This is a genomic window from Nostoc sp. (genome assembly GCF_036916985.1).
GTDB lineage: Bacteria > Cyanobacteriota > Cyanobacteriia > Cyanobacteriales > Nostocaceae > Nostoc.
This window is the reverse complement of the sequence record NZ_JBALFD010000055.1, coordinates 1-57,671: the sequence shown is the minus strand read 5'-3', so window position 1 is coordinate 57,671 and position 57,671 is coordinate 1. Positions and strand designations below refer to the sequence as shown.

Here is a 57,671-nt window from a genome sequence, read left to right as displayed (position 1 = left end):
TTAATACACTCTGGACGTGCTGTTGAAATGCTAATCCTTCTTTACCCCAACGGGTTTGGAACTTTTGTAGATTTTCCAATTTTATTGCTTTTCCAAATGGAGGAAAATAAATGGAACAATCAAATACTTTGTTGTTTTCTGGAGGATGTTCCCAATTCTCGGTCATCCAAATCACCTGGACAAGACGATAAATATTAAATTCCTCTCCAGCATTTCCATCAGGATAAAGCTGCTTATTCAGCATTTTAACAATGTGCGTTACTTTGCTACGTTGTCTTAAAATCATCAGTTCACCTTCTTGTGGAGTCTTGGCATTTATTTCATCTTTATTTTCTAAATTTCTCCAATGTAAAGCAAAAATCTTTAATTCTGGATGTATAGTAAATATGCTTTGATAAGCCCAATGTTCACCATCTATAGGTTTTACGTTTTTAGTCCAAATTAATCCATTTAAATCCATAACTATTGCTCAATCTTGTTTTAATAGAGAAGCTTCAGTTATAGTTTTCCCGAAAATCTTGCTAAAATAACAAAACTTCGTTTTTGTAAATATTGTCAAGGCTGCGATTCCCAACTCATTTAATAAGTCGGGAATCTTTTTCAATCTATAAAAGGATTTGTAAACCTCACGCCTTCAACCATTGCACCTGATGCAAAGTCTTCAGTATAAATTTCTTCAATTTGGTTGAGTCGCGCTGTTGCCCAAATTTGCGCGTCCCAAAAACTGAAGTGATGGGTTTCCACACCGCGAATTGCTTCTAAGGAAATGAGTCGTGTAATATCAACAATATGGCAAGCAGCTAAATAGTTACGCATTCGTACCAGTGCTTCAGCAGGAGTTAACAGCAAACGCCGAGTCCGGGTTGTGACCATAAAAAACTCTCCTAACACCTGGGTACTAATTACTGCCTTTCCAGAACGAATCAATTGGTCAGTAAGTGCGATCGCTCGTTCCTGTTTTGCAGTATCTAGTGGGTCGTAAATGTAAACGAGAATATTAGTATCTAGTAAAACCCTACCGTTCATAAAGGTCTTCACGCTGCCAATCCCGACCTCCAAGTTGAGCCGGTCGAGTTTTGATTTGGTCAATAAATTCTCTTTCGGCTTCCCACATTGCAAGATTGCTTTGGGGTGGAGTTATTTCACCAAGATGAAGATCAATAGCTTGGCGAATAATCTCTGCTTCACTTACACCCGCTTGTTGAGCGATCGCCTTTAGTAGATGCTCTTGACGTGGTTCAATATAAATCTGCTTACGAATTTTGCTCGACACAATTTAGGTTGTACATAATGTATACATTACATTATACATTATTTATGAGTAGAGATGCGATCTCTCACCTTGGGCGTTGATTCCTTCCACTGGGAATATGACCATCTCCAGGAAGTGCCGGAAAAACTCGTCGAACGTGTCATTCACAGCAACGGTAAGTAATTTTGGATTTTGACTTAATTGTAGAGTAGCGTAGGCAATGCCTGTCGTAGGTATCCCTCCAAGGCTCAGATTCCCAACTTATCGAAGAAGTCGGGAATCTTTTTTAATCTGTAAAATGATTTTAAAAGCCACCAAATTTTTAATTTGGTAAGAGTCTTATACCAATTCTGTATGAAGATGCGCTAAACCATATTTAAGTACAAGGAAGAAAACGAACCGCAAAGGACGCAAAGGACACAAAGAAAGAAAAAAAGAAAAAAAGAAAAAAAGAAAGAAAGAAAGAAAGAAAGAAAGAAAGAAAAAGGTTTGGCGCAATTGAAAACAGTGGCGATCGGGGCGCGGGCTAACAGCGGATGCAAAAGCTTTTCGCGTAGCCACTGTCCAAGGGGTTGATTTTAATGAACTTAGCACACTTCAAAATAAGTACTACTATGTAAAATAGTCAATCTGTTGTGTTGAGGTTTCTTCTTGGGCTACCGTAAAGATATAATCGCTAAACTAGCCTTGCTATGAGTGTTATAATCTCAGACGAAACTCTACAAGCATCTCAGCTTACCCCAAGTGAGTTTTGTAAAGAAATTGCGCTGTTCCTATTCCAGACAAGACGCTTAACGATAGGCTACGCCAGTCAGCTAGCGGATATGCAACCTAATACCTTTCGCCAACTCCTCAAGCAGCGAAACATCCCTCTCTACTCCTACGACGTTGAGGACTTTGAATTAGATTTGAAAAATCTGCGAGAGCTTGGAAGGCTGTGATTGTTATCAGCGATACGTCGGCAATCACAAATTTTGCAGCAATTCAACACTTGCAACTTCTGCCTCAACTCTAAGATTGTTCTTTAGGATGAATCAGCTATCCCATCTGAGTTCCATACTTCAGGCAATGCAAAATATTCTTGGTAACTTTAGTTTGACTTTGATCGGGAGATAGAATTTCAATTGTCCAATCTGGGGCAATTGAAAAAACGTTAGCAATCCCACCATTTTCTTTACGGGGAATTCTATCCCACGTAAACACAGAAATGTCAGGCACAATTGAACGATGCGGCGGGCTACGCCTACGCCAAAAGTACACCGAAGCTTACAAAATGCTCGTGCAATCTGTTTAGGTTTTACTACCAAGTTAATTGCAGGTGCTAACTCGGTCTGAATCGCGCTGTGTTCTCCTTGCGGCATCGGTTTTTGGATGATATGCCCATCAATGTATTCACTGGCCGGTTCTGTCTCTGGCAGATCCAGGAATTCACTTAGAGTCAGGGCTTTAGCAGGGATCTGTACCATTTCAGGTTTCCGTCAAAAACTCATTATTCATTTGCACATTTGCAACGTGCGGCGATCGCTAGCAGTGATAGAATTTAACCGATAAAAGTCTTGCAGAGCCAGTGAGTAAGCATAAGAATTTGACTCATCATCATTAATTTTGGGCAGTCTACTGCTTGTAGCTACCTGATTCGATTGATTAGAGTTGGCTTCATTTGACGAAGTATTAACCGTCATTGCCAATTCTCCTGATGGGTTGATTGTACCCTGAAAACAATTAAACTCTGATTGGGGCATATACAATGCACCCGTTACCTTATCTTGCTGCTTTTGAAAGATGATATAACCTTGACCAAGCTGGTTTGGTTTTGGGGATTGCCCATAGAGGTAAATCCCATCTTTTACAGGAAAATTTGCTTTTGGTAAAACTCTTGCGCTTTTTGAAGTCCCCTGATCGCCCGGAACCAGCGCTGTGATTGTAGGTACTGTTTTTTCGCTCTGATGGAAAAAACCCTCTCTCTCTCCAGAAGCCGCATGAAGTTGACTTCTTTGCTCTCGAACTTTTCTCAACTGCGACAAAAGAGAGTTTTCAGAGGTTTTGTTAATCTGAGCCGATGATAATCGAGAATCTGTTAATGATATTACTTGAGTCTGCTTGGCTATAAAGCCCAAACCGAGAAGTAAGCCTAAGCCCGCAAGGGAAATTGCCCACTTACGGGGAGATAATAACTGATGAAGGTTGTTAAGCACCCTACTTCTCCTGTTAAAAAACTAACTAAGTTCTCTAGAACTTACTTAAATTATCACCAAGTCTTAATTGTCAAAGACTTTATTCACGACTTATATTACTATTGTCCAAAAAATAAAACTGTCAAAAACAAAAGTTTTTATTTAAATTAGCTCAACAATCTTATAGCAATCCTATTTGATTTGCAAATACCACAAGACTTAGATCCCTGACTTCTTAAAGAAATCGGGGATCTTATTTATTTATTGGTATATATTTATGAAACTTGTATATCTTGTAGCTTTGCCACCATTTCTGCACGCGCCGAAACCTTCAACTTCCGAAACATCCTTTTTAAGGCTTGTTTAACGGAATTTTGAGTAATCCAGAGTTTTTCCCCAATTTCGGCATTCGTTAACCCTTGCGCCACCAAATCGGCAATTTCTAACTCACGCGCTGTTAAAGGACTCACTAAAAGGGAATTGAATATTTTGGGTTTTGTGCGTAGGGTTGCCATTTTTGCTGATAAATGAATGCATAAAGCGCTCAAGTCAGCTAAATCGTTGCCATTAAAGGCCGGATTTCCCTTGTCACGAGCCAAGTTAAGAGTGCCCACAAGACGACCATCGCAAACAATTGGCCCAGTCATGACGTGTTCGTGATCGGAACGCGAACAAAAATGCTTCCAGTCTCCTGGTGATAATAATAGCTGCTCATGGGCGGGAGCATGACGCTCAACCACGTAACGCCCCACTGGATTGCTTTCTAAGCATACTGCTGGGATGCCTGAAAGATTAATCTCAGTGCTTGGCTGCTCATCTAGGAGATAAATACCCCAATTTTGCACGCCAAAATGCTCGCTAATTTTATCGGTGAGAGCGAGTCTTAACTCTTGCTCATTCTGGACATTAGCGATCGCATGAAATACAGCGTGTAGAGAATTAGCCATAAGTGTACCCAGTTGGGGACTATCCAAGCCTCAACAATTACTTCTATGCTAATACCAACGAAACTAAAACGCTAATTACAGTAGCGACTAGGAGAAGCACATGACAGTTACACAACTCTCTGCTCAGGAACTTTTCCGGGCTGCTTATGAAAACCGCTATACTTGGGACAAGAATTTTCCCGGTTATACCGCAAATATTACCTTTAAGCATGATGATCAAGTGTTTACAGGCAAAGTTATCATCACTGCCAATCTGAAAGCCGAAGTTTTGGATGTAGATGACGAGTCAGCCCAGAAAGCAATTCATGGCCAAGCTTGGGAGATCGCAATTCACCGCGTCCGCCGCAGCTTTGAAGATACCCACAGCGCCAATACTTTTAGCTATGGTAAAACTGACGAAACTGGTGCGGTTGAGCTTTTAATGGGTGGTAAGGCTGAGGGCGATAAATACAAAGTCCGCAATAATGAAGTCTGCCATGTTCATCGTCTAATTCACGGTACTTTTGTGACAATTGACACCTTTAGCAGCCATGATACTGGTGAAGGCTATCTGTCACACCGCTATGACTCTGTGTACCATGACCCCAAAACTGGGGAACAAAAGGGCGGTAGAAGCGAATTTATTGATGAGTATGAAAAAGTTGGTGACTATTTCATTCTAAATCGTCGGGAGATTCGCACCGAGACCGCAGGAGAAGTTTCTACTCAGGAATTTATCTTTTCTGACATCAAATTGTTGGAACCTGTTGCAGCTTAAGCTGTATTCTATAATCAATCGAAAAATTAGCGATCGCTCTTTAGTTAAAGGGAGCGATCGCTTTTATTTTTTGGACATTCTCTGGCTCGTAGACATCGCTCAAATCACGTTACCATACTTAATTAGGTATAGCTAATCAAGCGGTAATTTACTTATGAGTCAACTTGAAAACATTCAAGCTGAGTATGAAAAGTTTCCTGAAGCATTTGAGAGTGTAATCATTAGCACCGTGAGCGCCCAGGCAATACCCAATGCTAGTTATGCTCCCTTTGTAATGGATGATTCCAAAAATATCTACATTTACGTCAGTGGTCTTTCGATTCATACCAAAAATCTCTATGCTAATCCTCATATTAGTGTCTTGTTTATCGAGGATGAAGCTAAGAGTAATCTAATTTTTGCCCGTCGTCGTTTGAGTTTTGATTGTACGGCAAGTTTGATAGAGCGTGAAACTGACAATTGGAATCAAATTGTTGAGCAATTTCAAGAGCGGTTTGGTCAAATTATCGAGGTTTTGCGAGGCTTGTCTGACTTTCGGATTTTCCGGCTAACTCCCAGTGAAGGTCGTTTTGTAGTTGGTTTTGGGGGAGCTTATCATATTAGTGGTGATAACCTCCATCAACTTGTGCAAATCACAGGAGATGCTGACAAAAAGCAAGGATGAATTATGAATTATCAATTATCAATTAGCAAATATACCTGGCGATTATTTATTGCTCTTGATTTCTCTGATTGGAGTCCGTTGAAACGGACTTGAGCTATTAGCCTGAAATTTATTTCAGGGCGGGAAAGGAACGCCAAATCAATGTTTTAGGGCTGAGGGGTCAAACCCATCGTGAATTGACCAACAGTCTCATTCTATTCGCCAGGTCTAGAGGTATTTTTACTAAACTAAACTTTTTAATTTTATGCTTCAGTTTCAACCTCCTGGCTTTGGACATAAAATCATCCATACATCCTTGGGGGCAATGGTTTACTATACTCAAACAAATGCACCTTGGGCGTTCGCTGACACTGAAGATTTACCCCCACTACTGTTTCTCCATAACCTTGGTGGTGGCGCGTCTGCTTATGAATGGTCTAAAGTTTACCCAGCTTTTGCCTCTAATTACCGCATTTTAGCCCCCGATCTCATCGGCTGGGGAGAATCGGCCCATCCAGTCCGGGATTATAAAATTAGGGATTATCTCAGCACGATCGCAGAGTTTATCATCCAAACTTGTCGCCAGCCTGTGACGGTGGTAGCCTCGTCTCTCACAGCCGCTTTTGCGATCCGCCTCGCTATTGTTCAACCCAATTTATTTAAAGCATTGTTTTTAGTTTCCCCCTCTGGATTTGATGATTTTGGAGAGGGTGCTGGACGCAGACTTCCCCTTTCGGTAATCAATACGCCTCTGTTGGACAATTTTATTTATATGCTTGGGGCTGAAAATGAAATTGCAGTCCGCAATTTTTTAGAAAGTTTTCTCTTTGCTAAGTCACAACGACTATCCCCAGAGATTGTACAGGCTTATTTAACTTCTGCACAACAGCCTAATGCCAAATTTGCCGCCTTGGCTTTTTTGCGGGGCGATCTTTACTTTGACTTGAGTTTATATATTCAACAACTGACAATTCCCACCGTCATTTTTTGGGGAGAGAAAGCACAATTTACTAACATCAAATTAGGGCAACGCTTGGCAAATTTAAATCCCAGGGCAATTCGAGATTTTATTGCGATCGCAGATGCCGGGATATTACCTCATTTGGAAATTCCAGAAGTTTTTATTGGTCTATTGCAGCGATATCTTTAAGAGTTAGGAACGTGGATTAAATAAGATGCAAAATTTCCTTCATCCTGTCTCTAGCTTCCCTCTCCAATATATCGGAGAGGGATTGAGGGTGAGGTAAACTAGGGACATAAATTGTATGTTATTTAATTTTTATTCCTTAGGACACATTTTCATGGTCAAGTTAAAATAAACAACCACTGGAATAATACACCAAAAAACCGATAGGTATATAGTATTTAAATTAATTGAGAAAATAGTTACCATACACTCTATTTAGCACTGTGATGCATTCTAATGTCCTGATAGCACATCCTTCAACCACCACGATCGCCCTGGTTGGCGCTGGCTTTAGTGGTTCTCTAGTAGCGGCTCACCTATTAAAAACTGCCAACCGCCCCTTGTTGATTAAACTAATTGAGCGCAGTCACGACATTGGCAAGGGAGTTGCCTACAGCACCGACACCATTAGCCATTTGCTGAATGTATCCGCAGGCAAGATGAGTGCCTTTCCCGATGATCCCAGTCATCTGCTGCGGTGGTTAAACTATAACCGCAGTGAGTTGGCGGCATTTCTGCCCAGCGATTTGAATGCCAGCAGCTTTATTCCCCGTCAGATATTCGGGCTTTATATCCAGTCGATTTTGGAGGAAGCTGAAGCCACGGCATCAAGTAACGTCCGACTGGAGCGCGTTATTGATGAAGTGGTGGCAGTGGAGCCACAAGCCAAAGGTGCGATCGTCTCCTTGAGTAGCAGCCGTACTTTTGTGGCAGACAAAATTGTATTGGCTCTGGGAAATGCACCTTCCGCCCCTCCTGGATCGCAATCCTCTGAGGATAATGACACTCCCTACCTGCGTCATGCCTGGTCAGCCGAGGCCTTGGCAGAGCTTGAGCCGGATGCAGCTGTATTGCTAATTGGTACTGGACTGACGATGGTGGATATGGTGGTGTCACTCCACAGTCGCAACCATCGGGGTAAAATTTATGCCGTGTCTCGCCGGGGCTTGTTTCCGCTACCGCATCAATCGACTAAACCCTACCCCGCATTTTTGACCCCAGATACCGCTCCGAAAACAGTTCGGGGCTTGCTGCGGCGCATTCGCCGTGAGGTGCAGACGGCGGTAGTGCAGGGTTACAACTGGCGATCGGTGATTGATTCCCTGCGTCCCATCACTCAACAACTCTGGCAACAACTACCCCGCGTGGAGCAAAAACGGCTTTTGCGCCATGCTACTCCCTATTGGGATGTGCATCGGCATCGAATTGCCCCCGAAATTGGCAAAGTTGTCCAGGCAATGCTGGATTCTGGGCAACTAACTATTACCGCCGGGCGGATTCAGGATTATCAAACAACACCTAACGCGGTGGCTGTAACCGTTCGCCAACGCCAAACGCAAAGGAATCAAGTCTTGCAAGTCAGCCGCGTAGTAAATTGCACTGGGGTACAGGCAAATTATCAGCGATCGCCCCAATCCCTAATTGCCAATTTACGCACCCAAGGATTGATCCGCCCCAACGATATCGGCTTGGGTTTGGATACTGCCCCTGATGGTGCTGTATTAGATGCTCAGGGCAAACGTTCAAGCTTATTCTATACCTTGGGCACTCCACGCAAAGGCAATTTGTGGGAAACGATCGCTGTCCCCGAACTGCGTGAACAAGCTCAGGTATTGGCAGCAACGGTGTTGCAGTCGCTACCAGTGCGGGTACGTCCCGTTTCGCCCATTTCTCGCGCCACTGAACAAGATGAAAGCAACCTTCGAGCCGCTATACCCCAGTCAACGCTATTGTTTCGCCAATTTTTTGACCCAGAATCCAGTACTTACACTTATCTGATTGCAGACAGTCAGACAAAAGATGCGGTGCTGGTAGATACAGTATTAGAGCAGGTTGAACGTGATTTACAAGTGCTGGATGACTTGGGGTTGAGTCTCCGCTACTGTTTGGAAACTCACATCCATGCTGACCATATCACTGGTGCTGGTAAACTGAGACAGCAAACAGGTTGTCAGGTAATAGTGCCCCAAAATGCCACTGCTAAGTCTGCGGATCACTCCCTTAGCGATCGCGAAACCTTAATTGTGGGAGCGGTGCGGATTGAGGCGATCGCTACACCAGGGCACACCGACAGCCATCTAGCTTATTTAGTCAACAATACCCATCTGTTAACGGGGGATGCCTTATTGATTCGCGGCTGTGGACGCACAGACTTTCAATCGGGCGATGCGGGTACTCTGTACGATACAGTGACGCAACAGTTATTTACTCTCGCAGAGGAAACCCAGGTTTATCCTGCCCATGACTACAAAGGGCGAACCATTTCCACTATTGGCGAAGAAAAACGCCTCAATCCCCGATTTGCCAATCGCACCCGCGATCAATTTATCGCCATTATGAGCCATCTGGGTTTGAGCTATCCCAAAAAGATGAACGAAGCCGTACCCGCCAATGAATACTGTGGCGATTTCATACCGGAAGGAAGTCTAAGCAATGGCACGACTTTGACGATTGATGTAGATCGTGAAAAAGTAGAACAAACGCTATCAACCAATACTGAAATTTATGAGGACTACTTTGCCATGTATATTTAGTGAGTGCTGAGTAGTGAGTGCTGAGTGCTGAGTAGTGAGTGATGGAGATGAAGGAGAAATAACTCCTGCCCCCTGCCCCCTGTTGCTACCTAGAAAGTAACTGCGAGTTTAATGCTTTAGTGATGCGATCGCCAGAAGCTTCTAAGTGGGCTAAGGTGTAAATATCAAGACTTTCACCAATTTGTTTGAGTCTGACATCAATGGCTTTTTGCAGTTGGCGCAATTCATGCCAAGCTAATGTTCGCCCATCTTCAGGTGTATTGGTAATACCCAACATCATCTGGAGCAAAATATTTAGATATTCTCGTTGCAATGAACGGCGGATACTAGAAATTGGCTTTGGTTCTCCGGGGGTGAAAACTTCTGTCCAGATGCCTGTTTGCAGGGTGTCTAAAAGTTCTGGAATGGAAAGAGCTTGCCCAGGTAGAGTTTTTAATTCTATATCTTGTAAACGATTTAGGCGATCGCTGTCTAATAGCGATCGCAATATCGAACTTTGGAAACTCAAAATGCGATCGTGAATTGGATAATCAAGGCGGTTGTTCGGTGCAGGACTACCCCAATGTTCCCAGCGCGACGGTGCTAGTTGATTCAGCAATTGGGGTGAAAAGCTGAAAGCATTCTCAGCAAATACATACTCTTGCAATTTTGTCAACGCCTGACGTTGTTTTAAAAGTGAAACTGGTACAAATGTCCAAGCAGCATCATCATTAGTATGGAGACGCTGAAACGATTGTCCACCAATGTATTTAGAAAGTAAGGTGGCGTTCCGAAAATAATATTTAAGTACTCGATTGAATTTCAAACGTAGATTACTATAGCTTTCTCCTTTCGATAGATAACCCTTGTCAAGGCGCTGCCACATAAAACGAGCATTATCCATTTGCCACTGCGAATAAACCAGCACATCACTACTCATATCCCAGACATTTGCCAAAGGATTGATGTCCCAAATATCCTCATCAGTTGCGTAAGATAATTCTGGTTGAGGCGACGCTAGTGCAATTTGATCTAAAAAACTTTTTTCTGATTCTGGAATAATCGCCTCAAGCGCTGCTGATGGTTTCCTTTTATAACCATACTCAATAGCCCATTCGTCATAAGGGCCAACAACTCCGGGGAAATAGTCACCTTGCTGTACTCCCTGTGGTGCTATATTCACAGGTAGATAGTCCATTACCGAACCCACTAAACCTTTGGTGTGAGTGATTTCAGTATTATTTAATTCTTCAGGCGCTAACATGGTGCTGCCGTGAAAGTTGTGGCGCAAACCCAGAGTATGCCCGACTTCGTGAGCAATAATCGAACGCAAATATTGATGCACATACTCCTTCATTGTTTCACTACTGGGTGTAGCATTTGGCAAAATTGACAACGCCAGCGCCCCTATAGCTGCTTGATTTGAAGACTCCACACCATAGCAGAACTCAGAGGAAAAAAGGGCAGGGGAAGATAACGCAAAGAATCTATCCACGAATTTCCTCACGTTCTTATGTTCTCCTGTCTTTTCTTGACATGGGTTTGTTCCTAGTGATGAATTAACTTCCATCAGTGCGTGATATTCTTGCTGAACTAAACGCACCATATTGGCATCTACGATGATATCTGCATCCAATATTTCCCCAGTGAATGGGTTGACACGCATTGGCCCTCTAGCAAAACCTGCATCTAAAGAATTGAACCAGCGAATAGTATTGTAATGTACATCGGCTGGCTTCCAATCAGCATCATCTGGCATTTGCTGCACTTCAATGGCATTTTGAAATCCGGCTTTTTCAAATGCTTTGTTCCACATCAAAACGCCTTCACGAATCGCATCGCGGTACTCTAGGGGTACAGCATTTTCAATCCAATATACAATTGGCTTTTTGGGTGGAGACAAGGGGGCATTTGGATCGGATGGTTCTAGATACCAGCGATTGATGTAACGTACATAAGATTCGTGAGGATTCTTATTAGAGAAATCTTGGAAAGCAGTAATAAAATATCCCACTCTGTCATCGGCAAGTCTGGGAATATAACCATTGTTTTCTCTCAATTGAGAAAAACTGTAGTGTACCTTCAAAGTCAGCGCCCTGCTATCGGGTACAGTAACTAAATTCGATCCTTCTAGTGATGAAAAACCATAAATAGAATCAATCTCTACGTTTTCCGGGAAGCTGTTAACATCACCAAAATATGATTTGCGTGCATCTAAGCGATAATCAGCCTGCAAAGAATATTTCAATAGGGGAGTTAATCCCGGAAAATCCTGCATTAGTAGTTCATTCAGTTCGATCAGAATATTTTCATTCTTTGGATCGATAGTAGCTATTTGGAGTGAATAAAGAACGGAATCGCTAAATGAACGAGCAAGCGATCGCTGTTCTGCTTTACTTTCTGTACGGAATTTAACATTTCGCACAACAAAATGCAATCTATTGTTTACGCGTTGGAAGTAGAAGATAAAATCTGAAAGAGGTAATCCACTATAAATCCCACTTTCCCCAACGCCAGATTCCAATGTCACTATTGCTAGGTAGTCTTTATTTAGCTGCTCTGGTTTAAGTTCTAAGTAGATTTTGCCTGAATCCTCACTACAATATAGTGTGAAGAGTCCCTCTAGTTTATCAATCCTATTCACAATGCCATTAAATCGGCAAAAATCTTCCTTTTTAATCTCAGTCAGATTATTGTCAGGACTTGCTAAGTTTTCAACTTCTGGGCGTGCATTTAGTTGCTGTACATCAGGATGAGAAATATTTGGAAGTTCGTTTGCTTCTGCGTAATCAGTTGATAGTAACAAGCCATACAGTAATACTATACAGATTGCTAATTTCGTTATCCAGTATTTCATCCTTTGGCTTTCCACCTGAAGCAGTTCTCATATTAAGGAAAAATGTCGAGTAGTTTTTCGTCTATAAGCCCTTTTAATATCTAGGGATTACGATATAAACCCACTCAGTCAGATAAACAATGCCTCTAGTACAGCACAGCAGAAACACAGCTACCATCTCAATTAACAGACAAGTTGATCGAGCAACTTGTTAAAGGTAGGCAAAATTCCGTCACAGCGTACTAGCTAAAAGTTATGTGACTATTGATTGTTATTAGTAACTCTTTAGAAATTGTCCATGAAGAATCTATGTCTTAAGATAGACAATTTTTACGACTAAAGATATATGTTTTTTTACTTCTACCTGTATTAAAAACCAAATGTAGCATTAAAAATGTATTTGGTGCTACATTTGGCAGTTGAAGGAATCTCAAGCCTGATTTATAAACCAAGAGGAAGATTTCTGAGAAAGCTATTATTAAGCAGATAAATACTTTTTTCGGATGAATTTTGGAAATTTATGCTAATCTCAACCGTTTCCTTGCATCCTCAATTATTCTCAATGGTTTTTAAAGCGTTATTACAACAAAAAATCAGCATTTTTGCCTAGTTATCGCCCTTTCACCAGGTTGATGAAAATTGCTTTGATTTGTTAGCCAAGATGGGATAGAGCAATCTATTGCGGTTTTCGTTTGGATGCAGGACACAGCATTGCTGATTGGTGTCAACTTAACGTGAAAGCTAGCCTAGAACTAGCTTTTAGATTGCCTCGTTCCCAGTCGGAGACTGGGAACGCTCGTCGTTGAGGCTCCGCCTCTCTTACTAGCGGTAGAGCCACCAGGAGCAGCATTTCCAGTCGGAGGCTGTAAACTAGGTTTTAAAGGAGTTTCAGCTTAAGTTGACACCAATGGTCTGTATTCTATGCAATTAAGAACCGCTATAGTCAACTACAAACTGATTTTGAGTAATTGGCTGTTTTGTATAGTTATTTTTCCAAACTGATTCGCTTGTAGCAAGGGATTCAGCCCTGATTTTATGCAATTTAAATGGTTTAACTTTGCGATCGTGTTTATTTTGTAGTTCATTAGTCATTAGTACCAATGACTAATAACTAAATCGGCGGGCGGCTATCCCGGACACCCCTCTTGTTGGGATAGGATTCCCGCCGATTTTCGTTGAATCTAAGCTGTAATCATCTTTTGGCTAAACGACACTAGCAGAAAAAACGAAATCATTTGCTGTCAGGCTAGTTGATGTAATTCCCAGTAATGAAGCTAACTCTGTGTTTCCGGTTTTCACAATAGTATCGCTACCCTGTTGTAACAGTGTTAAAGCACTAAACTGAGTAATACCAACACCGCCAAGCCCGATTTTATCAATACCGATCGCAAAATCAGTCACAATGTTTTTGCTCGTTGGCAGACTGGCATTAGCAATCCAGAATTGGTCAATACCAGTACCACCAGTCAGGCTATTACTACCCCCTTGACCAGCAAATAGCACATCATCACCATCGCCACCAAAGAGTGAATCGTTCACGCCAGAGAAGAGTTTGTCATCCCCAGAACCACCGTAGAGACGGTTATTACTACCGTTACTGGTAAGAGTGTCGTTACCTGAGCCACCGAAGGATAATTGACGCGAACCTTCAACTACTGTCAAAGTATCATTTCCTGCTGCCCCAAACAAATTATTACTACCACCGGCTTCAACTACGGTAACTTGATCATCACCAGCACCACCATCAGTACTAGTATTGTTAGCAGGGCCATTTGCGCCAATCAAGACTTGATCGTTACCGTCTCCTGTGGACACTGAGGAGCTACTGCCGACCACCACCGTATCATCACCGCTTCCAGTCTGGATTGTGTTACCTTTATTACCCTCTACAAAGTCTGCTCCATCACCTGCAAATAAGGTTTGATTTGGCTTGAGAGTCACATCATCGCTACTGGTAGAACCAAATTGAAGGTCTAATGTTGTTAATCCAACAGTGCGACCATCAAACCCTGCGGCTGTAAAGTAATGAGTATTGCCTACACTCTGAGAATCAAGAATTGTTGCTTGACCATTAGTAGTTTCTTCTGAAGTTAAGACTTCTCTCGTGGAGGGAACTACATCCGGGCCTCCCACTAATGCTTCTGTAATGGCACGACCTTTCAAATCGCCATTACTGGGAATATTTAACCCCAGAATCCGAGCAAGTGTAGGTGTGACATCAGCATTACTGACGGGTGCATAGTCTACATAGCCTTGTTTAAAATCAGGGCCAATCGCCTCCATGTTATTGAAGGTATCACCTCGACCAAAGCTGCCATGCATTCCCTGACCTTGCTGCAAAGTTGTATCAGCAATTTCTACTTGAGCTTGAGGGTTGTTTGGGTTATTTGGGTCGGTGCTAAAGGTTTTGAAGTTAATCACAATAGATGGAACTGGTGTTTGAGCATCACCTTGTAGCCCGATCGCACTTAGAGGTAAAGCACCTGGGATATTTCCATAGGCATCGTCTACAAAAATACCACTGATGTAGTCTTTCTGTGAGAGCAAATTCACTACCTGTTTAGCGAAGTCAGCATTGCCATTGGGTAAATAAATCAGGTCAGAACCACCATTGGCAGCTACAACTATCTTTGCGCCTGAGTCGAGTTGACCATTAATTACCTGACCTGTACCACCAATTACCCCATTCCCAGAAATAGAATGTTGACCTTTTGTGGCATCAACAGTCGCATACTGGATGTGGTTTAGGTCTGGCGGGAGGGACGTAGGGTTAGGATCGTATAAAGGTAGACCTAAATCGTGAGCCAAATCAATCGCCACAAAACCTACTGGTAGAAATCCCGGATTTACGTCCGCATAAGTTTGGGTGGCAGCATAACTTGTAGTTTTTGTGCCTTGGCTATCAATAGCTTGTTTGCTGATGGTAGAAAAACCGTGGTCGGAAGTAATAAAGACATCAGTAGTCTTGTCTAAGCCTGTACTCTTGAGATAATCAAGAAGCTGCTTTAAATTATCATCAGCATTTTTGACCCCAGCTTTTGAAGTTGCACCATTGATACCTGGTGTCAAGGTGTTTAAGCTATCACCTTGATTGTGTTGACTACCATCGGGATCTCTTGACCAGTAAACCAATGCGAATGGTTTACCATCTTCCTGAAACTTGGGTAAAATTACCTTGGTTGTGGCATCTGCAAAGTATTGTTGTTGAGCCACATTGGCATTCAGGGTGCCAGGAGTTGTATTGTTACCAGCTGGCTGGACTCGCGTTGTCGGTTTTACATCTAAACCCGCAGCTTGTAAGCGAGCAACAATATCTGGATCGAGAGGAACAGCAGAAGGTGAACCTGCGGCTGTATTCGGCGGTGTCGCACCATTTGTACTGTCATCAATAATTATTGTATCGGGAGTAGGAATAGTACCTGTAGTAACACCTTCTCGGTTAACTTGTGTGACATCTTGGATGGCAACTGGCCCTAATTTACCAACTGCTGCCGTGTTGAAACCCTGCGATCGCGCGTAAGCTAGAAGTGACTCTTCATTTAAAAAGTTATTACCAGGAAACTTTTCATCAATATCCCCCAGAACCGCATCATTTTCAATGAATGGCGTAACACTACCATTGGCATTAGGACTGGGAAAACCAGTGTAGATAGTGTTACTAAAGTCACCTGTATCACCAAGATAATGCCCCGTGGCGATCGCAGAAGCATTGGGGGTGGTAAATGTTGGAAACAGCGAATGACTATTGGCGAAAGTAACTCCCTGTTGACGGACACCATATAAAGTTGGGGTATCAGTGGGGTTTATAGAACCGTTACGCAATCCATCTGCAACAAAAATAATGACATTTCTACCGTTGCCATTTGTATCAGCCATGCCTACTACTCCTTAAGTATTGTGAGCTACAGTTAATCGCAGCAATTGGTGAATGTAGTAATGAGCCATTAATTACACTCAACCCAAACAAAAATTATTGGCTACAGAAACCTGAGTAGTATTTGGCAACAAAATGCTTAGTGTCCACACAAATTAGTGCAGACAATTAAATGAACTTAACTTTGGTTACTGTCTCAAAAGATAGTTGTTCCATGTTTAAGGAAAGTTATAAACAAGTTAAGATTTGGGACAAAAAAAGAAGGATATTTATGAATAAAAAGATCCCCGACTTCTTCAAGAAGTCGGGGATCTGAGCAAATCAAATATGATTGCTATATCACTCCCCTGCATTCGCAAAATCGCTACAGCTTAATTAATTTTGAATGTTGAATCTAAGCTGTAATCATCTTTTGGCTAAACGACACTAGCAGAAAAAACGAAATCATTTGCTGTCAGGCTAGTTGATGTAATTCCCAGTAATGAAGCTAACTCTGTGTTTCCGGTTTTCACGATAGTATCGCTACCCTGTTGTAACAGTGTTAAAGCACTAAACTGAGTAATACCAACACCGCCAAGCCCGATTTTATCAATGCCGATCGCAAAATCAGTCACAATGTTTTTGCTCGTTGGCAGACTGGCGTTAGCAATCCAGAATTGGTCAACACCAGTACCACCAGTCAGGCTATTACTACCCCCTTGACCAGCAAATAACACATCATCACCATCGCCACCAAATAGCGAGTCATTGGCATTGGAGAAGAGTTTATCGTCGCCAGAACCACCGTAGAGACGGTTATTGCTACCGCCACTGGTAAGTGTATCGTTACCTGAGCCACCAAATAATGATTGACGAGAACCTTCAATTACTGAGAGATTATCATCACCTGCCGCTCCAAGTAAATTATTACTACCACTAGCTTCAACTACGGTAATAACATCATTACCATTACCACCATCGGCAGTAGTATTTTGAGCCGGGCCGTTTTGACCAATAAAGATCCGATCGTTACCCTCTCCGCCGGACACTGAAGAGTCTCTACCGACTAGCACTGTATCATCACCGTTTCCAGTTTGAATTGTGTTACCAGTAGTACCCTCTACAAAATCCGCTCCGTCACCTGTTAATAAGGTTTGATTTGGCTGAACGGTAACATTATCGCCAGTAGTGGAGCCAAAATTAATTGCTTCAGGTTGTGGTTGACCTAAGCCAGGAGCAAGATTAAGCGGCTTCTCCAACTTCAGCAGTAGAATTTCATTGTTGTCTATGACTGGATTTTGAGGATCATTCCCCGGACGACCTGTAGAGAAAGGATAGTTGTTATCATTGGCTACCAAAATGGTATTTTTGTCAACAACTAGAACATTTTCAATGGTTTGGAATGGGAAATCAAAGGTGGTCTTACCGTCCCCATTCAGGTCGTTGGGGTCTTTGATGTTTAACAAGTCTGCAACTTCTTCTTTCGCTACATAGCCATTAGAATCTGTCTTAGACAAGTCTATTTTGTAAATCCTCTTAAATTTAGCCGCAGCGCCTTGATTGTTATCCCGTTCAATGACCAGGTACTCATTGTCATTAATGACTGCTAAATCCCCGATAGAATTTGACGGATTATCCAATCTGTAGTAGCGTAGCTGATTGCTGTATTTGTGGCTAGCGAGGTCAAATTCGTTAATCCGCAAAGCACCAGGAGTATCGCCTTGAACCGTACCTTCTAGGAGGAAATAGAGCTTGGTTTTGCTGGCGTTAATTGCTCCACCCTCAAAACCTTTGGAACTACCCAAGTTAGCAAAGGCATCACCTGAAAGCACATCGGGATTTTGTGGCGATCGCACTACATTATACTGAGGATTATCTCTGAGTTGATCCCGTACTTCATCCGCGATATCTGGGAAATCACTAAATAGCGCGTCTACGCCTAATTGATAGAACTGCTGAATTTCTAGTGCTAGCTGGCCTTTGTAATCTGCTGCTAAGTATTGATCTTCTGCTCGGAAGGTATAAGGATGAACCTGCAACCCTGCATTATGAGCATCTTGAATTAAGGTAGAGGGAGCTAATGTTGTCTTATCAGCATCATTGACTACTCCATCTCCATTCACATCATCGGCTTTGCCATCACCATTAGCATCAGTACCTTTGACGCTAACAATCATCCGCTTCCAAGGACCAATGCCGTCAGCATAAGTGGCAACTTCAGCCAAGCCTTGGGGTGTTCGCAAGTCGCCATAGGTGCGAGTGTCACCACTTACTTTCAAGTCATAGGGCTGACTTTCTATAATCTTGCCATTGATATCAATGTCACTTGCATCTAGAAGTTGAATCAGTGGAATATCTACCCCTGCCGCAGGCATGATGGTATCATGCAGTTCTTTGAGGTTACTGACTTCAAAGGACTGGATGAAGATGCGACTGGGGTCAGTGAAGTTATTTGCCTTCAGCGTATCAATTAGTAACTGACTGATGTTTCGGTGTATTTTGTCCGTAGTGCCTACATAAGTAGCTTCATTGGCAAAATAGGTTGGATGCTTCGTTTCAGGGTAGATGCCAATCTTTTTACCTGTCTCGGCTTCTACTTGCTTAACCAAATTGATGATTTCTGTGAAGGTAGGAATCTCAAATTGATCGTCAAAGGAATGATCTCTAAAAGGTAGACGTTCTTCTGCGCGCAAAGTCTTGATTTCAGCTAAAGTGAAGTCTTCAGCAAACCAACCTGTAATTGTGTTTCCATCTAAACTTACCGTTTTTTTGCGATCGGCAAACTCTGGATGCTTGTAAACATCTGTGGTTGTATTGTTGAAATTGACAGTGCCATCAGCGTTCAAAACTGCTAAAGCAGGTTCATGGCGAGCAATTAGCACTCCATCTTTTGTTACTACCAAGTCAGGCTCAATGAAGTCAGCACCTCGCGCAATTGCTTGCTTATAAGACTCTAAGGTGTGTTCTGGACGATAGCCACTTGCACCTCTGTGACCAATGACCTTAGGTGCTTCTCCATTTAAAGTTTTGAAATGGTCGGGTGTCGCAATGGGAGCTTCTAACAACTTACCAGTGGCATCAAAATGCAGTAGGTAAGGGCCAAACTCATCTCCAACCCAGATTGTCCCATCTTTATCAAAGACGAATGACTCTACATCAAAGTCTGCACCAGTTAGTAATCTGTCATTAGTTGCTTCGTTAACAATTCCAAAAGGAACTTTGTGGTTAGGGTCAGAAAATTGGATGTAGTCTAAGACTTTAACGCTGCCATCTCCATTTTCTATTCCCTTAAAATTCGGGTCTAGACGATTGATCCGCAGTAGAAAATCTGCACTATTATCTTTGCTACCGTAGCCATTATCTGAGAGGAAGTAGAGAGAGTTGCTGTTAGCAAATTGGACACCGCTAAAACCCTGTATTGGCTGTCCTGGGAAAGGCCCGGTTCTGCCATTGGCGGAAATTCCCTGACCAGAAGTTGGCCCATTACCAAAGGTATCAGCAGGTAATGAAGCAAAACCAACTAACTCAACTTGGGGTATAGGTGTCGCCAGTATAAGTTGACCACCGCGGCTGTGTTCACCATTAAGTACATTCAACTGGTTTGGATCTACACCATTGACTACACCGCTAGCTTGGACATCAAATAAGTAGGAACTGCGACCCAGTTGAGGATTAGAGGCGGCTTCTATAATCCCAGAGCTTTCCCAAGAACCAAGTTCAGTATTAAAGGCAGTACCTTGGGCATTTTGGTCAACTTCAAACAGAGGTTTAATAGTATCGGTGGCAATATCGTAAGACCAAACGCGATCGTTACGCTGTTGGGCATTTATGATTTCCCCACCGCGACCGGCTGTATCCTCTTGGAGTAAGAGTTTGCCATTTCGGTCAACAGTTACGTTGTCGTAGCTTACCCCTGTATTCGGGCCGCCAGTTAGCAACAATTCAAAGTTGTTAATCTCTGCTGTTGGGTCACTTGCATTCAGGCTGAAGCGATAAGCCTTACCAAAAGCATTATCTTCAACATTTGTACCGGGAACTGTATCTGTATTCCCGGTAGTAACAAAGTAGAAAGTACCTGGATTGTTTGGGTCTTCGGTTATATCTTCCAGACGACGGAAGTTTGTAGAACGGAGTACGCCATTATCGCTGCCATTGACCCAATCACTCAGAGAAGTACCATTATTGAGTAGCTCGTCGTCTGAACGGTCTTCTGTACCTTTGGTATTATAAATTGCTGACCGATCGACCTTAGTCCAAGTAGCTTTTACCTTTGTTCCTTCTGCGACAGTTTCGTTGTCATATCCTGTTACCTTCAGGACATACAAATCTCCATCTTTCAAGCCATTGGGGTCTTCTGCTGTCTGATTACCAACGAACATATACAGTTCGCCATCACCATTGTCTTCGGTTGACAGTAAAACTGTTTTACCGGAATTGGTGGCGCGATACTGAGATGCTGCTAGTACGTTTTCTTTGGCGAAGCGACCCAAACCATCTATGGATTGAGCTGTACCATTAGTTGTTATTGCCCAACCTAAACTATTACCATCCTGCTCATCAGCACTAAAGAATATTGGCCCACCTTCAAAGCCGTAAGTTGCTAAGTAGGCTGAACAGAATCTACCAAAGTTAATACCTGTTTGGGTTACAGCATCGGATGTAACTGTAATTTTGCCTAATTCATTACCTTTACTATCAACCGCTTTCTCTATTAGGTCTTTACCACCTACTAGTCTCCAGTTTTTGTCAAATTGCAATAGCGAAATTCTACCGCCTGTAATTTGTCCAGAAATTGTGCTGGAGAAATCTGTTTTGGTAGTGTTACTTAATTCATGGTTGACAAATACATAGTAAGCATCGTCAGTCTCATAAATGCCCAGACCGTCAGGGATGCCTGTAAAAGCATACTTTTCAGTACCACTAGGGACAAAGGAACCAAATTCACCCTCTAGCAATGGGATTTCATCGCCAACTGTCAACAGTTGATTCAGTCTGTAATTTGATCCATCAAGTGCCTGAATATAAGCGGGAGTCGTTGTTCTTCCGTTCTCAATTGCCATAATTTAGAATGTTTTTTGGGTATTTGGATTTAGCTACATCACAAACTATTCAAGTTATCCAATTACATCACTTGGGGAAAAACCACGTTTTTAATAAACTGGAATTATGGGAATATTTCAGAATTAAAAAAGTTTAATTTCAGTAATATTCTGCAATTAATTCCGAGAATACATTTACAAAAAACGTGTTTTTTCAGAGTTGTTGAAAGCTGGAGTAATGAATGATAGTCGTAATTCACTACTAATCTGTGCTATCGAGTACAAGTATGCAACTAGATTTCAAGCTTAAGTTTGTCGATAGTAGTTATGAAAGAACTTGAGCATTATTAATATTTTCATTAAAAGATTAAGAAAAGAATAAGTTAGGCAGAAGAAATGATTAAAGTATATAGCAATCCTATTTGAGTTGTGAAAAATATAGATTAGAAAATGAACCGCCTTCGTGCAGCGTCTCATTAGAGAAGGACGCCAAGGACGCAGAAGAAAGAAGAAAGAGAGATATAATTTTTACAGATTATCTAGGACTGCTATATCTAAGCTGCAAAAATAGTTTTTGTTGAATTTAAAAAATAAAGAATAAAAGTAATATCATGTCCGCTTAAACACTTATCATTGTCGTAAGTGATTTAGCGGACATGATATTAAATATAAATACAAATATAAATTTTCAATGATGATTATGAGGAGATAGAATTTGAATTCTATTAGTTTTAATTGGCTAGCGATCGCATCAAATTCCCAATCCAACAAATAAACTGTAGTGACGCACAGCTATACGTCACTACGAAAGGCTTTTCTATCAGAATCTAGGCAAAAAATTAAGCTCCTACACTAGCAGAGAAAACAAAATCATTGGCGGTAAGATTAGTTGATGTAATTCCAACTAATAAAACCAAATCAGTATTTCCTGTCTTCACTAAAGTGTCATTACTTTGTTGCAATAGTGTTAAACCACTAAATTGACTAACACCAATACCGCCAAGCCCGATTTTATCAATGCCGATCGCAAAGTCAGTCACGATATTCTTGCTAGTTGGCAGACTGGCGTTAGCAATCCAGAATTGGTCAGCACCAGTACCTCCACTGAGGCTATTACCACCCTGTTGACCAGCAAATAGCACATCATCACCGTCGCCACCAAACACGGAGTCATTGGCATTGGAGAAGAGTTTGTCATCACCAGAACCACCATAAAGACGGTTATTGCTGTCGTTACTGGTGAGGGTGTCGTTACCTGAACCACCGAATAATGATTGATGAGAACCTTCAATTACTGTGAGAGTATCATCACCTGCCGCCCCAAACAAATTATTACTACCACTAGCTTCCACCACGGTAATAACATCATTACCATTGCCACCATCAGCATTGGTATTTTTAGCCGGGCCATTTTGACCAATTACAATTTGATCGTCACCGTCTCCACCGGATACTGAAGAGTTGCTACCTACGAGTACAGTGTCATCACCGCTTCCAGCTTGGATTGTATTATTTTCAGTACCCTCGACAAAATCTGCGCCGTCACCTGCTAAGAGTGTTTTTCCTGGTTGAACTGTCACATTATCGCTGTTGCTAGAACCAAAATTGCCGGAGAAGGTTGTCAGGTTAGCAGGATTGCGAGGATCGTAACTAGTGGTGTCGATATTTAGAGAATTGGGCAAGGCATTGGCTATATTTTCCCAAGGTACTAGCTTGAAGTTAGAGTTGACATTTTCGCCATCGATGGTTTCGGCTGGTTCATTGGAGCCGTCTTGAGTGACAAATAAACCAAATGGGAAGTTAGGCCCCAGTGGCACGTTAATGACATCAGCGCCATCTGACTCTTGCACGCTGTCAATTGACCCATTGTTACCAATGGCAAAGTTACCCACGTATTCGTTATTACCTTCACGTGTGTAGGCAACAAAGGTGCTATCGCCTTGGCTGGATGCTAATAAGTAGCCTGTGCCGTTTTTGCCGTAGTAGATGGTCAACCCTTCAGCGTCATCGGTGAGGTGAGAACCACCCTCAAAACGGACGCGATCGATTAGCTTACCTGTTGTGCCACTATCCGGTTCTGCCTGGAATTTCCAAATGCCTACATCTTCTTGGGCGATGTAGAGAAAGCCGGTTTCTTGGTCAACCACCATACCTTCTGTTTGAGGAGAACGCCCTGCTGCGGTGGGTGAGGGGATGGTGAACTCGCGCACCAGTTCCGCCCCAATTTGACCATTACCTTTATCAATCAATTTGAATTGAGCTATGTCTCCAGTTTGGCGGCGACTGGTAAAGACATAGTAATCATTCGTTATGGGGCTACGGTATAAGGTAAGTCCGTAAGAACTGCGAGTTGATGCAGAATAGGGAGGTTCAAAAGGTGATGTTTGGAAGATTGTACCAATATTACTATCGGTGATATTTTCCAGGTATTGACCGGGAGTGGTGGGGTTGGGGTTGATTTTGAAGATTGCTAGTTTGTCATTTTGGCGATCGCTAGCAACGGCAATATCAATAGATTGATTGCCTAATTTAAAACCGTATTGCAAATCAATGTTGTTGTAGCGAATGCCACCGGGATTAACTGTTTGCAACAAATTACCAGACAAGTCATAAACCCGCAATCCAGCATTTTTGACTGAGGTTAAGACTAGGCTATTGGCAGCATTTGTGGCATTAACATAAATGGCAGGGTCATCAGCATCAGCATTTTGATCTACAACAGGTAGTGCTGGATCTTCATCGTCAAATAAATCGGGACGAGTTTCTACTGTGGGTGCAGCAGTGGGAACTAAGTCTGCACCCAAGGTGAGGATTTGGGTATATTGGGTACTACCAAAGTTGTTGTCACTCACCAACACAATGGACTGACGACCATCTGCTAGTTTGGGGCCGAAGGCAATGCCTTCTATATTATCCACTCCTGTAATCGGGTGATTTGCATCAGTAGGCAGATTGAGGTCAGTTAAATTCAACAGCAGACGTTTTTGAGCAGGTGCGATCACTGCTAGTTGTTCAGCACTCAAATTATTGAGAGAATCGTAGGAACTGATATCAGTTGCACCTTGCAAAGAAACTTCGTAGATTTTGATGGTGTTGCCTACACCTTGGGCAAAGGAGCGTTCCAACGCAAGGAAAGTGCCACGATTATCGATCGCTAATAAATCTGCCAAACCATTGTCAGCGGAGCCTGTGCTAGGGTTAGGCGATTCGGGTATTGCATCAGTAATATAGAGGTATTCTTTTTCTGCTTGTCCTGTAACCAGATTATATTGCAGAATCCGGGAACGGCTGCCACTGGTGAGTGAAGCCTTTAATCCATCTTGAGAGAGGGCGTTTTCAGTGGCGGTGAATAGGGTTTTCTGGTCGGGTGTAATGGTAAGGCTTTCAAAGGCTAAGTTATTGTAAACACCTGATGTCTGCGTATCACCTGCATCGACAATACCATCGCCATTGGTATCTTGAACTACTGGTAGGAATTTACTGGGGACAAGTAGTGAGCGTACCTCTTGCCCTGTAGCTAAGGAAAACTCTTTAATAAAGGGATTGGTAACACGACCTGCACTAGGATTAACTTCACCTTCCGAAGAGATGAAAACAGTCCCATTGTTGGTTAAAGCAATACCTTCTGGGTCGAGGCTGTTAAGAGCAAAGAAGTTGCCGTTGTTATTTTTGAGGGGTGTGACATTGGTAAAAGTCACCCCGGAATCATTGGCAGTGAAGGTATAAAAACGGGCTGGGGCAACTTGGGAGCGATCGTCTGAGATTGCGTAATATCGATTATTTGCGGCATCATAAGTGACACCAGAAAGTCCACCCACTGGAGTCTGTACCCCATTTACTGTTCCCGCCGCACCAGTAGGAATAAAGCCTGTGGGAAAAATACTCTGCCTCACAAACCCCACATTGGGAATGGTTGTCCCTGGTTCATCGAACTGAGGAAAGCGAATTGTGTTTGTAGTAACCATAGTTAAATTTCAAGATAGATTCCAAGAAAATTGGGAGTGGGCGTTTCTTGCAAAAGCCTTCATTTCAAACTCTTACTTTCTACGCCTGTGTTACCTCACGCGATGTGCGACTTATTCTTGAAACCCCACTTCCAAACCTCTCCCCGAAACAGAGAGAGGCTTTGATTCTCGCTCCCCAACGCTTGTAGGGAAGGGGTTGGGGGTTAGGTCTGAGAGAAAGTCGTACACGGCGTTACCTCATGCGATCGCTCTCAAGTTTCCCCAAAGGGCGATCGCTTGAATGTGCGTTAAACAAACACGAAACGAGTATCTGTTGCCAAATTGGTATTGCGATTTAACCCGTTTTCTACAACAGCAATCAATTCCGTTCCATTGTTGGTGAAAATGCCTACATCCGATCTAACTGACCCTAGTGAGTAATTGTTAGCAACTCCCTTAAGCTGAATCTGATCGTTTGCTTGGAAGTTGATAATATCGGCGTAATCACTGTTACGGGAACTAGTATAGAAAACTGAACTAGCATCACCTAAAACGTAAGTATCTGCACCCTGATCGCCGTTGAGGAGGTCAATTTCGTTTGTACCTCCTCCCCAACCAATGAGGCGGTCATTACCATTGCCTCCAGAAAGTGCATCACTGCCAAGTCCACCTAAGATTGTGTCATTACCATCGCCGCCAAGGAGTACATCTATACCTCCTTTGCCATCAAGGTAATCATTGCCCGATCCACCGTCAATTAACTCACTGGTATTAGTGCCGATGACGCGATCGCTTCCAGCGAGAGCATTGACTATGTATCTGTTCAAACCAGTAAGCTCGCTGACAAAGATGATGTCGTTGCCAGATGTCGCCTTATTATTGGCAACAGTCAGGTCAAAAGAATCGCTAACATTAGCGCCACTCTTATCAGTGGCGGTAACTGTGACTGCAAATATCCCAGCTTGAGAAATATTGCCAGATACTACACCTGTGTTAGCAACGATACTAGAACCAGTGGGTAAGCCCGTAGCGCTGTAGCTGAGGGTATCGCCTCGATCTACGTCAGTAAATTTATTGCTGACATTGAAGGAGAAAGCTTTATTCGTAGAGATAATTTGGTCGTCAATGGGTTGCACTACCGTGGGTGCTTCATTGAGATCGTTAACTTGGATCGTCAATGCCTTTTCTACGAAAAGTCCACCATTATCGGTGCTGCGTACCCGAATGCTGTAGGAAGATTTGCTTTCAAAGTCTGGGGAAGCGTTGATTTTTAAAGTGTTGTTGGCGATCGCAAATGCAGCGTTATCTGCATCACCAGTCCCAGCAACTAAGCTGTAGCTGAAAGTGTTACCTGTATCCGGGTCAGTAGTAGTAAATGTACTTACCACTGTATTTGCTGGAACATTTTCATTGACACTGGTAACATTCAATGAAATATCTGTAGGAGCAGTATTTCCGGGCAAATTAAACCGAGCTAGGCTGGGGTCATGATCGCTATCCTGATCGGCAAACTCTGAGTTGATGTGAACTACATCGTACCCATCCAGTTTACTGAGCAAACTACTACTTACTAAAACGTGGTCAAGTGTCTGGGCGTTGCCTTCAAAGTTGTAGGTGTAACGCTCGTTTGCAGGCAGGGTTTCAATTAGAGAAGTCAGTCCAGCGCTTTCTAAAATGCTGACGGGGTTAGAGAACTCAAAATCATTTAAGTCACCCGCTACTATTACATTGGCATTGGGGGCGATCGCTAAAATACTTTGGACAAAGTTTTTCACCACCGTAGCTTGTTGCTGACGCTGCACTTCGCTACTGAGGGTTGGCGGTTGGTTTGGCCCGTATAGCGGTTGGTCGCCACCTTTAGAATTAAAGTGGTTGCCAATTATATAAACAGTTTTACCGTTGAAAGTAAATTCACCAACTAAGGGTTTACGACTGCTAGTAAAGGCGGGATTGGTGGGGTCAATCAAACCAGGACTATTAGAAACTGTAGGAACACCAGAGACGTTAGTGACTGTAGTGTTGGAGGTGGAAGTACCACCAGGGCGATCTACAAAGCTGACACGATTGGGATTAAACAAGAAACCCACTCGAATATTGCCACCCGGTTCACCGCCATTAGTATCGTCTACTGGGTTGATTTGGCGATATTGATATGTGGGGCCACCAGCAGCAGTAATTGCATTAATTAATGTTTGGAAAGTGGTGCTGGCATCAACGACGCTATCATTCGTCGGCCCGTTATTGTCCTGAATTTCTTCGAGACTAATGATATCTGGTGATTTGAGGTTATTAACAATGCGGCTGGCAAGGTTGTTAAACTTGGTTGCACCATCACCTGGGTCAAGGTTTTCGACGTTGAAGGTAGCAACTGTTAATTGATCGGTGGTGGGAGTTAAATTAGTAACTTCCTTGGTCAGCGTGTTGGAAGTTACACTTACCGAGGTTGGTAGAACTTCGTAGTTGCTGAAACTATAATCGACCACACCCGTAATCGTTCCGAATGTCGCACCGACGTTAACTTGGGGTGAGCTACCAGAGGTAAATAGAGTATCATCAATTTGGATACGCTCTGGATTAAAATCATTGGGACTAATTACCACACCACCGCGCGCTGTGCGTCCGGTAGCATTAGCGCCGTTATCTCCCAGTAACCAAATCTCTCCAAAAGAATTAGTCGGACTAACTGCCACAGGATTATTTACCTGTACTCGCATTGCTTCCAAGCTTTCGTAGAAATCAATGCCATCTTGGGCAGGGTCAAAGGTGGTCGTTCCAGTTTCGATATTACCAGTAGTATCGTTGTCGATTACCGACGTTGGGATAGTTCTGCCACCATTACCCAAAATTATGGCAGTTGGTAAAGCATTGCCACTGGAGAGTTTGGTAATCGTGGGGGTAATAATCTCTGTGGTCGTCAGGTTGGCGCTGGTAGCACCACCAGGACGGAACTCGCTCACTGTACCGCCGACTAATACAGAATCACCCACTTGCACAGTTGGGGCTGATGAGGTAAAAACAAAAATACCTTCAGAAGTGCGATCGTCGTTATCTGGGTTGGGGTCTTGCAAATAGAAGCCATTAGATTTTAGGGCTGTGACAATTCCTGCGACATCAGCGACTTTTTGCCCATTTAACGGCGAGATGTGAGATGCGCCTTGGATGTCGTGAATGCGAGGAGTGAGGACTACAGCGCCGAGTGTAATGCTATCGGTGCGGAACTTTTTGAAGTTGTTCTGTGATAAATCTTTGGCTGCTGTACCGTCGTTGTACAGAACGCTATTGCCATCATCACTGACGAATTGAATTTGCGAAGTATCTGTTAAGTTGTCAGGGATGGTGATAATTCCTTCGGGGTTGAAGCTAGGAGGGAATGTCGCCGCCCGCAATTGGGGAGCGCTGTTGGGGTTGCCATCCCAAGTGTAGAGGCGGAAATCATTCGGGGCTACTCCTGCGTCTCCTGCTGGGCCAGCAATAATCACATACTGGTTATTGGCATTCTTGCGAATTTCTCGAATACCCCGACCACCTAAATCTAATTCGATGGGAGCGCCAAATTGTGCCGAGCCTTGTGTACCACCATTACTAGCTGATATCAAGCTAGCAAAGTTAGTGACGGGAACGATGAGTGCGTTGGAGCGTCCAGAGGGGGGAACTTGGGGAGCGCGGAAGGCAATATAGGCTGTGGTATTGTCGGGGGAAACTTCTAAGCCTTCAATGTTATAGCCGTCCGCTTGCTTCGACCCGACATTAGTGGCAGCACTGGCAGCCAAACCGTAGTAATTAGCTCCCTTACCGTGACCGTTGGTGACATCCCAGTTGATGATGTCTTCCTTTAAAAAGTCATAGCGACCTACATAACTGAGTGTGGTGGATGCTCCCGTACCACTAATATCTGTAGCAAAAATGCGATCGCGGTTAGGGCGAGATTTCCCATCATCGCTATTGCTTTGTGATCCTAGCCAGAAAATACGATTGCCTACTTTTGTAGAAGCTTCCAAATCGACTTCTCGATTTTCGGTCAGTCCAAGAGAACTTGTGAAGTCAAACCCAGTTATCGGTAGTCCCGACTTGCTGGAATCGTAGAGGCGCAAAACTTGATTTTCGTCATCGGCTTCTAAGAAGAATGTCCCACCCACGGGAATAGCTGTAGAGGCATCACTCGTACCCGTTAAAAATTGAGTTGTAGCAGTACCATCATTCGCCGATGCTGCGTAGGCGATCGCATAGTTAGCAGTACTAGTACCATCACTGACACTTACTGTAATGTTTGCAGTCCCAACACCGACAGGATTAATTTTGAGATTGCGACTGCTGCCAGTGCCAGTTAGGGTGAGGTTGCCGTTAGGAACCACTGCGGCATTATTGCTGGTGACTGTGACAGTCAAATTATCTACAGGGGTATCGGAATCCGCGATCGTAAAGTTTATACCCAAGGTTTTTGCCGGATCGTTGGGGTTGCCAATTACACCGCTAATTGCCCCCGTCCCTGTAGCAGCCAAAGCACCGTTAGCATCTAATAAGTCTGTGGTGCTGGCTGTGTCCAGTTGAATAGTTGGCGCTGTCGGAGTTGTGGTATTAATAATGTAAATGCCTGGGCTGCCAATGTCCCCGGCGGCTGAATAAGAGTTGTTGGCATCACCTACCGAGGAAAGCTGCCATTTGGTGATATCGTTACTACCAAGATTTGCATTGCTAGTGGAGCCGCTAACATTTTGGGTGCGAATACTACCTGCAATAGTTTGATCGTTATAAGTGAGGCGATCGATGAGACTATTAGAAGCATTGTAGATATTGATTTCGTCAGCACGTCCGAGGTTGTTGGCGTTACCACCGAGAACTTTCACAGAAGCAGGAAGACTCCAAGCGGTGCGGAAAGCCGCAGCAGTAGCTTCTGTAATAATTACGGACTCCCCAGACGCAACGGTTCCGAAACCACTCAAGTTAAATGAGCCGGGGGTGCGAGTATCGTCGTCAAAACTCCATCCCGTTAAATCTATGGCTGTATTACTAACGTTAGTCAATTCGACAAATTCACCAGTAGCAGCACTACTGTACATATACTCGGTGATTCGGAGAGTAGACGAAGCCGAATCGTTGTCGGTAATGTTTACTGCAAGTCCAGGAATTGTAATGGCGTTGTAGTTAGTATCTGTACTAGTTGCTGTATGAGTAATGGTGTTAGAATGATTTCCTTCAACCAAGCCATCATTTACCGCAGTTACTATTACGGTTTGGGCTACGTTCCAGTTGGCAGGAGTGAAAGTTAAGCTATTAACGTTGGTTGTGGTTTTTGTTTGAATATCGCCATTATTGATATTGATGGTAACATTTGCTGTTGGCTGGCTATTCAAGACTACTGTGTAAGAATCTGTAGCACCACCTTCAGTTACACCTGTGCTACCCCCTGATTGGGTAATGGTGACACCTGCTGAACTAGGAACAGGTACCGATAAAGAAAAATCATCGATCGCTAGAGCATGATCGTTTCCAGGATCGTTATTTTCAATCCAACGAAACCAGAGTGTACTGTTATTTCCCCAATTTAAGGTATTGAGTGTACCACCCAGATTAGCTACTCGACCAGCTACATTTCCATCAACCACAGCAACACTTGTAGTTGCTATAGGAGAAGTCCAATTAAAGTTTCCACCAAGGGTAGTCCAATTAGGAACTGTAGTAAAGGATGTACCAAATCCGTACTCTAGAACCATTGACTGAGCAGTAGCGTTTCCATTGTTGCGCCATTGTTCACCATTAAAAGCAACATTTAGGCTGTTAATGGTTGAGCCAGTGGTATTTGTGGCAGAAAAGGCAATCCATCCAGCAACGGCTCCTAATGCGGGATTACCAAAGTAGGCTCCTCCTGAACCAAGCCCCCCTAACGCCCGATCGGTCGAGCCTGTTGAACCATAACTGTAAAAACCGCCAGAATTAGCACTTCCATTGTTTGCTGTGTAAGTCGCGATCGCATTACCAGGAACAGGCTGACTGAAAAGAGACCAGCCAGCTAATGTAGTATCATTACTCCAAGGAGTAGTAGAAGTACTTGTGGTAAGACCATCAAAATCTTGAGAATAGGAACCACTGAAATTAACAGGCATACCGACACCTCAGTAAATAAATAGTTGTTTTTTGAGCAATCAGCAACGCTTTGAAAAGTCAGATGAAGTATGAAGTACGATTGCTTACTGATTAAGTGCGATCGCCCTTGGTAATTATCCAAAACACTATTCAAAAAGCGATCGCAGGTTTCGCAATGCTTTAAAAAGTGCCTGAAAATTTGGTATCAAGAATAATTTCTCGTCGTAGTAAAATACATCACATTAAAATGTAATGTTCATACAGATAAAATCATTTACATATTTAAGCTCCTGAGAATAAAGTGGGTATCTGAGACTTATTCGTGGGGCGATCGCAAGACAATATCAGCATAAAAAAATTGAGTATGTAGCATAAAATAAGTACATACTTTACTAGTATTAATTCGTATTCCTTAATTTCAAACTATCCCGGTAAGTTTAAGAGACAGCTAGCAAAAGGTTAAAACAATAAATATTTGGTAGTTAGTTGCCCTCAGATATACACTAGTACAAGAAAGCAAAAGTAAAAAGGCAAAAGTAAAAAGAAAGAATGCTTATTTTGTAAGCTTTCTGGCTATTGTAAATGGGTGGTTTATTTCCGCCGTGTTGTACTAGTAGTCTGTCCCATTAAATTTGTTGGGCTGCTAGATCCCCGACTTCTTTAAGAAGTCGGGGATCTGAACACCACTAACCTCTCAAAGTATTCCAAGCTCTTGCGCCATTTAAAATGTTCGCGCAGTGTTCGCACCAGAAGACAACTCTTCCCAGTCCCCAATCCCCAGTCCGTAGTGTATGATCGATAAGGTTATTCGGTTCTGGTGGGAGTCAGCTACCAGAGGTAACGGGGAAAGTTCGGTGTAAATCCGGCGCTGTCCCGCAACTGTGAACCAATTTGAGATTAAGGAACTCAGGAATCGAAAATCTCAAATTGAGTGAGTCAGGATGCCCGCCGAAATAGATTTATCAGTTTCACATATCTGCGAGGTACAGATGACTACTACTGTAAATATTTCCCCAACCAGTCCCTTGGGTGTTGCTGAACATACTTTATTTGTTTGCAAAACTTGTGCCAGTGTTTGGCAAAATGGCAAACCTTTCGGTGAAACTGGTGGTCAAAAACTTCTAAACCAACTTCAGCAGCTTGCACAAGATTGGGATTTACGAGATCAATTCCCGATTCAGGAAGTTGAATGTATGAGTGCTTGTAATCGTTCTTGTGTAGTTGCCTTTACTGCCAAAGGCAAATTAACATATTTATTTGGTGACTTAGGCGTTGATGGTAGTGCCTCTGCGGTACTGCAATGTGCTAGTCAATACTATGGCAAAGCAGATGGTTTACTGCCTTGGTCAGAGCGTCCAGAAGGAATGAAAAAGGGCATTTTAGCAAAAATTCCACCTTTATAAAGAAGAACTCAGAATCAATAGTCAACGAAGAGGAAAAGGGGCAGGGGGCAGGGAGGAAACCCCATAAATAAAAGGGAAAAGGGATGAACAGTTCGCCCACAAGGGGCGAGGTTTTTACCTTTCCCCCTTCCCCTTCTTCATAAATTTAACGTGAGTTCGACAAGTCTTATTTGACCTCTCCCCCAGCCCCTCTCCGACACGGAGAGGGGAGCAAAAAGCTTAATTTTTCGTTGCTCCTCCCTTTCCGTTTCGGAGAGGGAGGTTGGGAGGGAGAGGTTCATCGAACTCACGTTAAATTTAGGGGCTTGAAACCCTTTTTGCAGTGGAATTCCAGTATCTTTCCCCCCACCTCCCTGCTCCCTGCTCCCCTGCCTCTTGGTCAGAATACCCTTTATAGGTAGAGTATTATGAATTCTGATTGCAGGACTCCCCCAAGCAATGCTGACTGAAATTTTGCCTTTCCGCTTTGAGTTAGACACGATCGCGATCGCCGGAGCGAGTTTGTGGTCATTGGCGCTATATTTAGGTTTTTCCACAACCAGGGAATGGGTAATTAAGCAACTCAATCGCTGGTTTAACTTTGCCGAGCGATCGCTTTATACCAGCCAGTCAGAATTTGAAAAGACTCGTAAAGCTAGAGAATCCCAAAACGCTTTCTACGCCTCATTATTTAGCATTGTGCCTTTTTTGGTAGTCGGCACTTTATTTAACTGGGGTCTGGAAATTAGTTTAGGTGAAAGTTGGGGAATTAGTACAGGTATATTAGCCTGTATGGGTGCCGGCATTTATGAACTTGGGCGCAGAGATGCAGAATCCTCGGATTAAGAGAGATGAGGGAGATTAGGGCGAATGTTGCTCCCCCTGCTTCCTCATCTCCCTTATACCAATTCACGAAATTATTGATACAGATCACTTCCTCTGCTCCTCTGCTTGCCCATGTGTATCATTTTTTAAGTGAAATGGTATTATTTCCCAATTTCCTCGCTAACAATCTGTGCTATCTTTTGGGCAGCACCGCTTTCACCGCGAATATTACGGAGTTTAGCGCGGATTTCAGCCAATTTTTCTGGATGGGCTAATAAGTCTACAGTCATTTGTGCAACTTCTTGCGGTTGAAGTTTTCCCACAAGTTCGGGTACTATCTCTTCTTGTGCCCAGATATTTGGCCATGCTAATAAACCTTTGCGTTTCACGAATCTCAGAAATAGCCAATTAATTACCTTAGCAAAAGGCGTACCTAGCCCTGGCAGATTTGCTAACAACCCAGGTAAACCATCCCAAGAACGCATAGCGTCAAGTTGCTGCGTTGGCAGCAAAACAATCATTGGCACTCCTAAAGCACCGAGTTCGGCAGTGTTTGCCCCCACTGTAGTCAAGCAGATACAGCACTCGGATAATAAGTGATATGCAGGGTTTTCTTGCCACAGTTCTACAGTTAAACCCGTTGTTGTTTTTAGCAATGCTTTGCCTTTAGCCTCCTCTGGAACAATTAAGGAAGCACCGCCAAAGCCAAAAAATTTAGCAATAGAGTTCTTTTGAGGATCGGCAAAACTAGCTAAAGTTTGTAAATCTAAAGTTGGGGCTACAGGAATCACAAACTTGGTTTGGGGTCTTTGAGCGTAGATATATTCGGCAATACCTAAAAATAATGGCACTCCTTGAGCTAATTTTGCTGCTTTTGATCCAGGGAGTATACCAATTAATTCAGTTTTGAGTGATGGAATAATCGGCAGAGAAGAATTTGAATCTAGGCTTTCTCCTGCTTCACCTGCTGCTTCTAGCATCAAATCACCGACAACGGTGAATTTGTCAGCATATTTCTGGGGGACACGGGCAGCAACTTGGGGTTTCATCACGCCAAAGCGGTTAATCCATTTATACCAACGGGCTTCCCATTCGGCGTAAACTACTGTGCGATATCCGAGCTTTTTGCCTATAACTACGGGAAAAACTTGATCGCCGCCGAGAAAAACGACGACACCGCGATCGCACCAGTCCCAATGATCAAATGTTTTGCCCCAAAGCAAAAATTGCCAAAAATGCTCTGCTCCCTGAACTCTATCTACTTCTGGGTAAGAAAGAGCGATCACTCTTTCTTTGCCAGTCGCATTTGGGCAAGGTGACAATACCACAGAAATCCTGACGATGGAACGGTCATCGCCTAGTTCTTGCCGCAACGCCTTGACTACTGGACGCACCCAGGTTGTTACCTCACCTGGGCCATTGGAAAGGATGAGAATATCTACTTGAGTCATTAGTTAATGGTCAGGAGTTAGGGGCCATTAGTCAAGAAAAAAATATTACTAAATTTGTTCCTGTATTATGGGTATGTACTGTAACTTCTTAATAAGATTTTATAACCTTTTTCACATTTAATTTGCGTAGAGTCAGCAGTGAGGATGCTGTAGAAGAAATTACTCAACTCAGGGAAGCGATCTGGCACAATTGCGATCGTTGCAGTGCGTTCCAAGTGTAATTTTAGCGATCGGCCTCTGGTCTGTTATTAAACTGATATAATCTGGTCTATGTTCGATAATGTCTGCAAGTTTCTCGCCGAGTCATTTTCCAGCGACTTTGCAACTTGGCTACTCGGTGAACCAATAACTCTTACCCAACTTAGTCCATCTGAATTATCTCTTGAACCCATCCGCGCCGATGCACTAATTTTGTTGCAGTCCGATGAAATTGTCCTCCATCTCGAATTCCAAACGACACCTAAAGCCGATATTCCCTTTCGGATGAGTGATTATCGTTTGCGGGGGTATAGAAAATTTCCCCATAAGCGAATGCGTCAGGTAGTTATTTACCTAAAACCAAGCGATTCTGAGCTAGTCTATCAAACAGAATTTGTTCTAGAAAATAGCCTCCATAGATTTGAAGTAATTCGACTTTGGGAACAGCCAACCGAAGTATTTTTCAATTCTCCAGGTTTGCTACCCTTTGCAGCTTTAAGCCAAACCAACGATCAAACGCGAACTTTAGAAGAAGTCGCCCAAGTTATTGAAGCACTAAACGACACCCGAATCCGCAGTAATGTTGCTGCATCAACAGCAGTGTTAGCTGGGCTAGTATTAAATAAAGAGTTGATTAAAAAAATTTTGCGGAGTGATATTATGCGCGAATCTGTAATTTATCAAGATATTCTGCAAGAAGGGCTTACAAAAGGGCTTGAACAGGGTATTGAACAGGGTATTGAACAGGGCATTGAACAAGGTATTGAACAAGGTATTGAACAAAAAGCTCAGGAAATTGCTATTAAAATGATTAATAAAGGTATCAACCTGGAAATAATTGTTGATGTCACAGGTTTAACTGTTGAGCAGGTTCAAAAATTACAGGCGAAAACAAAAGATACTCAAACTGAGTGATATTATGCGCTAAGGGACTCGCGCCAAAATAAAGTACCAGTTGAAAACCCTGAATCCATCATAAAACAGTAAAACCTGATTGCTATATCGGTACATTATTTAATTGCAAGTCCCTAATCTGTGATTTATTAAGATATTCTGCAAGAACGACTGAAGCAAAAAGCCCAGTAAATTGCAGTAAATATGCTCAATCAAGCAGTGGAGGCTCTTGTTGATTCCATTGCCAACAAGACACCTATAAGCGTGATAGGATCAATATATTTAATCATATTTATAATGTCTTATAGTGACTTTTCGCTGTCAAAAGTCAAACGCGACTTTAACTTAACTACGGTTGAGAATGGACGGTTTTTACCCGAAACCCAGTCCATAGAACCTAGTATTTACCTCAAAGAAGCACTAAGCGAAGGACTACCACTAGCAACAGCAACAGGCTCAGAAAAAGCTCGATCAGAGTTAATTATTAGTCCAATCCTTGTAGAAGTTAGGAAAATTCTCGAACGTAAAGTCAGCTTTTTTTCGGGTGAAGATTTTACCGTCGCATCAGAATTAGGCTTAACTGGAGTATGTGATTTTTTAATTAGCCGCTCACCCGAACAAATATTTATTGAAGCTCCTGCGATCGTGATTATTGAAGCGAAAAAAGGTGATTTAAAACCTGGTTTAGGACAATGTGCAGCAGAAATGATTGCTCCGCAAAAGTTTAATGAAATCAATAATATACCGATTAAGACAATTTATGGTAGCGTCAGCAGCGGTACGGCTTGGCGATTTTTGAAATTAGAAGGGCAAACACTGAGTATTGATTTGAATGATTATACTGTTCCGCCAGTGGAAATACTATTGGGAATGTTGGTTTGGATGGTGCGGGAAGGTTGAAATGCAGAATTCAACGAAAATCGGCGGGAATCCCATCCCAACAAGAGGGGTGTCCAGGATAGCCGCCCGCCGATTTAGTCATTAGCACCAATGACTAATGACTAATGACTATAAGACTCATATTTGATTTGGTGAAAAACACTCAGTACACTTTTATTCCTGACTTCTCTGTTCCCCGTTCCCTCCCTGTCGCGCTTGCGCTGCGCTTCTCTGCGAGAGGCTTCTCTTTCAGAGACGCGAACGTCAACGCGCATCGTACAAATAATTTCAGGAATCAAAGCGGATTCCTATAATGACTTCAATTTCCTCCAGGCTTCAAGCCGGGGGATGAGTTAACCGAATCGAGTATGGGCATCCATTAAGGTGATAATTGCTGCTGTCTGTGTGATAGTTTTTCACCTCCCTGTGTATGCAAAACCTAGCTTCTCGGTGTGATGGCTTTTCTTATATATATGTAAGATTATTTGATTTTTTCTTTCACCAGAACTACTACAATTACTATTGATGCTAGATAATGGGAAGGCTTTGACATTTTCTTCCCAATCTAGCCCAGGAAACAATAATTAACACTTATGCGAACTCATTATTGCGGCGAACTCCGAAAAGAACATATTGGAGAAACAGTTACCTTTTACGGATGGGTAGACCGTCGCCGCGATCACGGTGGTGTGATATTTTTAGATTTACGCGATCGCACTGGAATCGTCCAAATCGTCAGTGACCCGCAACGCACCCCAGATTCTTACGAATATGCGAATGCTCTCCGAAATGAATATGTTGTCGAAATCACTGGTAGGGTAACGCAACGTCCCGAAGAATCGTTGAATACCCGCATTCCAACAGGCGAGGTTGAAATCTACGCCGATAAAATTAAACTCCTCAATGCTGTCCGCAAACAGTTACCTTTCCAAGTTTCTGTAGCTGATACCGAGACAGTGCGGGAAGACTTGCGGCTGAAATATCGTTATTTAGATTTGCGACGCGAACGCATGGCGCAAAATTTGCAACTGCGTCATCAAATTGTTAAAGCCATGCGTCGTTATTTGGAAGATTTGGAAGGTTTTATTGAAGTCGAAACCCCAATACTTACCCGTTCTACCCCAGAAGGGGCGCGGGATTATGTTCTACCCAGTCGCGTCAATCCTGGTGAGTGGTATGCTTTGCCGCAATCACCCCAGCTATTTAAACAATTGCTGATGGTATCTGGCTTAGATAGATATTATCAGATTGCCCGTTGCTTTCGTGATGAAGATTTACGCGCCGACAGACAACCAGAATTTACCCAGTTGGACATGGAAATGAGCTTCATGTCCCAAGAAGAAATTATCGAGCTAAACGAGAATTTAGTTTGCCATATCTTCAAAACCGTTAAAGACATTGAGTTACAGCGCCCTTTCCCACGTCTCACTTACGCTGAGGGGATGGAACGCTACGGTAGTGATAAACCAGATACCCGCTATGGTTTGGAATTAGTTGATGTCTCAGATATTGTGAAAGACTCTGGTTTCAAAGTCTTTCGGGACACTGTTACCAATGGTGGTATCGTCAAAATTCTGCCCATTCCCAACGGTAACGATGTAATTTCTAACGTCCGCATTAAACCAGGCGGCGACTTATTTAGAGAAGCCAGCGAAGCCGGTGCTAGAGGTTTAGCTTATATCCGCGTCAGGGATGATGGCGAAATTGACACCATTGGCGCGATTAAAGACAACTTAAGCGAAGCACAAAAACAAGAAATTTTACGCCGCACAGGTGCAAAAGCTGGACATCTGCTGTTGTTTGGGGCAGGGGAAGCTGCTACAGTTAATAAAACTTTAGATCGATTACGACAAGCGATCGCTAAAGAATTTAACTTAATTGATCCAGAAAAAATCAACTTACTCTGGATTACAGATTTCCCAATGTTCGAGTGGAATGCTGACGAAAAGCGTCTAGAAGCACTACACCACCCATTTACAGCACCACATCCCGATGATTTGAGCGATTTAAAAACTGCACGCGCTCAAGCTTACGACTTAGTACTTAACGGCGTAGAAGTTGGCGGCGGAAGTCTGCGGATTTATCAACGAGAAATTCAACAGCAAGTCTTTGAAGCTATTGGTTTATCTCCTGAAGAAGCACAAAGTAAATTTGGCTTTCTCTTAGAAGCATTTGAATATGGTACACCGCCGCATGGTGGCATCGCTTACGGTTTAGATCGTTTGGTAATGTTGCTAGCTGGAGAAGAATCTATTCGAGATGTCATTGCTTTTCCGAAGACGCAACAAGCGCGTTGTTTGTTAACAGATGCACCTTCGAGTGTAGATGCTAAACAGTTGAAAGAATTGCACGTTGCTTCAACTTATAAACCAAAGTCTTAGTGAACTAGAGAATTTTTCTAAGTAGGGTGGGCATTGCCCACCAATTACTTTAATTTAGAACGCAAAGATAATGAATAATATACCTCTTTGCTCACAAGCATAATTTGGATTTCAAAATTGTAGATGACAACAAACAAACTCAAAGCCTTAGAGCTTTTTGCTGGTATCGGTGGGTTTCGCCTGGGTATGGCGAATGCAAATATTCAAACAGTATGGGCAAATGATATTAACGAGCTTTGCTGTAAAGTTTATGAAAGTAATTTTGGCAAAGATTCTATTGTTTTAGGCGATATCGCAGCACAGTTACGAGCTTTGGGTATTGAGCCGGAAGTGTGAGTATGGGAGTGGGTTAAAAAACGCTGTAAGAGCAAAATTGCCAGGAAACCCCCTAGAAAGAAAAAACCCGCCGTAGCGGGTTACACAACAAAACTATGAACAATGAAAACTTGATTTAGTTGGAATACCTCATCTCAGCTTCTAGTTGACGAATCAGTTGTTCGTCGCCTTTTGCTCTGGCTACTTCCAAGCGATGCTCTAGGCTTTTTTGAATATTTGCTCTGTGAGCTTCTCGTGATTTGCTCACACTTTGTAGTCTATTTTGACTCATAGTGATTACCCTCTTTAATTATTTGCTGTATATCTTGCATCCTTAACATAACACACATTTTGTAGCTGTTGCTACAGAAAATTATAACTTTATAGATATTTTATCTTAAATATGTCTAAGAAGCAGATAGATCAACAACCACTTATAACTTTGCTCAGTGATTTTGGCGATCGCGATGTTTATGTAGGCATAATGAAGGGAGTCATAGCCCAAATCAACCCCAGGCTGACGATTGTAGACTTAACGCACCAAATTCCGCCGCAAGATATCGCCGCCGCAAGGTTTAGTTTGATGAATGCTTATCCCTATTTCCCAGTTGGGACAGTGCATCTGGCAGTAGTAGATCCGGGTGTGGGAAGCAAGCGACGAGCGATCGCAGTAGAATTTGCTCAAGGGTTTTTGGTCGGCCCGGATAATGGTATATTTAGCGGGGTACTCAGTCAAAGTCCTGCGATCGCCGCCGTTGAACTTACAAATCTTAACTATTGGCGAACTCCTCAACCAAGCAAGACTTTTCACGGTAGGGATATCTTTGCCCCAGTGGGAGCGAATCTTGCTAGTGGTGTACCCTTCAAACGGCTAGGACAAGAAATTGATCCAGCAAGTTTGGTAAAACTGGATATAGACAACTGCAACCAAACAACAACTGGTGTAGTAGGTTGTATTCAATATATTGACCACTTTGGCAACCTAGTGAGTAATATTCCAGGGAGTCACGTACAAGGCAAAACTTGGTATGTACAAGTGGGTGGGTTGACTATACCAGGTTGTGAAACTTACAGTGATGTCAAGCTGGGAGAGATAATAGCTTTAGTTGGCAGTCACGGCTGGGTAGAAATTGCCATTAATAGCGGTAATGTTCACTCACAGTTGCAGTTAGATTGCCAAGAAACGCTTCAAGTGGTGCTAACTTAAATACCACATCTCGATAGTGCCCCATCCAGAGAAACACCAAAGTTATATCCTCTTTCCACAGTTGGTAGATGTCCTGGGGGGAAGGTTTTAAAGTTTGGTTCCTTACCAGGTTTATACTCGTATCTTTTAGTTTGCTGATTATAGTTCCACTGAATCAGCCAGTCGCCTGTTAAGGTTTGCCATCCTACCGCGTCATACATCTTGCGATAGTTGTTTTTTTCTTCCCTCAAAATTTTTTCTTGAGCGCTAAAGCCCAACTTACCATCACTAGCTGTACTCCAAAGCCTGTCAATGGTTTTCAAATCAACACACGAAAGTGCATTCATTTCATCTTTCCCAATCGCACCCTCAGCCAGTGCCTTAGTCCCTGCAACATCTAGCATTCTCAGGTAAGTTTCTCGGTCAGATCCTTGCCAATCTTTGCTTTGTAAATATTTCTGCAACTGGCTGTAATCGACATTACGGGCTGTGGTAATTTCTATTTGCTTCAATGAGCTAGAATTAGTAGTTGTGTTGACTAAATTAGTGTTTCCTAGACTTTTGCTCTCAGACTTAGACCGTGTTAGCGAATATCCAATCCAGGCTAAAACAGCAAATATACCTATAAGACTTGCTGTGATGAGTAAAGTTAGCGCCAGAACAGTCTGATTATTCTTTGCCATTTTTGGATGCTTCTGATTACTTTGAATGCCCCAGGTAAAATTTAGTCTAATCATTACCAGATAATAGATGTATATTTTAGCTTTTTTTGAGAATTGTCAAGATTAATACATATACAAAACAATCTTCATTAGCAAACTATGACTACACAAACACTCTCTACACCAGAAGTTTATCAAGGTCAATTTGGGGAATTTACAATTACTCAGAGCGATCGCACTGGCGTAATTATCTACCGCGCTGGGTTGATGGTAGCAGCACTGAGCTTTGCTATCGGCAGCGCTTTGGTTTTACTCAACAATAACCAGACTGTTATAACTGCACTCACACCTCTATATGCTTGTTTTAGTCTTGCTCTTGGTGTAAGTCTATTTACCATTCATATTTACATGGCATCACTACACCGAACGTTGCAAATTTTTTGGGCGATCGGTACCATAGCATCAGTGATTCTGGCAATCACTAGTAGTGAACCTTTAGCTCTTACTGTTTACAATCAACCGATTACCTTATTTGGAGTTGGCTTTATCTTCGTTGCTTTGACAGGTATTTATTTTAAAGAGGCTTTTTGCTTCAATCGCCTAGAAACCAAAGTATTAACACCAATAGTACCGATATTATTGTTAGGACATCTAGTAGGAATTTTACCAACTCAGGGGGAAAGTGTTTTATTAGGAATTTGGGCAATCTTATTTTTGGTGTTTGCCCTGCGAAAAACAGTGCAAGCAATTCCTGCTGATATTGGAGATAAGTCTGTGTTTACCTATTTAAAGGAACAACGTTTAGCTAAGGTTTAATGCGGACAAAAAATCGTCGGTGTCAAAAATTTCCCAAAATTAAAATAATCAAGCGCCAAGAAATGTGGACACTTACGGCTCAGGGGTGGGCAATTGCGATCGCTTTGATTGCTTATTTAATATTTTTCATTTTTACTCATGTACACTCATTTCTCGCCGTAACTTCCCCAATCGACTCAGCAGAAGTATTAGTTGTTGAAGGATGGCTACCAGATTACGCTATAGAAAAAGCTTTAACTGAATTTAAAACTGGTTCTTATCGGCAAATAATTACTACCGGAGGCACATTAGGAAAAGGCAGTTATCTTATCGGATACAAGAACTTTGCAGAAGTGTCAGCCGCCACCTTCATAAAACTCGGTTTAGAAGCAGAAAAAGTCGTAGCTGTTCCGACACCTTTCGTAGTTAAAGATCGGAGTTATGCCTCTGCTGCCGAATTTCATCGCTGGCTATCCAATTCAAATTTACAGATAGAATCAATTAATCTTTTTTCCTTAGATGTTCATGCTCGTAGAAGTTGGTTTCTTTTTAGAAAAATACTTACCCCTAATATTAAAGTTGGTGTGATTGCTGCCAAAACGCAAGATTACAATCCAACAAATTGGTGGAGTTCTAGCGAAGGTGTGCGGACAATTCTTGATGAAGGTATTGCTTATCTTTATGCACGGTTTTTGAGTTGGAAAGCCTAACAATGATATTTTAGATTTTAGATTTCTTATTCAATCCAAAATCCAAAATCCAAAATTGTCTTACTTACCCAAGATTTGCAATAATGCTTCCCGATAAATTTTCAGGCCCTCTGCATTTAGATGATCGCCATCACTGGTTAAATTTTCTTTAAGAACATTATTGTCATATAATGGTGCTAGTCCTGCTGCTGCAACTGGCACTTTTTCTGTTTCAGCAACTTGATTAATCAGAACATTAATTTTTTCAACTTTCGGAAGCGGCGCTGATACAGTTGGATCTAAGCTGGCTGCAACTGTTGAATAAAAAGCTGGAATCAGAAAAATTTCTTTAGTTCCCATTGTGCGGATAAGTGCGATCGCCTCTTGCAGATTTTTGGTAAACAACTCATCACTAATCCCATACCAAGCATCATTTCCACCTATAGCAATAATCGCTTTTTCACATTTAACCTTGGTAGGAATTAGACTTTTCAGTTGTTCCACTAATGAGATTGTACTCAGACCATTTAACCCAAAATTAAAAGTACCATTCCCCAGAGTATTGCCAAGTTCAGCCGAAACAGAATCGCCAAATAAACAACCTGAGAACTGTTTATCTTGGGCAGCGAGTATCTGATATTGCAGGGCAATTTTCCCTAAAGGTGAAGAACTTACGTCGTCTTTCGGCGGTGCGTTATCAGAACCAGAAGATAAATTTGCCATGCCGACTAGCTTCTGAATTTTTGACACATCAACAACTAATTGACTGCTGGGATAAGCTTCTAGAAAGCTAGTTATTCCCAGACCTTCTGGTGATTTTGCTCCTACAATAATTGCAGATCGTAGCGCTTGTGTACTGGCTTGATCGCGACGAGCGATCGCACCAGAAGCAAAAGATAAAATTTGCTTGCCCATTCCTGTATTTATCAGCTTATCTAAAGCCGCAATATCAAGAGACATTTTCACTTTCAGAGCATCTTGAAACTTCTGTTTCTCCTTAGGGCTGAGGTAATTTAGGAAAGATTGCAAATCGCTAGAAGCCTTTTGTGTCTCGTCATAGTTGCGTATATCTGCCACCGGAACCGATTGCTCAAACAATCCGTATCTGAAAACAATCTTTTCGGCTGCCAAACTAGGCACACTATGCACCAGTAAAAATATTAAGCACCCAGATAGGCTTATTAAAAGACGATAAAAATATTTCATCACAAAAGATCAAAAAAGAGATAGTCAATAGTTAATAGTCAAGAGTCAAGAGTCAAAAGTCAAGGGGAATTGGGAAAGAAAAAGCAGAAGTAGAGACGGCGATTCATCGCGTCTCTTGCCTTAACTCCACCCCGCCATCAACAGCCAACCCTAATTTGGGAATACTCAATCCAGTAGGCGTGAGGATGGAACGGTGGTAGAAGAAGGTGCATATTGGCTAGCTTGGGCGCAAATTTCAGGGATTGGCCCGGTGTTACTGCGACGACTGCAACAGCATTTTGGTACGCTGGCAACCGCTTGGAAGGCTACCAAAGCACAGTTAGGAGAAGTGGAAGGTTTGGGTTTTCAAACACTAGAAAAAGTAGTACAACAGCGATCGCGTTTGCACCCAGAACAACTATTCATTCAGCACCAGCAGGAAAATTCCCATTTCTGGACACCAGCAGATGCAGATTATCCCCGCTTACTGCTAGAAACTCCCAGTCCGCCGCCAATTTTATACTATCGCGGTGAAGTCGAACTCCAAGAAAATCTCGGACAAAAACCAATGGTTGGAATTGTCGGAACCCGCCAACCCTCAGAATATGGTATCCGTTGGACTCGGCAAATTAGTACAGCTTTGGCGAAAAATGGCTTTACAGTTGTCTCTGGGATGGCAGAGGGAATTGACACAGAAAGCCACATCGCCGCCATGAAAGCAGGTGGAAGGACGATCGCAGTTTTGGGAACTGGTGTAGATGTCATCTATCCACATAAAAATCGGGATTTGTATAAGCAAATTTTGACGGCTGGTTTAGTTGTGAGTGAGTACCCCACAAAAACCCCACCCGATCGCACTCACTTTCCCCGTCGCAACCGAATTATTGCAGGCTTAAGCCGCGCCATCCTGGTAATGGAAGCGCCATTAAAATCAGGTGCCCTAATTACTGCTACCTACGCCAATGAATTTGGTAGAGATGTCTATGCCTTACCTGGAAGATTGGACGATTATCCATCCCAAGGGTGCTTAAAGTTATTGAGTCAGGGAGCAACTTTCATTCTTAAGGAATTAGACGAACTGTTAACAATGCTAGGAGCAATACCACAACTGGATGGAATTGAGGCTTCAATAGCACCACAACAGTTAAGTTTGCCAACTTTATCGCCAGAATTGCAAACGATAATGGATGCGATCGCAAATGATCCTTTACCCTTTGATTTTATTGTCCAACAAACCGGTATGGCTGCTGGCTCAGTTTCCGGTGCTTTATTACAGTTAGAACTTATGGGTTTCGTTTCACAACTACCAGGGATGCGGTATCAAAAAAGTTAAGAGTTAAAAGAAAAGGTTCTTCAATACCTTTCTTTCCTTGTTAGTGTTGACCACTTCACCACCGCCTTTACTTAACATTGGCAAGTGGTACTTGAAAGCATTGTAAGGCAATGCTTTCAAGAGTATGCAAATATTGCAAGCGGTAGAGAACTATACCTGAACTTTGCCGCTTGCATTCCTAAATTTTATAACTGCAAGGATCAAATATTTCTATAAATATGAGTAAAGTTTTACAAATAAGCGGTGCGATCGCTGAGTTTGGCTATATTTGGTAGAGTCGATGCCCGGTATTATCCGGGGCACCTCTCTGTTAAATCTGGGCGTGCGACTTTCAGGACTGGCTACCGTGATTCACTAATCAATGTTTCCTATCATCCGATTCTACAATTCTAGGCATTGAGCCGAGATATGTGTTTTTTCAGGCAAGATGGTCTGAAAATCCCTATTTCAGTATAAGTTTGCCGCGATGGCAAACTTTTCCTTTAAGTCACATCACACTACGCATCGCTGTTGCCCGACCGTGGCTGTCAACAGCAGACATTACAGGCAACTTTAGGCACTTCACCAAAGTCCCTCGCCCGTCTGCTTCATCACTTTGTTAGACACTTTGGGGTGGCAGCAGCAAGCCTTACCTGAGCAAGAGGCGCAGTTCGCGTCTACGACTGAATGAATTCTAGGAGATCGGCATTGATCTGGTCTGCGTTCGTCGTCGGCATACCGTGCGGGAAACCCTTGTAAGTTTTCAATATCGCGCCCTTCACCAACTTGGCGCTCAACGGGCCGGAGTTAGCATAAGGTACAATCTGGTCATCATCGCCATGCATCACCAGGGTCGGCACTGAGATTTTCTTCAGATCCTCCGTGAAGTCGGTCTGAGAGAAAGCCACGATGCCATCATAGTGTGCCTTAGCCCCGCCCATCATGCCTTGGCGCCACCAATTCTCAATCACCCCTTGGGATGCCTTCACGCCCGGACGATTGTAACCGTAAAAGGGCCCAGCAGGCACGTCCCAATAAAATTGCGCCCGGTTGGTGGCCACCTGCGCTTGGAAGTCGTCGAATACTTCTTTGGGCAGACCGCCGGGATTTGTGGGGGTTTTCACCATCAGTGGCGGCACTGCGCTGATAAGGACAGCCTTGGCGACACGACTCTCGCCGTGGCGTGCTATGTAACGTGTGACTTCCCCGCCGCCGGTTGAGTGACCGACATGGATGGCATTCTCTAAATCAAGATGCGCGGTGAGTGCGGCAAGATCATCGGCGTAGTGATCCATATCGTGTCCATCGCTGACTTGGTTCGAGCGTCCATGACCTCGCCGATCATGAGCGATAACACGATAGCCGTGACTCAAGAAGAATATCATCTGGGTGTCCCAATCGTCGGCTGATAGAGGCCAGCCGTGCGAAAAAACGATGGGCTGACCACTGCCCCAGTCCTTGTAGTAAATCTCTGTCCCGTCTTTGACTTTGATTGTACTCATGTATTTTTCTCCAGTAAGTTGTTTAAGCGGTGGTGACGGGTTCGTTGATAAGCAATTGTAAAATACCAACCGCGCGATAACTACCTAGCGATAACTACCTAAAATTAGGTGATTATTATATAGAATTTTTCCACATAACATCCTCAATTAGAATCTTTTGCGGAAAATTTTTGAATATTATAGCAATCCGATAGCGAAGCGGTAGCGAGTCAGATGCTCCTGCGTCGCTAACGCTGCGCTATCGAGCGTCTTTGATTTCTGAATCACTCGTAGAGGTAAGGGATTGGGGACTGGGAAGAAGGAATAAAGGTGTACTGAGTTTTGTTCAAAAATCAAGTATGAGTCCTATAGTGCAAATAAAATAGGACTTACGCATTGACAAAACCAACTTTAACTGAAAATCAATAGCTAATTATCGAAGCTCAAAAATGGGTAGTAAGTAGAACGTATTCTAAATCTGGCTAATCCAAGTGTTTTTTTCTCATTTGTGAGAAATCTGGGTTAGGTATATCCATATTTCTTGATGAACCAAGTTTTCACAAATTGAGTCAATACGCAATAGCAAGTTAGGATTAAAGCTAACCAGAGAAAATAAACGGCTGGCAAAGCAACAAACCCTAAATCGGGTGCGATCGGAGAAAATGGCAGATACATTCCGACTGCCATCACAGTGGCGGTGATCGTGAGCATAGGTAAAGAAGCCCGACTCTGGAAAAAAGGTACTTTAGCCGTGCGAATCACATGGACAATCAGTGTTTGAGTCATCAGACTTTCTACAAACCAACCCGTTTGGAACAAAGCTTGATTGTCTACAGAGTTTGCCCCAAAGACAAACCACATCAAGGCATAAGTGGAATAGTCGAAAATAGAGCTAACCGGGCCGATGAAGATCATAAATCGCCGGATATTATCAACTTTCCATTTCGGTGGCTTGATTAGGGCTTCTCGATCCACATCATCAAAGGGGATGCCAGTTTGCGAAAAGTCGTAGAGGAGATTATTGATCAATATCTGCACTGGCTGCATCGGTAAAAATGGCAGAATAGCACTCGCACCCAAGACGCTAAACATATTGCCAAAGTTAGAGCTAGTGCCCATTCTGATATATTTAATGATGTTGGCAAACGTTTTGCGACCTTCAATGACTCCAGCTTCCAGAACCAACAAGTTTTTTTCTAATAAAATGATGTCTGCCGACTCTTTGGCAATATCAACTGCGGTATCAACTGAGATGCCCACATCAGCCTCCCGCAGAGCAGCTGCATCATTGATACCATCTCCCATGTATCCTACAATATTGCCTTTTTTTCGCAGCACTTGAATAACTTTAGCTTTTTGAGTGGGAGAGAATTTAGCAAAAATAGTTGTGGTTGCAGCAGATGAAGCTAATTCATCATCTGATAAAGAGTCAATATCGCTACCTAATAAAACCTTTTGGACAGGTAAGCCAACATCTTTGCAGATTTTACGAGTAATGATTTCATTATCACCGGTGATAATTTTTATCTCAACTCCATTGCGTTTGAGTGCTTTAATTGCTTGGGCTGCGGAATCTTTAGGCGGATCGAGAAACGCAATGTTGCCCAACAGAACCAAATCACTCTCATCGGTAATGGCGTAATGTGATTGATCAGTTGGCATGACTTTGTATGCCACCGCAACTACCCGTAACCCTTCAGAGTTTAGCTTTTGTTGTAAATCGGCTACCTTGGTGCGGACTGACTCATCGATTGGCAAAACCTGATCATTAACTTTGAGTTGGGTACAGACTTTGAGGACTTCTTCAACAGCACCTTTGCAAATTAGGACGTGCTGTTTTCCCATTTCTTCGACGACAACAGACATGCGACGACGCACAAAGTCAAAGGGAATTTCATCAAATTTCTGGTAGTTTTTCTCAATGTCTAAAGATGCCAGTTCTTGATTGTGATCGAGAACGGCGATATCCAATAAATTTTTTAAGCCAGTCTGGTAAAAACTATTAAGATAAGCATATTTGAGGACATCTGTACTTTCTTGACCGTAGGGATCTAAATGCCTCTGTAAAACGATTTTATCTTGGGTGAGAGTGCCTGTTTTGTCAGTACAGAGAATATTCATGGAGCCAAAATCTTGAATTGCATCAATGTTTTTGACAATCACCTTTTTGTTAGACATGGTAATTGCCCCCTTGGCTAAATTTGCCGTGACAATCACAGGTAACATCTCTGGAGCCAATCCCACAGCCACAGATAAAGCGAAGGTGAATGCCTCGATCCAATTGCCTTTAACTACCCCATTGATCAAAAAGACTAGTGGAGCCATGACCAGCATAAAGCGCAACAGCAACATAGTCACGCCATTCACACCTTTGTCAAAGCTCGTGCGTGGTTTGCGTCCGCTAACGGTTTTCGCCAGTGATGCTAGATAAGTATGACTACCCGTTTCGGCGACAACGGCTGTTCCAGAACCACTGACTACCGCCGTACCCATAAAACAGAGATTGACTAACTCTAGTGGGTTTTTCTCCTTTTTATCCAGGAGTTCTGCGTGTTTTTCAGTGGGTAGAGATTCTCCGGTGAGGGTTGACTGACTGAGGAATAAATCTTTCGTCGCAATCAGCCTGACATCAGCTGGAATCATATCTCCGGCTGAAAGAAAGATGACATCACCAGGAACCAGCAACTTTACGGCAATTTCCTTTCCTGCTGTTATTCCCTTCTCTTTTTTCGGTGTGGCATCCTTGCGATTCACCGTTGCCGTTGCGCTCACCATTTCCCGCAGCTTTTCGGCAGCTTTGTTCGACTGAAATTCTTGTGAAAAGCGCAGTAACCCACCGAAAATCACCATCGCAAAAATGATGAGGGCAGCTGTCGGACTCCCAGTTAACAGTGAAATTGTCGCCAGAACAATAAGTAAAAGCGAGAGGGGATTAGTCACCGTTTTTAGGAGTTGGACATACCACGCGATCGCTTTTTCACGAGCGATCTCATTTAGCCCTGATTTCCCTAACCTCTGCTTGGCTTCAGTCTCAGTCAGCCCTTCCAAAGAAGTGTCAAATAAGTGCAGAACTCCATCCACATCATGTTGAGCGATATCAATTAGCGCCTTGGATGAGTCTACAGATTGGCTAGATCCCGTTTTAGGTTTTTTGGATGAATTGGGAGACTGGCTTAACGTCTTCATAAGATAAGCTCCAAAACGTGGAGAGTTGGGGATTCATCGGTTTGATTTTTTTTGGGGTTAATCAATAGAAGCGATCGCTTTGGTACTGGAAAAGTTGGGATGTTTAAATTCGTCGCTACTTATCTAAATTGGGAAGTTATGAATATGAATGAGACTGATACACCTTTAGCTGTGCCCGTAATTGGGCAATTTCAGTCGTCATATCTAGCACCATTGCCGCTCCGACTAAGTTTAGCCCCAAATCTCGACGCAAGCGTTGAATCTGAGCAATTCGCGCAATCTCGCGGGAATGCAGCAAATCACCGATGGGTTCGATTACGCCTAACTCAACATAAAACTTCACCAGCGTCATCGAAGTCTTAGTGATTAACGCAGCATATTCAAAGCTGTAAAGTTGCTCACCTTCGAGGGAAACCACGGTTTTTGAAAGGCTGAAAGTCATACAATTTTAGATTTTAGATTTTGGATTTTGGATTGACCCACAGATAAATCTAGGAGCTTGAGAATTTTAGATTTCGGATTTTTGATTTATTCCACAGATAAATCTGCTTGCTCTTTAACCTAAAGAAATATTGGTCATAATTTAATTTCCTCTAACTGGGTACGTGGGTTAAAGCTAGTGTTTGCCTGGATTTTTTCGTAGTATTCTTGCTCGATCGCACTCAGGTCTTGCGGCGTGACAATCTGAAGTTTGGCAAATAAGTCACCTCGTCCCCCTTTTGGCAATGTCCACCCTTTGCCGCGCAGTCTGAGCGATTGCCCCGATCGCACTCCTTTGGGAATTTTCATCGTCACGCTACCATCAGGAGTAGGGACGCTAATTTCTGCCCCTAAAACCGCTTCATCGGGGCGAATGGGAATGTCACAAACGAGGTTATCGCCCTCAAATCGATAGAAGGGATGAGTTAAGACCTCGATAGTTAAATATAAATCGCCGCGCTGTTGAGAGAACGGACTAGGAAGACCTTTACCCTTGAGCCGAATTCGACTGCCTGGTTTTGCACCTGCGGGAATACGGACGTTGATGGTTTCCTCGTCGAGTTGCAGCCGTTTCTGGACACCGTGAAATGCTTCAGAAAATGTGAGGGCGATCGCAGCTTCAGTATCCGGTGCAGGAGCTTGAGAACGAAATCCCCCATTAAAATCATCAAAGCCACCAGTGGGGGTTTTACGTCTCGATCGACCCAGCAGATCGTTGATAAACGAATCAAAATCGCCGTACTGATCGAAGTCGCCCGTCCCAGCATTAGTTCCGCTAGGTGTCGGCGCTTCAGTGTAACCAGGGTGATTCCAGTGCTGACCAAAGCGATCGTACTTCTGCCGCTTCTCTGGATCGGAGAGTACTTCATTCGCTTCGTTTAGTTCTTTGAACTTTGTTTCTGCATCTTTGTCTCCAGGATTGAGGTCAGGATGATATTTGCGGGCAAGTTTGCGATAAACCCGTTTAATTTCTTCAGGGGTTACGGTTTTGCTTACTCCCAAAATGGCATAGTAGTCTTTGAAGTCTGTTGTAGTTGGCATTAGTGACCTCTCGATTGCAGGTTATTTTTGAATTTTGAATTGTTATTCTCCTTCTTCCTGGTTCGGAGAATCGGCTGGATATGAAAGAAAATCATCAGGTGGTTGAGTTCTTGCCATACGTTTCTGCTCCTGCAATACCCATTCCCATACAATCAACTAACCAATGGTTAAACCTGCTAGCATCAGGGCTAATGTCCATGAGAACTGACTAGGAAATCGTAAATCGAGCCAGATTCCTAGTGCCATTGATCGCGGCTGTTTCGATCAGGATTTTGTTGGGTAAGACAACTTTGAGCCGCATTTCTGATAGTGTGGAGGTCATAATTTTTTGCTCCCCTCTGGTGCTTTTACGACTTCATTAATTGAGCCGATTATGTAAAGCGATCGCTCTGGTATCTCAAAAAACTCGTCATTGAGAATACGCTCACATCCTTCTAGTACATCGTCTAATTCGACTAATTTGCCTGTCAAACCTGTAAACTAGGCAGTGGAAAAGAAAGGTTGAGTGAGAAAACGTTATAAACGTCTTACCTGGGATACCACTTGGCGATCGCCTACCGACTATTTATATTAACTGATTGTTTGTAGGAATTCTGAGTGCTTTTTTAATACGAAACCAAATGTTTCTTAATTGCCAGAACTTACTAGTTTCCATTGCTTTAATAATTTTTGTACTATATTCTAGTTGTATCTGCAATTTTTGTACATCCAAATTTTGGTAATTATAACCTGAATTAATCTCGGCATTAGACATAATATGTTTAGATGAAGAAAATTCTTTTTTCCAAAACATATTTTTTAGACGTTTATTACTTTCGTTCCAAATTTGCTCGGTTTCAAAAGTAGAGTTGTCTTTTTTAGAATATCGCCAATAAAATTCGCAAGTTGCTTCATAACTAAAAATAAATTTTGTTTTCCTACAAAAATTTAATAGTAAAAACATATCCTCTGCTACTTTTAACTCAGGATCATTTTTGCATTCTTCATCCAATAAAGACGTTCTTGCTATGAAGCTATTAGATGCGATAAAATTATCAAAGATTAGAATTCTGTTAATATCAAATGGCTCGAAGTGTGCTAGTGTTGTTTCTTCTCTAGCTAATTCTAATCTATTACCTTTATTGACTTCACTGTTGCCTTGTTCCCAAACCCGAATAGCTCCTGAATATGCAACTCCTGCATCCTCAAATTTTTCTAGAAGAGATACTAAAGAGTAAACGTGGTTAGGATGAATTAAATCATCATCATCTAATATTCCGAAATATTCGGAACTAACAGCATTTAAGCCTTCTGTAATTTGAGTACTTCTAAAACCGGAAATTTGTGATCTGATAACTTTTATCGGGAATTTACCTTCATATTTTTTTATCAGAGCATCTAAATACTCTAGCTTTTTGTAGTTAACTATTATCACACCTATATTGCTGTAAACCTGACTGGCAATACTGTCTAAACAACGCTTAACAGTTTCTTCATTTCTATCTCCTGTTCTTACAATTATTTCAACATGCTTGTTATTTGCCTTATTATCATCTACTGATGTGACAAAGCCTTTTTCTCTAATTAATTTTTGATGGTGTGGAACTAAAGATAATAACAAGTTCTCTAAGCTATATTTTTCCATGAAAATTTGATGTGCAAGCGCAGACATTTCTATTGCTTCTTGCTGATTATTTTGAATCCATCGGACATATCTGGATATTTGGGTAACTTTTTCTAAAGGACTTAATTGAGAATCTATATAAAATACCGAATCACCAAAGGCTTCCTTTATAAAAGGATGTTCTTCGCATATTCCCACTGCACCAGAAGCCGCAATTTCAAATATTCTCATGGATGGTACTGCTGCTTTACAGTGTTCTTCTTTGTGTAAACACAGTCCTAACCCTGCTTGATTCAAAACGTTCAAAAGGCTTACTCCATCAAATGGAATCGAGCCTTTATACGCTCGATTTAAGTATTTCCAAGCGTCTTGTGGGCCATATATCTCCATATATTCTTTAGTGTCTAGATATTGAAATAGTTCTTTAAAACGTAATCCATCCCAATTAATGCCTACATAAACTAAGTGAGGATTTTCCAAATTAGGCTTTTGGTAAGTAACTTGATGGCAACTAGTATAAAATGGTGTTATGAAGGACTTTTTGTTAGTTGCATATAATGTATCTTTCAACCAAGTATTTATTTGAGGTGATGAAGACAGATAACCATCGTAACTCAAAATGTTTGCTTTAACTTTTCCTTGCTTGACGTGGTTTTGATACTGTTCAAAAAAATCAGGAGGATTCCACATACAACCATAAGTTGGAAATCCTGCAATTTTTGCTGTCTTGAAGTGAAGTGCCAATACAAAATCAGGTTTAAATTGCTTGATTTCAGATGATGTTGCGACTTCGATCGCTTCCCAACCTAGATTTTTTGCTGCGATACAAAGTCTTTCAGTAAGCTCTGTTTCAGCACAATTTTCGCCAAAAAATGCATTTTCAATTGCAATTTTCATCACTTCTTTCCTCACTCATATCTAGATTGCATAGCGTGTTCTAAAAATTAATTTTAGCTCTTATGTCAGTGCGGTTACATTGGCTATACTCAAGTTTTTTGAGCTTTTAATTGTTTTTTTTGGAGATTTTAAACCAGAGTTAATGGGCAGACGTTTTGAAAAGTTAGCAGGGTTATAGCATCTAGAAATACCAATCCAGAAGCAGAGTTTGAGTTTATGTGCGTAGCTTGCCGCCGTAGGCATAGCGGCATAAAGCATATAGAAAATCACAAAGTTGAAGAATACCCATATCAACGTGTGAATGACTTTAATTAGTATCAATTTGATTTCACTTTTTATAAAAGCAACGCAAGAGCCAAAATGTCTTTACTTTCTTTCAACTACCTACTCTTATTGGTGTTTTTGACTTCATTAGTCTTGTGAGTATTCTTCATCTCATTGATTGAGTCTAATTAACAAATCTGGCTTTCGGTATCATGGTGACAAGCAATTGTTTGATTTCCTGAATGAATTGATTGAATACGATACAATATGTAACTAAAAATGTACAAGTCCATCATTTCTGTAAAAATCAATCAATTGGTCATTTCATCTCTTCGTCACCCTTACTTACAATTTTATGACTAACCATCTATAGGACTCACATCTGATTTTTGAACAAGATTTCAGAGAAAAGCCTTATAAAACAGGCTGTTCAGTCTCAGTATGTTTTCAGAAATCAAATCGGAATCCTATATTACGCCGTGTTGTACTATAGCAATAGAAGTTAACTGATATTTAGGTACTTCAACACGATATTTGAGTACTTCAACACGATATTTGGGTACTTCAACACGATATTTGGGTACTTCAACACGATATTTGGGTACTTCAACACGATATTTGGGTACTTCAACACGATATTTAGGTACTTCAACACGATATTTGGGTACTTCAACACGATATTTGGGTACTTCAACACGATATTTGGGTACTTCAACACGATATTTGAGTACTTCAAAACGATATTTGAGTACTTCAACACTTCCTGTTTAATTTTATCAAGCCCTTTCTTTCGGAAATCCTTTTTCATCACATTATCTTTACTGTAAAAGTTTCGCACCACCCAGCCAGAAAATCCTTCTATTTCCATGCTTGCCGTTGTCAGTCCGTCACGATATTTCTCAGCATCCTTACTAGAGAATCTGATCCAGTCAGCTAACTCTTGCTGCGCTGGGTTGCGATCGCATTGAAGGCGGTTAGCAACGATAGTTTGTTCGTTAATAAATTGACTTTCTTTACTGCTGACAGGTAAATAATGAATAAATTCCGGTTCTGAATTGACAAAATATAGCGCTTCTCGTTTGGATGCAATACATTTTGACCTCTCTCCAAACCTCTCTCCTAAAAGGAGAGAGGCTTTGATGCTCTTTACCCTTCCCTGCGAGGGAAGGGTAAAGAGCAACTAATTTGCATTATTAAAAATTAAAAAATGCGGAATATCCTTTTATATAAAGTTATATAAAGATTGGTGGATAAATCCCGCACTGTGGTTTTTAACCTATTTCAAAGTTCAGTCAAAATCAAGTCTTCTAGTTTGAATATGCTCGTGGTGTTGCGGCACTGACAGCATTGCTTCAATGTGAGGATTTGCCCATTCTGCGGCTATTTTCAGAAAATCAGGATCGTCATTGACACAATCGAGTGGTGTGTAAGTCACCGTTGGATATTGACGCTGCAAATATTGAATTGCATCTTCGACATCGAGAATAGTTTCATAATTATCTGTCACCCATCCGAGGGGTTTAAATAGAATGGTTTGGGCACCTGCTGTAATCAAGCTTTTCGCGGCTTGTTTCAAATCGGGCTGTGACCAATTGATGAAAGGTGTGTCATGATTCACCCAACCGATGGAGACTAGGGGATATTGATGCTGCAACTGTGCTTGGACGCGATCGTAAAGGGCTTGTCCATCAATTACCCCGGTTAAAAGTCCTTGCGCTTTTTCTGGGCCACCGTGAACCGTTAATACAATCCCAATCTGAGACTCAAAAAAGCGACCAGTGCATAGCTGATTTAGAGTTTCCTTAATCCGTCGTACCATTAAATCAATGTAGGCAGTCTCAGTCGCAAAGGCTGGAATATATCGAATTGCTTTGAAGGTCGAATTTTGAGGCTGATTTACAGATGCAGTTGCAGCAATCACTTCATTGACTTGCTCGACAGCTATTTTGCCCGTAAATGCAGAATCGACCACAAGCATTGGATAAATTAGCAAATTCTGAAAACCTTGCTCAATGATATTTGTTACAACTTCTTGCACAAAAGGTTGACAGAAATAAAAACCTTTGAACACTTGCACCCGATTATTTCCCCATTGGTGTTGTAACTGTTCCTCAATACCAAGACGTTGTTTCTCAAAAATCTCATTTTCGGGCGACATGAAATGATCGTGCTTGACTCCAAAATTGTACAAATCTTGAAGTGCGAGAAACCAACCAGCAAGAGGGTATAGCCATTCTGGAATGGGCACAAACTGAGATGCAATATACTTAGTTGCAGCTTGGTTGTAAACACTCAGAGCGCGGTAAGATTGCACCTCACCATACCCTGCAAGCAAAACTGCAACGCGTTCGTGCAGCGTCGGCTCTGCCGAATCGCTATTTTGGGTTCCGACGGGCTGCGTCGCTTGAGATTGGTGACTAATAATCATTGCTTTAAGCCTAAATAGATTGTTTTCTAGAAGTACGCTGCAAACGAAGCCACATAAAAATTCCAGTAAAAAGTAATACAAGCAAGCCGAGAGCATTCAAGAAGGGATAAATGACTTCTAGATTAAGTATTCCAAAGTCTCCTTTGTGCCAATGTAATAACCAGTGAAACTCATCTTTTTTGCCTGCTAAATCAACAATTTGATAAACCGTTCCTGTAATGGTTGTCAGCAATAAAGGTAACAACATAATTGGCGCAAGCATGAGATGAAGATGGCGAATATCTTGAAAATATTGGCTGTTATTTTTGGCGGTTGTCATAAAATAATTCCCTTAATTGCGGGCTGATGAAAAATGAGTTTAGGCTAAAAAATTACCACAAATGGAACGCCCGCATCTATGTCGTTTTTTTCAATTGATGGGCTTCCATTACCTGTGAGAACATCATCTAAAATTGCGATCGCTTGGCAATAAACAGCCCTTTGTTTAATATCATACACTCAGCCCGTTCAGCAATTGCCGTATCCGTAATCTCTCCCTGCAAAGGTGTGCTATATTTTATCAAACTCTCTAGTACTTGAGTTACCTAAATAACAGGAACATCATTAGAATAGCGATCACGGTTGTCCACCCAGAACTAACAACTTGCTCAATTTCAGGCTCAATAACTATCATGCTGATCTCCTTTTAAATTTATATAAAAAATTTGATGGATCAATGTTGTACAAATTGTGGTATTAATTTGCGATTTATGATAAAAATCTAGCCTTGGCTTAACCCAAGTTCTTCAATACTTTCAGACGGAACTGTTTCAGGCTCAACTGTTTCAGGCTCAACTGTTTCAGGCTCAACTGTTTCAGGCTCAACTGTTTCAGGCTCAACTGTTTCAGGCTCAACTGTTTCAGGCTCAACTG

The 57,671-nt window shown here is 42.3% G+C and carries 40 protein-coding genes, 2 pseudogenes and 1 riboswitch (1 of these 43 running past the window's edge); of the genes and pseudogenes, 15 read left to right on the top strand and 27 right to left on the bottom strand.

Annotated elements, in window-relative coordinates:
• The 3 genes from V7L07_RS19155 to V7L07_RS19145 all read right to left on the bottom strand — a co-directional run.
• Positions 1-460 carry the 5' portion of a hypothetical protein gene (locus V7L07_RS19155; RefSeq protein WP_335060459.1) on the bottom strand. It extends 11 nt beyond the left edge of the window, so only the first 460 of its 471 coding nucleotides appear in the window; the start codon lies at positions 458-460; its stop codon lies beyond the left edge, outside the window.
• A 140-nt stretch (positions 461-600) separates the two neighbouring features.
• Positions 601-1,026 (bottom strand): PIN domain-containing protein, encoded by a 426-nt coding sequence (locus V7L07_RS19150; protein WP_335060457.1) that lies wholly within the window; start codon positions 1,024-1,026, stop codon positions 601-603.
• Positions 1,016-1,273, bottom strand: coding sequence for a hypothetical protein (locus tag V7L07_RS19145; protein ID WP_334776446.1), 258 nt, complete (start codon positions 1,271-1,273; stop codon positions 1,016-1,018). The genes V7L07_RS19150 and V7L07_RS19145 overlap by 11 nt, the downstream gene beginning before the upstream one ends.
• 671 nt (positions 1,274-1,944) lie before the next feature.
• Between V7L07_RS19145 and V7L07_RS19140 the strand changes: the two genes are divergently transcribed.
• A complete protein-coding gene (locus V7L07_RS19140; RefSeq protein WP_335060455.1) occupies positions 1,945-2,193 on the top strand; it encodes a UPF0175 family protein in 249 nt (82 codons plus the stop codon).
• 100 nt (positions 2,194-2,293) lie between these two features.
• Here the strand turns inward: V7L07_RS19140 and V7L07_RS19135 are convergent.
• The 3 genes and pseudogenes from V7L07_RS19135 to V7L07_RS19125 form a co-directional block, all read right to left on the bottom strand.
• Positions 2,294-2,718 (bottom strand): annotated as a pseudogene (locus V7L07_RS19135) (Uma2 family endonuclease); the annotation flags it as partial.
• Between the two features lie 27 nt (positions 2,719-2,745).
• Positions 2,746-3,447 (bottom strand): hypothetical protein, encoded by a 702-nt coding sequence (locus tag V7L07_RS19130; RefSeq protein WP_335060454.1) that lies wholly within the window; start codon positions 3,445-3,447, stop codon positions 2,746-2,748.
• 254 nt (positions 3,448-3,701) lie between these two features.
• Positions 3,702-4,373 carry a LuxR C-terminal-related transcriptional regulator gene (locus V7L07_RS19125; protein WP_335060452.1) on the bottom strand — a complete coding sequence of 224 codons (672 nt, stop codon included), beginning with the start codon at positions 4,371-4,373 and terminating at the stop codon, positions 3,702-3,704.
• Between the two features lie 100 nt (positions 4,374-4,473).
• On the opposite strand from V7L07_RS19125, the gene V7L07_RS19120 reads away from it, so the two are divergent.
• The 4 genes from V7L07_RS19120 (at position 4,474) to V7L07_RS19105 (ending at position 9,493) form a co-directional block, all read left to right on the top strand.
• Entirely contained in the window at positions 4,474-5,130 is a 657-nt protein-coding gene (locus V7L07_RS19120) for a DUF3386 domain-containing protein (RefSeq protein ID WP_335060451.1), read from the top strand.
• A gap of 154 nt (positions 5,131-5,284) precedes the next feature.
• Positions 5,285-5,794, top strand: coding sequence for a HugZ family pyridoxamine 5'-phosphate oxidase (locus tag V7L07_RS19115; protein ID WP_335060449.1), 510 nt, complete (start codon positions 5,285-5,287; stop codon positions 5,792-5,794).
• 244 nt (positions 5,795-6,038) lie between these two features.
• The gene (locus tag V7L07_RS19110; RefSeq protein ID WP_335060447.1) at positions 6,039-6,923 is read left to right on the top strand and encodes an alpha/beta fold hydrolase; all 885 of its coding nucleotides are present in this window, start codon (positions 6,039-6,041) and stop codon (positions 6,921-6,923) included.
• A gap of 263 nt (positions 6,924-7,186) precedes the next feature.
• A complete protein-coding gene (locus V7L07_RS19105) occupies positions 7,187-9,493 on the top strand; it encodes an FAD/NAD(P)-binding protein (RefSeq protein ID WP_335060445.1) in 2,307 nt (768 codons plus the stop codon).
• 85 nt (positions 9,494-9,578) lie between these two features.
• Here the strand turns inward: V7L07_RS19105 and V7L07_RS19100 are convergent, their stop codons facing one another.
• The 6 genes and pseudogenes from V7L07_RS19100 to V7L07_RS19070 form a co-directional block, all read right to left on the bottom strand.
• Positions 9,579-12,329, bottom strand: a complete 2,751-nt coding sequence (locus V7L07_RS19100) for a zinc-dependent metalloprotease (protein ID WP_335060443.1) — start codon at positions 12,327-12,329, stop codon at positions 9,579-9,581.
• Positions 12,330-13,235: 906 nt separating this feature from the next.
• Positions 13,236-13,400, bottom strand: coding sequence for a hypothetical protein (locus V7L07_RS19095; protein WP_335060441.1), 165 nt, complete (start codon positions 13,398-13,400; stop codon positions 13,236-13,238).
• A gap of 111 nt (positions 13,401-13,511) precedes the next feature.
• On the bottom strand, positions 13,512-16,184 hold the full coding sequence (locus V7L07_RS19090) for an alkaline phosphatase family protein (RefSeq protein ID WP_335060439.1): 2,673 nt from the start codon (positions 16,182-16,184) through the stop codon (positions 13,512-13,514).
• Positions 16,185-16,598: 414 nt separating this feature from the next.
• Positions 16,599-21,215: pseudogene (locus V7L07_RS19085) on the bottom strand (esterase-like activity of phytase family protein); the annotation flags it as partial.
• Between the two features lie 824 nt (positions 21,216-22,039).
• Positions 22,040-25,093 (bottom strand): phytase, encoded by a 3,054-nt coding sequence (locus V7L07_RS19075; RefSeq protein ID WP_335060534.1) that lies wholly within the window; start codon positions 25,091-25,093, stop codon positions 22,040-22,042.
• 359 nt (positions 25,094-25,452) lie between these two features.
• Positions 25,453-31,245, bottom strand: a complete 5,793-nt coding sequence (locus V7L07_RS19070; protein WP_335060437.1) for a lamin tail domain-containing protein — start codon at positions 31,243-31,245, stop codon at positions 25,453-25,455.
• A 772-nt stretch (positions 31,246-32,017) separates the two neighbouring features.
• Positions 32,018-32,192, top strand: a riboswitch (cobalamin riboswitch).
• A 22-nt stretch (positions 32,193-32,214) separates the two neighbouring features.
• Between V7L07_RS19070 and V7L07_RS19065 the strand changes: the two genes are divergently transcribed.
• On the top strand, positions 32,215-32,628 hold the full coding sequence (locus V7L07_RS19065) for a DUF1636 domain-containing protein (protein WP_335060532.1): 414 nt from the start codon (positions 32,215-32,217) through the stop codon (positions 32,626-32,628).
• Between the two features lie 438 nt (positions 32,629-33,066).
• Positions 33,067-33,453 carry a hypothetical protein gene (locus V7L07_RS19060; RefSeq protein ID WP_335060435.1) on the top strand — a complete coding sequence of 129 codons (387 nt, stop codon included), beginning with the start codon at positions 33,067-33,069 and terminating at the stop codon, positions 33,451-33,453.
• Between the two features lie 140 nt (positions 33,454-33,593).
• Here the strand turns inward: V7L07_RS19060 and V7L07_RS19055 are convergent, their stop codons facing one another.
• The gene (locus tag V7L07_RS19055) at positions 33,594-34,883 is read right to left on the bottom strand and encodes a lipid-A-disaccharide synthase (RefSeq protein ID WP_335060433.1); all 1,290 of its coding nucleotides are present in this window, start codon (positions 34,881-34,883) and stop codon (positions 33,594-33,596) included.
• A gap of 270 nt (positions 34,884-35,153) precedes the next feature.
• Between V7L07_RS19055 and V7L07_RS19050 the strand changes: the two genes are divergently transcribed.
• From V7L07_RS19050 to V7L07_RS19035, 4 genes are all read left to right on the top strand, one after another.
• Entirely contained in the window at positions 35,154-35,996 is an 843-nt protein-coding gene (locus tag V7L07_RS19050; protein WP_335060431.1) for an Rpn family recombination-promoting nuclease/putative transposase, read from the top strand.
• Positions 35,997-36,272: 276 nt separating this feature from the next.
• Positions 36,273-36,875, top strand: coding sequence for a hypothetical protein (locus tag V7L07_RS19045; protein WP_335060429.1), 603 nt, complete (start codon positions 36,273-36,275; stop codon positions 36,873-36,875).
• A gap of 572 nt (positions 36,876-37,447) precedes the next feature.
• A complete protein-coding gene (aspS, locus tag V7L07_RS19040) occupies positions 37,448-39,235 on the top strand; it encodes an aspartate--tRNA ligase (RefSeq protein WP_335060427.1) in 1,788 nt (595 codons plus the stop codon).
• Positions 39,236-39,358: 123 nt separating this feature from the next.
• On the top strand, positions 39,359-39,571 hold the full coding sequence (locus V7L07_RS19035) for a DNA cytosine methyltransferase (protein ID WP_335060425.1): 213 nt from the start codon (positions 39,359-39,361) through the stop codon (positions 39,569-39,571).
• 115 nt (positions 39,572-39,686) lie between these two features.
• Here the strand turns inward: V7L07_RS19035 and pirA are convergent, their stop codons facing one another.
• Complete coding sequence (pirA, locus tag V7L07_RS19030) at positions 39,687-39,842, bottom strand: arginine synthesis PII-interacting regulator PirA (protein WP_335060423.1); 156 nt, start codon at positions 39,840-39,842, stop codon at positions 39,687-39,689.
• Positions 39,843-39,953: 111 nt separating this feature from the next.
• On the opposite strand from pirA, the gene V7L07_RS19025 reads away from it, so the two are divergent.
• Positions 39,954-40,757 (top strand): SAM hydrolase/SAM-dependent halogenase family protein, encoded by an 804-nt coding sequence (locus V7L07_RS19025; protein WP_335060421.1) that lies wholly within the window; start codon positions 39,954-39,956, stop codon positions 40,755-40,757.
• Here the strand turns inward: V7L07_RS19025 and V7L07_RS19020 are convergent.
• Positions 40,754-41,419, bottom strand: a complete 666-nt coding sequence (locus tag V7L07_RS19020; protein WP_335060419.1) for a GUN4 domain-containing protein — start codon at positions 41,417-41,419, stop codon at positions 40,754-40,756. The two genes, V7L07_RS19025 and V7L07_RS19020, sit on opposite strands and share 4 nt — an antisense overlap.
• Positions 41,420-41,557: 138 nt before the next feature.
• Here V7L07_RS19020 and V7L07_RS19015 point away from each other — a divergent pair, with 138 nt between their 5' ends.
• Both V7L07_RS19015 and V7L07_RS19010 read left to right on the top strand, forming a co-directional pair.
• Positions 41,558-42,214, top strand: coding sequence for a DUF2301 domain-containing membrane protein (locus tag V7L07_RS19015; RefSeq protein WP_335060417.1), 657 nt, complete (start codon positions 41,558-41,560; stop codon positions 42,212-42,214).
• Positions 42,214-42,903: a YdcF family protein gene (locus tag V7L07_RS19010; protein WP_335060415.1), complete on the top strand. Its 690-nt coding sequence runs from the start codon at positions 42,214-42,216 to the stop codon at positions 42,901-42,903. Before V7L07_RS19015 ends, V7L07_RS19010 begins: the two co-directional genes overlap by 1 nt.
• 60 nt (positions 42,904-42,963) lie before the next feature.
• Here V7L07_RS19010 and V7L07_RS19005 read toward each other — a convergent pair whose 3' ends face one another.
• Complete coding sequence (locus V7L07_RS19005) at positions 42,964-44,022, bottom strand: alpha/beta hydrolase (protein ID WP_335060413.1); 1,059 nt, start codon at positions 44,020-44,022, stop codon at positions 42,964-42,966.
• Positions 44,023-44,281: 259 nt separating this feature from the next.
• Here V7L07_RS19005 and dprA point away from each other — a divergent pair, with 259 nt between their 5' ends.
• Entirely contained in the window at positions 44,282-45,400 is a 1,119-nt protein-coding gene (dprA, locus tag V7L07_RS19000; protein WP_335060411.1) for a DNA-processing protein DprA, read from the top strand.
• Between the two features lie 656 nt (positions 45,401-46,056).
• Here dprA and V7L07_RS18995 read toward each other — a convergent pair.
• The 11 genes from V7L07_RS18995 to V7L07_RS18950 all read right to left on the bottom strand — a co-directional run bounded on the left by V7L07_RS18995 (position 46,057) and on the right by V7L07_RS18950 (position 57,257).
• On the bottom strand, positions 46,057-46,881 hold the full coding sequence (locus V7L07_RS18995) for an alpha/beta fold hydrolase (protein ID WP_335060409.1): 825 nt from the start codon (positions 46,879-46,881) through the stop codon (positions 46,057-46,059).
• Between the two features lie 501 nt (positions 46,882-47,382).
• Positions 47,383-50,046, bottom strand: a complete 2,664-nt coding sequence (mgtA, locus tag V7L07_RS18990) for a magnesium-translocating P-type ATPase (RefSeq protein ID WP_335060407.1) — start codon at positions 50,044-50,046, stop codon at positions 47,383-47,385.
• A 136-nt stretch (positions 50,047-50,182) separates the two neighbouring features.
• Complete coding sequence (locus V7L07_RS18985) at positions 50,183-50,488, bottom strand: chaperone modulator CbpM (RefSeq protein WP_334775162.1); 306 nt, start codon at positions 50,486-50,488, stop codon at positions 50,183-50,185.
• 134 nt (positions 50,489-50,622) lie between these two features.
• Positions 50,623-51,567 carry a DnaJ C-terminal domain-containing protein gene (locus tag V7L07_RS18980; RefSeq protein WP_335060405.1) on the bottom strand — a complete coding sequence of 315 codons (945 nt, stop codon included), beginning with the start codon at positions 51,565-51,567 and terminating at the stop codon, positions 50,623-50,625.
• Positions 51,568-51,723: 156 nt separating this feature from the next.
• Positions 51,724-51,813, bottom strand: a complete 90-nt coding sequence (locus tag V7L07_RS33510; RefSeq protein WP_442936068.1) for an AtpZ/AtpI family protein — start codon at positions 51,811-51,813, stop codon at positions 51,724-51,726.
• A 72-nt stretch (positions 51,814-51,885) separates the two neighbouring features.
• Complete coding sequence (locus V7L07_RS18975; RefSeq protein WP_335060403.1) at positions 51,886-52,038, bottom strand: hypothetical protein; 153 nt, start codon at positions 52,036-52,038, stop codon at positions 51,886-51,888.
• Between the two features lie 94 nt (positions 52,039-52,132).
• Complete coding sequence (locus V7L07_RS18970; protein ID WP_335060401.1) at positions 52,133-54,067, bottom strand: glycosyltransferase family A protein; 1,935 nt, start codon at positions 54,065-54,067, stop codon at positions 52,133-52,135.
• A gap of 766 nt (positions 54,068-54,833) precedes the next feature.
• Positions 54,834-55,511 carry a hypothetical protein gene (locus V7L07_RS18965; RefSeq protein WP_335060399.1) on the bottom strand — a complete coding sequence of 226 codons (678 nt, stop codon included), beginning with the start codon at positions 55,509-55,511 and terminating at the stop codon, positions 54,834-54,836.
• A gap of 108 nt (positions 55,512-55,619) precedes the next feature.
• Complete coding sequence (locus V7L07_RS18960; RefSeq protein WP_335060397.1) at positions 55,620-56,759, bottom strand: ferrochelatase; 1,140 nt, start codon at positions 56,757-56,759, stop codon at positions 55,620-55,622.
• Positions 56,760-56,769: 10 nt separating this feature from the next.
• Positions 56,770-57,078: a hypothetical protein gene (locus V7L07_RS18955; RefSeq protein WP_335060395.1), complete on the bottom strand. Its 309-nt coding sequence runs from the start codon at positions 57,076-57,078 to the stop codon at positions 56,770-56,772.
• Between the two features lie 44 nt (positions 57,079-57,122).
• On the bottom strand, positions 57,123-57,257 hold the full coding sequence (locus tag V7L07_RS18950) for a hypothetical protein (protein WP_335060393.1): 135 nt from the start codon (positions 57,255-57,257) through the stop codon (positions 57,123-57,125).
• Positions 57,258-57,671 lie beyond the last annotated feature (414 nt).

Excerpts from the sequence above, each read along its gene's own strand:
- V7L07_RS19150 (WP_335060457.1), bottom strand. The coding sequence starts at position 1,026 with ATGAACGGTAGGGTTTTACTAGATACTAATATTCTCGTTTACATTTAC.
- V7L07_RS19140 (WP_335060455.1), top strand. The coding sequence starts at position 1,945 with ATGAGTGTTATAATCTCAGACGAAACTCTACAAGCATCTCAGCTTACC.
- V7L07_RS19125 (WP_335060452.1), bottom strand. The coding sequence starts at position 4,373 with ATGGCTAATTCTCTACACGCTGTATTTCATGCGATCGCTAATGTCCAG.
- V7L07_RS19120 (WP_335060451.1), top strand. The coding sequence starts at position 4,474 with ATGACAGTTACACAACTCTCTGCTCAGGAACTTTTCCGGGCTGCTTAT.
- V7L07_RS19115 (WP_335060449.1), top strand. The coding sequence starts at position 5,285 with ATGAGTCAACTTGAAAACATTCAAGCTGAGTATGAAAAGTTTCCTGAA.
- V7L07_RS19110 (WP_335060447.1), top strand. The coding sequence starts at position 6,039 with ATGCTTCAGTTTCAACCTCCTGGCTTTGGACATAAAATCATCCATACA.
- V7L07_RS19105 (WP_335060445.1), top strand. The coding sequence starts at position 7,187 with ATGCATTCTAATGTCCTGATAGCACATCCTTCAACCACCACGATCGCC.
- V7L07_RS19100 (WP_335060443.1), bottom strand. The coding sequence starts at position 12,329 with ATGAAATACTGGATAACGAAATTAGCAATCTGTATAGTATTACTGTAT.
- V7L07_RS19095 (WP_335060441.1), bottom strand. The coding sequence starts at position 13,400 with ATGACTAATGAACTACAAAATAAACACGATCGCAAAGTTAAACCATTT.
- V7L07_RS19090 (WP_335060439.1), bottom strand. The coding sequence starts at position 16,184 with ATGGCTGATACAAATGGCAACGGTAGAAATGTCATTATTTTTGTTGCA.
- V7L07_RS19070 (WP_335060437.1), bottom strand. The coding sequence starts at position 31,245 with ATGCCTGTTAATTTCAGTGGTTCCTATTCTCAAGATTTTGATGGTCTT.
- V7L07_RS19065 (WP_335060532.1), top strand. The coding sequence starts at position 32,215 with ATGACTACTACTGTAAATATTTCCCCAACCAGTCCCTTGGGTGTTGCT.
- V7L07_RS19060 (WP_335060435.1), top strand. The coding sequence starts at position 33,067 with ATGCTGACTGAAATTTTGCCTTTCCGCTTTGAGTTAGACACGATCGCG.
- V7L07_RS19055 (WP_335060433.1), bottom strand. The coding sequence starts at position 34,883 with ATGACTCAAGTAGATATTCTCATCCTTTCCAATGGCCCAGGTGAGGTA.
- V7L07_RS19050 (WP_335060431.1), top strand. The coding sequence starts at position 35,154 with ATGTTCGATAATGTCTGCAAGTTTCTCGCCGAGTCATTTTCCAGCGAC.
- V7L07_RS19045 (WP_335060429.1), top strand. The coding sequence starts at position 36,273 with ATGTCTTATAGTGACTTTTCGCTGTCAAAAGTCAAACGCGACTTTAAC.
- aspS (WP_335060427.1), top strand. The coding sequence starts at position 37,448 with ATGCGAACTCATTATTGCGGCGAACTCCGAAAAGAACATATTGGAGAA.
- V7L07_RS19035 (WP_335060425.1), top strand. The coding sequence starts at position 39,359 with ATGACAACAAACAAACTCAAAGCCTTAGAGCTTTTTGCTGGTATCGGT.
- pirA (WP_335060423.1), bottom strand. The coding sequence starts at position 39,842 with ATGAGTCAAAATAGACTACAAAGTGTGAGCAAATCACGAGAAGCTCAC.
- V7L07_RS19025 (WP_335060421.1), top strand. The coding sequence starts at position 39,954 with ATGTCTAAGAAGCAGATAGATCAACAACCACTTATAACTTTGCTCAGT.
- V7L07_RS19020 (WP_335060419.1), bottom strand. The coding sequence starts at position 41,419 with ATGGCAAAGAATAATCAGACTGTTCTGGCGCTAACTTTACTCATCACA.
- V7L07_RS19015 (WP_335060417.1), top strand. The coding sequence starts at position 41,558 with ATGACTACACAAACACTCTCTACACCAGAAGTTTATCAAGGTCAATTT.
- V7L07_RS19010 (WP_335060415.1), top strand. The coding sequence starts at position 42,214 with ATGCGGACAAAAAATCGTCGGTGTCAAAAATTTCCCAAAATTAAAATA.
- V7L07_RS18995 (WP_335060409.1), bottom strand. The coding sequence starts at position 46,881 with ATGAGTACAATCAAAGTCAAAGACGGGACAGAGATTTACTACAAGGAC.
- mgtA (WP_335060407.1), bottom strand. The coding sequence starts at position 50,046 with ATGAAGACGTTAAGCCAGTCTCCCAATTCATCCAAAAAACCTAAAACG.
- V7L07_RS18985 (WP_334775162.1), bottom strand. The coding sequence starts at position 50,488 with ATGACTTTCAGCCTTTCAAAAACCGTGGTTTCCCTCGAAGGTGAGCAA.
- V7L07_RS18980 (WP_335060405.1), bottom strand. The coding sequence starts at position 51,567 with ATGCCAACTACAACAGACTTCAAAGACTACTATGCCATTTTGGGAGTA.
- V7L07_RS33510 (WP_442936068.1), bottom strand. The coding sequence starts at position 51,813 with ATGGCACTAGGAATCTGGCTCGATTTACGATTTCCTAGTCAGTTCTCA.
- V7L07_RS18970 (WP_335060401.1), bottom strand. The coding sequence starts at position 54,067 with ATGAAAATTGCAATTGAAAATGCATTTTTTGGCGAAAATTGTGCTGAA.
- V7L07_RS18960 (WP_335060397.1), bottom strand. The coding sequence starts at position 56,759 with ATGATTATTAGTCACCAATCTCAAGCGACGCAGCCCGTCGGAACCCAA.
- V7L07_RS18955 (WP_335060395.1), bottom strand. The coding sequence starts at position 57,078 with ATGACAACCGCCAAAAATAACAGCCAATATTTTCAAGATATTCGCCAT.